Raw genomic sequence first — 57,274 nt, forward strand, 5'->3', positions numbered from 1 at the left:
ACCACGTGCTGCTGTTCGGCCCGCCGGGCCTGGGCAAGACCACCCTGGCCCAGATCATCGCCCGCGAGCTGGGCGTGAACTTCCGCGCCACCTCCGGCCCGGTGCTGAACAAGCCCGGCGACCTGGCCGCGATCCTGACCAATCTCGAGCCGAACGACGTCCTGTTCATCGACGAGATCCACCGGCTGTCGTCGAACGTCGAGGAAATCCTCTATCCGGCCATGGAGGATCATGTGCTGGACCTGGTGATCGGCGAGGGGCCGTCGGCGCGCTCGATCCGCATCGACCTGGCCCCGTTCACCCTGGTGGCGGCGACGACGCGGGCCGGGATGCTGGCGACGCCGCTGCGCGACCGCTTCGGCATTCCGATCCGGCTGGAGTTCTACACCCACGCCGAGCTCAAGCACGTGCTGCTGGGCGCGGCCCGCAAGATGGGCGCGCCGCTGTCGGAAGACGGCGCGGCCGAGATCGCCGCCCGGGCCCGGGGCACGCCACGCGTCGCCGGCCGCCTGCTGCGCCGGGTCCGCGACTTCGCCACCGCCGACGGCGCGACCGTCATCGACCGCAAGGCCGCCGGCCTGGCCTTGGCGCGTCTCGAAGTGGACGAGGTGGGGCTGGACAGCCTCGACCGCCGCTATCTGCGCGCCCTGATCGAGCACTACGGCGGCGGCCCTGCCGGCGTCGAGACGATCGCCTACGCCATCGCCGAGGCCCGCGACGCGGTCGAGGACGTCATCGAGCCCTACTTGATGCAGCAAGGTTTCATCCAGCGGACGCCGCGCGGCCGGGTGGCCTGCGGCAAGGCCTATCTGCACCTGGGCCTGAAGGCGCCGCCGACGCCGCAGGGGCAGGGTGGGCTGTTCGACGAGGGCTAAGAAACCTTCTCCCAAAGGGAGAAGGAGCGGCTAAGGAAGAATCATGACGACCCCGCCCGAGCCCACCACCGGCGTCTTCGACGGCCGCGAGCATCAGCTGCCCGTTCGGATCTATTACGAGGACACCGACTTCTCGGGGATCGTCTACCACGCCAACTACCTGCGCTATTTCGAGCGGGGACGGAGCGACTTCTTCCGGATGGTCGGCATCTCGCACACCGAACTTGCCAAGGCCGACACCGCCTTCGCGATCGTCCGGATGGAGTTGGACTTCAAGCGCTCGGCCCGGATCGACGACGCCCTGGTGGTGCGCACCACCTATGATCGGATCAAGGGGCCGCGCCTCTATGTCAGTCAGCGGATCACGCGCGGCGAGGACGTGATCTGCCAGGCGGCGGGCGAGGCGGTCTGCATCACCCTGGACGGCCGCCCGCGCAAGCCGACGGCTGAAATGCGGGCGCAATTGGAGCCTTGGCTGGCGCCTGCCGAATAAACGTCATCGAATTTCGGGATCGCTCGGCGATTGTCATAGTTTCACCCAAGCGCCGCTTCATGCCATACGGCGCGAACTAGAATTTCAGACGCCCCAACGGAGACCTCGCCCGCATGGACGCCTCGGCTGCCGCCCCCAACTTCTCGTTCTTCGCTTTGTTCATGCAGGCCGACTGGGTCGTGAAGGGGGTGATGATCGGTCTGATCCTGGCTTCGCTGGGCTCATGGGCCGTGATCCTGGACAAGCTGGTCCGCTTCGCGGGCTTGAACCGTGCGGCCGACCGCTTCGAGGAGCAGGTCAGCGGCGGGCGTTCACTGGAGGACGTCGCCGGCGAGGCCGGGGCCAATCCCCGCCACGCCCTGCCGCGCATGCTGCAGGCGGCGCTGAAGGAATGGCGCGACGCCAAGGCGCGCGGCGCCCTCTCCGAGAACCAGGCCGCTTTCCTGGTCGCGCGCATCGACCGGATCATGGACACCACGATCGCCCGCGAGAGCGCCAAGGTCGAGGAAGGCCTGGGCAGCCTAGCCATCGTCGCCACGGCCAGCCCGTTCATCGGCCTGTTCGGCACGGTCTGGGGCATCATGCACGCGTTCCAGAACATCGCGATCTCGAAGAACACCTCGCTGGCCGTTGTCGCCCCGTCGATCGCCGAGGCGCTGTTCGCCACGGCCGTCGGCCTGATCGCGGCCATCCCGGCCTATATCGCCTACAACAAGTTCTCGACCGACGCGGGCAAGTACGCCGGCCGCCTGGAGGGCTTCGCCGACGACCTGTCGACGGCGATCCAACGTCGCCTGGCCGAGCGGGGCTGATCCCATGTCGATGTCGTCCAGCGACGCCTTCGCCACCAACAGCGGCCGGGGCCGCCGCCGCCGGGGCCGCCGCTCGCGCGGGGCCCTGTCCGAGATCAACGTCACGCCGCTGGTCGACGTGATGCTGGTGCTGCTGATCATCTTCATGATCAGCGCGCCGCTGCTGACCGCCGGCGTGCCGCTGGAGCTGCCCAAGACCGAGGCCGCCGCCCTGCAGAACCAGGACGAGCCGATCACCGTCTCGATCCGCAAGGACGGCCACATCTTCGTCGGCGAGACCGAGATCCCGTTCGAGAACCTCGCGCCGCGCCTGACCGCGATCGCTGGTAATGGCTACAGCAAGCCGATTTTCGTCCGCGCCGATGGCGGGGCGACCTATGCGGTCGTCGCTCAGGTGATGGCCGGCCTGTCGAACGCCGGCTTCAACAAGATCAACCTGATCACCGAGACAGGCGGCCCTTCGACGGGCGCGACGACCCGCGACGCCCAGCCGGAGGGCTCGGGCGACCTGCGGCCGGCGCAATAGGAGCGGCATGAGCGCTCGCCGCGAAAACACTCTGTCCCCGGGCTTGTTGGGCTCGATCGCGCTGCACGGAGCCGTGGCGGCGCTGATCGTGTTCGGCCTGCCGTGGAAGGCCGCCAAGCCGATCACCATCGGCGAGTCGGTGCCGGTGACCATCGTCACCAACGGCCCGACCAATGTCCGCCCAGCCGAGGAAGCGCCGGTCGAGCAGACGGCGCAGACCCCGGACCCGACACCCGAGGCCACGCCGCAGCCGCCGGCCCCGACGCCGGCGCCGACCCCGACGCCCGCCGCCGCGCCGCCCAAGCCGACCACGGTCCCCAAGCCTGCCCCGACCCCGACGCCGGCCAAGCCGACCCAGGCCAAGAAGAACGACGACTTCTTCGCCTCGCTGGAAGCCTCGATCGCCAAGTCCAAGAAGGCGACCGGCAAGCCGACCGCCAATGCTCCCAAGGGCCCGGCTCGCGCGGAGACCTCGGTCTCGGCCCGTCCGGCTCTGGGCGCGGCCACGGGCCTGTCCGCCGCCGCGCTGGGGCGCCTGCGGGGCGAGGTCCAGGATCGCTGGAACCCCAACTGCGAGGTCGAGGGCGGCGCCAACGTCAATGTCCGCGTGGTGTTCGTGATCGGACCGGGCGGCCGCGTCGTCGGCCAGCCGGAGTCGCCGGGCACGTCCTCGCCCGATCCGGTGGTCAAGGCCGCCTCGGACCGCGCCATCCGGGCGCTGTTCGCCGCCTCGCCGTTCGCCTACCTGCCCTCCGACCTGTACGGTCAGAAAATCGCCCTGAATTTCAACGCAAAACAGGCCTGTTCGCGTTGATGTCTGGAAAGAAGGAGACCTCGATGCGCCTCAAAGCCCCACTGGGACTGCGAGCCCTGGTGCTGATGGCCGTCGTCCTGCTGGGCGGCGCCGCTTTCGTGACCCCGGCGGCCGCGCAGATCGAGGTCGACATCAATTCCGGCGCGGTCAAGCCGTTGCCGATCGCGGTCCCGGCCTTCTCCGGCGCCACGCGCGGGGCCGAGATCGCCCAGGTCATCACCGGCAATCTCGAGCGTTCGGGCCTGTTCCAGCCGCTGAACGTCTCGGGCGTCCCCGACAAGCTGCAGGACGTCAACGTCCAGCCGCGCTTCCCGGACTGGCAGGCGACCGGGGCCCAGGCCCTGATCAACGGCCAGGTCACGGTCGGCGCGGACGGCGGCCTGCGCGTCGACTTCCGCCTGTGGGACGTGTTCAGCCAGCAGCAGCTGCTGGGCCTGCAGTTCAGCTCGACGCCGGACAACTGGCGCCGCGTGGCCCACAAGATCAGCGACGCGGTCTATGAGCGTCTGACCGGCGAGAAGGGCTATTTCGACACCCGCGTCGCTTTCGTCGCCGAGAGCGGGCCCAAGCTGGCCCGGGTCAAGCGTCTGGCGATCATGGACCAGGACGGCGCCAATCCGCAGTACCTGACCGACGGCTCGTACATCGTCATGACGCCGCGCTTCTCGTCGACCAGCCAGGAACTGACCTACATGGCCCTGCGGCCGACCGGGTCGTCGATCTACCTGCTGAACCTGGAGACCAGCCGCCAGGAAACGGTCGGCAAGTTCCCCGGCATGGTGTTCGCTCCGCGCTTCTCGCCCGACGGCAGCAAGGTGGCGTTCTCGGTCGAGAAGGCCGGCAACAGCGACATCTACTTGATGGACCTGCGCAGCCGGTCCTCGACCCGCATCACCACCGACCCGTCGATCGACACCTCGCCGTCGTTCTCGCCGGACGGAAGCAAGATCGCCTTCAACTCCGACCGCGGCGGCCAGGCCCAGCTTTATGTGATGAACACCGACGGCTCGGGCGTGCGCCGCATCTCGTACGGCGGCGGCCGCTACACGACCCCGGTCTGGAGCCCGCGCGGCGACTTCATCGCCTTCACCAAACAGACGGGCGGGGAGTTCCACATCGGCGTCATGCGCCCCGACGGCAGCGACGAGCGCCTGCTGACCACCAGCTATCTGGACGAGGGCCCGACCTGGGCGCCGAACGGCCGGGTGCTGATGTTCTTCCGCGAAGGCGCCAGCGGCAATCCCAAGCTCTGGACGGTGGACGTCACCGGCCGGATCCTCCGGCCGGCCGCCTATAACGGCTCGGGCTCCGACCCGGCCTGGTCGCCGTTGCTCGACTGATTGACACATTGTCGGGGCAACCTGCGCCTTGCGAAGGCGTTGTTGCGCCAGCACTAGCGTTGCTTGCCTATTCGCGCCGCAAGTGAATCCGCATCGTTTGACGTCGATCTGACATCATTGTGAGATTGGTCAGACATTTAGAGGGTCCATTCCAAGCGTCTCGCAGGTATGGATCAGGTCCAGAGTTCGTAGACTTGAGGAGAAACTGGATGAGCTTCGACACCCAGCGCGCCGTTAGACTGGCGCTCGTCGGCTTGGCCGCAGCCTCGCTCGCCGCCTGCGCTTCGCGTCCGAAGCCCCAGCCTGTCGCGCCGACGCCGGAGGCGCCGCCGGCCGCGCCGAGCAGCCCCTACAGCCCGCCGGCTCAGCCGCCGGTCTCGAGCGGCGTCCTGCCGGGCTCGGTGCAGGACTTCGTCGTCAATGTCGGCGACCGCGTCTATTTCGACACCGACGAGTATTCGATCCGCGCCGACGCCCAACCGGTCCTGGCCGGCCAGGCCCAGTGGCTGAACCGCTATCCGGCGGTGAAGGTCCGGATCGAAGGCAACGCCGACGAACGCGGCACCCGCGAGTACAACCTCGCGCTCGGCGCCCGCCGCGCCAACGCCGTCCGCGACTTCCTGGTCGGCCAGGGCGTCGCCGGCGCGCGCATCGAAACGATCTCGTTCGGCAAGGAACGTCCGATCGATCCGGGCACGACCGAGGAAGCATGGGCCAAGAACCGTAACGGCCACACGGCCATCACGGACGGCGCCCGCTAATACCGCATAGAACAGGGCGGCTTCGCGAACGCGTAGCCGCCCTAGTTTTGTCTACTCCCTACCGGTAAATCACGGTCATGAAGCTGAAATCCGCCCTGCTCGCCGTCCTGTTCGCCTCGTCAGCCGCCGTGGCCGTGGCCCAGACCCCGCTGCCGCCCGCTGATCCGCTGGACGACCGCTCGGCCAAGCGCGTGGAGCGGATGGAAAAGGTGGTGCGCGAGCTGCGTGCGATCGTCTTCCAGGGCCGCGACACCGGCAAGCCCGTCGTGGTCCAGCCGGCCGAGACCGACGCTCAGATCGCCGCGCTCAACGAGCGGGTCGGCGACCTGGAACAGACCCTGACCAAGCTGAACGGCCAGAACGAGGGCGTGACCCACGACCTCGACCAGGCCCGCCGCACCGCCGCCGACCAGAAGGCTCGAGCGGATTCGCTGGAGCAACGCCTGGCCGCCGTCGAAAAGACCCTGGCCGATCTGCAGACCGCCGCCGCCGCCCAGGTCGCCGCCGCGCCCGTCGGCGGGAGCGTGCCGCCGCCGCCCGCGCCGCCGGCCGAACCGGCCGTGGCCTTCAAGCAGGCCAAGGACCTGCTGCTGGCCGGCGACTACGCCAACGCCGAGCAGGCGTTCTCGGCCTATGTCGCCAACTATCCGGACAACGCCAAGGCGCCCGAGGCCCGCTACTGGCTGGGCGAGACCCTGTTCGTGCGCGAGGCCTATACCGACGCGGCCGGAGCCTATATCGGCGCGATCCGCGGCTGGCCGCAGACGAGCTGGGCGCCGGACGCCACCTTGAAGCTGGCCCGCTCGATGGTGGCCATGAAGAAGACCGCCGAGGCCTGCCGCACCCTGGACGAGCTGTCGAAGCGTTATCCCAAGGCGCCGGCCCAGGTGGTCTCGCGCGCGGCCTCGACCCGCGTCGCGGCCAAGTGCGGTTAGACGAGATCCGAGCCGCCCTTGATCGGCGGCTCGATCCTCTATCCGCGGCCCCGCTGGCCGTCGGCTTCTCGGGCGGCGGCGACTCCCTGTTCCTACTGAAGGCTACCCTGGACTGGGCGCGAGCGCAGGGCCGACCTGTGCTGGCCTTGACCGTCGATCACCAACTGCAGCCTGACAGCGCGCGCTGGACCGCCGAGGCGGTCGCCAAGGCCCATGCGTTGGGCGCCCAGGCCCGCGCCCTGGCCTGGACTGGCGACAAGCCGTCGGCTGGCTTGCCCGCCGCCGCTCGCCTGGCTCGCCACGCCCTGCTGGCCAAAGCCGCACGTGACGCCGGAGCCAAGGTCCTGCTGCTCGGCCACACCGCCAGCGACCTGGCCGAGGGCGCGGCCATGCGGGCCGAGGGCTCGAGCGTCTCCGATCCGCGCGAATGGGCGCCGTCGCCGGCTTGGCCGGAGGGGCGGGGGATCTTTCTGCTGCGGCCGTTGCTGTCCTTGAGCCGCGCGGCGATCCGCGGGGCCCTGGCCGACCAGGGCGAGACCTGGCTGGACGATCCCGCCAATGTCGACCTCCGCTACGCCCGGGCGCGCGCTCGGGCGGCGGGGGCGGACGAGATTCCTGAAATCGAGGCTTCGACACTCGCGCCGCCAACCTTCGCGGTTGATGCGGCGGGAGCGATCCGCCTGCCTCGCAACGCCGCCGCCGCCTATCTGGCCGCCGCCCTGCTGTGCGCGGCCGGAACGGCGAGGCCGCCGCGCGGCGAGCGCTTGTCGCGCCTGGTCGAGCGCTTGCGATCGGGCGAGGCCTTCACCGCCACCTTGGCCGGCGCGCGGATCGAGGCCGGGGCGGAGGCGCTGATCTGCCGCGACGCCGGCGAAAGCGCGCGGGGCGGCCTTGCGCCGCTGGACCTCGCGCTTGGCGAAACCGGTGTCTGGGACGGGCGGTGGGAGGTTGCGGCGGGCGAGGCCCCGCTGGCCGTCACGGCCCTGAAGGGCCGGGCCGCGAGCCTGTCCGCCGGGCAGCGCGCCCGCCTGCTGATGGTTCCGGCGGCCGCTCGGCCAAGCTTGCCGCTGCTCCTGCGGCATGGCGCGGCGCCCGCTCTTGCTCCGCTTGACGGCCCGGACCTTGCAGTCGAAGGAGAGGGACGCGCCCGCCTGCTCGTCCTGGATCGTTTCAAGGCCGCGATTGGTCTTTACGACCAAGAATCCGTGACTTGATGTCACGCGCGTGGCGTTCGTGCTCGCGACCCCTTATCTTGGTGGGTCAAGACCTATCGTTGGGAAGACGAAGCGTATGAATTTCAGGAACCTGGCCATCTGGCTGGTGATCGTCGCGGTGTTGGCGGGCGTGTTTGTCGTCAGCCAGAACGCGCGCACCAAGAACAGCGGCGAAGTCAGCTATTCGCAGCTCCTCAAGGACGTCGACGCCGGCCGGATCAAGTCGGCCGAGATCGCGGGCCAGACGGTCGTCGCCAAGACCGCCGACAATAAGGTGCTGACGGTCAACGCGCCGACGAACTCCGACGAGCTGGTCAACCGCATGGTGGCCAAGAACGCCGACGTGAAGTTCAAGAGCGGCTCGATCAGCTTCCTGGCCATCCTGGTCCAGCTGCTGCCGATCCTGCTGGTCGTGGGCGTGTGGCTGTTCTTCATGCGCCAGATGCAAGGCGGGGCGAAGGGCGCCATGGGCTTCGGCAAGTCCAAGGCCCGGCTGCTGACCGAGAACAAGAACCGCATCACCTTCGAGGACGTCGCGGGCGTCGACGAGGCCAAGGAAGAGCTGCAGGAGGTCGTCGATTTCCTGAAGGATCCGGCCAAGTTCCAGCGCCTGGGCGGCAAGATCCCCAAGGGGGCCCTGCTGGTCGGCCCTCCCGGCACCGGCAAGACCCTGATCGCCCGCGCCGTGGCGGGTGAGGCCGGCGTGCCCTTCTTCACCATTTCGGGCTCGGACTTCGTGGAAATGTTCGTCGGCGTCGGCGCCAGCCGCGTGCGCGACATGTTCGAGCAGGCCAAGAAGAACGCCCCCTGCATCATCTTCATCGACGAAATCGACGCCGTCGGTCGCCATCGCGGCGCCGGCCTGGGCGGCGGCAACGACGAGCGCGAGCAGACCCTGAACCAACTGCTGGTCGAGATGGACGGCTTCGAGGCCAACGAAGGCATCATCCTGATCGCCGCCACCAACCGTCCCGACGTGCTGGATCCGGCCCTGCTGCGTCCGGGCCGCTTCGACCGTCAGGTCGTGGTGCCCAATCCCGACGTGGCCGGCCGCGAGAAGATCATCCGCGTGCACATGAAGAACGTGCCGCTGGCCGCCGACGTCGACGTCAAGACGCTGGCGCGCGGCACCCCGGGCTTCTCGGGCGCGGATCTGGCCAACCTGGTCAACGAAGGCGCCCTGCTGGCCGCCCGCAAGAACCGTCGCATGGTCACCATGAGCGACTTCGAGCTGGCCAAGGACAAGGTCATGATGGGCGCCGAGCGCCGGTCTATGGCCATGAACGAGGAAGAGAAGAAGCTGACGGCCTATCACGAGGGCGGTCACGCCATCGTGGCCCTGAACGTCCCGCTGGCCGACCCGGTGCACAAGGCCACCATCGTGCCGCGCGGCCGCGCCCTGGGCATGGTCATGCAGCTGCCGGAAGGCGACCGCTACTCGATGAAGTACCAGCAGATGACCAGCCGGCTGGCCATCATGATGGGCGGCCGGGTGGCCGAGGAGATCATCTTCGGCAAGGAGAACATCACCTCGGGCGCCTCAAGCGACATCAAGGCCGCCACCGACCTGGCCCGCAACATGGTCACCCGTTGGGGCTATTCGGACCTGCTGGGCACGGTCTCCTACGGCGACAACCAGGACGAAGTGTTCCTGGGCCACTCGGTGGCGCGAACCCAGAATGTCTCGGAAGAGACCGCCAGGGTGATCGACAGCGAGGTCAAGCGCCTGGTGCAGTATGGCCTGGACGAGGCTCGCCGCATCCTGACCGAGAAGATCGAAGACCTGCACACCCTGGGCAAGGCCCTGCTGGAATACGAAACCCTGTCGGGCGAGGAGATCAACGGCGTGCTGAAGGGCGTGGCCCCCAAGCGCGACGAGGAAGAGACCAAGGAAACGGTCGTCGCCCCGTCCCTGGTGCCGCTGTCTCCCGGCGCGGGCGCCAGCGTCACCGCCTAGCCTGGCGAACGCGGCCCCGTCCGCCTCAGACCAAGAACGAAGCCGGTCCCTCGCGGGGCCGGCTTTTTTCTGGCCCCGAAACGGGTCGTCGATCCCCGCGTCATCGCCGGGCGACATGGAACCCCGAAGGCCGATCGCGCCTTTTCTAGGCGACGAGAAGCGACCTCGTCACGGATCAGGCCGCTGGTACAGGGCCGCCGATATGCGCCGGGGGGCTTTGCGATTGGAAACCGTGACCGCCAATGACGAGCTCCACGGCTCGCGGCGCGCCTCGCCAACGATCCCCGCCTTCCTGGCCGGGTTTGGCGACATGGGCGCGGCGGTGGCGGGCCGTGACTGGTCGGGCTCGCCGCTGGGCCCGCCCGAGACCTGGCCCGCCGCCCTGAAGGTCGCCGCCGGTTTCTTGCTGGCCTCGCCGATCCCGTCCTTCCTGGCCTGGGGTCCGGAAGCCCTGGTCCTGCACAACGACGCGGCGCGATCGCTGCTGGCCGCCAACGCCGCCGCCTTGGGCGCCCCGTTCGAGGCGGTGTTCCCGATCGCCGCCGGCGTTTCCCTGCTGATCCAGGCTCAGGCCGGCGAAAGCGTGGTCCAGGAGCGTGTCGCCTTCTCTCGCCCTGACGGCGAGGCGGCCTGGTGCAACCTGATGTTCGCGCCGGTGCGCGACGAGGCTGGCGCCGTCGCCGGCGTCCACATCCTCTGCAACGACATCACCGAACGCGTCCGTCGCGAGCAGGCCCATCACGAGGACGAGCGCCGCTATCGCGCCCTGTTCGAGTCGATGGACGAGGGCTTCTGCGTCATCGAGTTCGTGGACGGCCCGTTCGGCCCGCTCAGCGACTACGTCCACGTCATGGCCAACCAGGCCTTCGAGCGTCACACCGGCCTCCCCAGCGTCGTCGGTCAGAAGGTGCGCGACCTGGTCCCGGCCGAGGCGGGCAGCTGGATCGAGCGCTACGGCGGGGTGCTGCGCACCGGTGAGCCGCTACGGTTCGAGCAGGAGCTGGTGGCCACCGGCCGACACCTGGAGCTGGCCGCCTTCCGCATCGAGCCGCCGGAGCTGCGCCAGGTGGCCGTGCTGTTCCAGGACGTCACGCCCCGAAAGCAGGCCGAAGCCGAGCTGCGGCATCTGAACGAGACGCTGGAGGCTCGGGTGACCGAAGCCCTGGCCGAGCGCGAACGGACCGAAGAGGCCTTGCGCCAGGCCCAGAAGATGGAGGCCGTCGGCCAGTTGACCGGCGGTCTGGCCCACGATTTCAACAACCTTCTGGCCGGCATTTCGGGCGCCTTCGAGATGATCGACGCGCGGCTGGCCCAAGGGCGCGGCGGCGAGGTCGATCGCTACCTGGCGGCCGGCCAAGGCGCGGCGCGGCGGGCGGCCGCCCTGACCCACCGCCTGCTGGCCTTCTCACGCCGCCAGACCCTGGCCCCGCGCCCCTTGGTCATCAATCGGCTGATGGGCGATTTCGTTGAGCTGGTGCGCCGGACGGTCGGGCCTGAAATCCAGGTCGAGATGATCGCCGCCACCGGCCTCTGGGCGACGCTGGTCGACGCCAACCAGCTGGAAAACGCCCTGCTGAACCTCTGCATCAACGCCCGCGACGCCATGCCGGACGGAGGCAAGATCACGATCGAGACCGGCAACCGCTGGCTCGACGCCCGCACGGCCCGCGACCAGGGGCTGGATGCCGGCCAGTACGTCTCGGTCTGCGTCAGCGACACGGGCGGCGGGATCGACAAGGCGACGCTGGCGCGGGTGTTCGATCCGTTCTTCACCACCAAGCCGATCGGCCAGGGCACGGGTCTGGGCCTGTCGATGGTTTACGGCTTCGCTCGCCAGTCGAATGGCCACGTGCGGATCTATTCCGAGGTCGGCCAGGGCACGACGGTCTGCCTCCACCTCCCGCGCTATCTGGGCGAGGAAGAGGAGGAGGGGGCCGAGACCCTCGAACTGGCCTTGACGCCCTCGGCCGCGAAGGCGGGCAAGACGGTGCTGGTCGTCGACGACGAGCCCACCGTGCGGATGCTGGTCGCCGACGCCCTGGGCGAGCTGGGCTACGCCTGCCTGGAAGCCCCGGACGGCGCGACCGGCCTGCGGATGCTGCAGTCGAACGAGGCCATCGACCTGCTGATCACCGACGTCGGCCTGCCCGGAGGCCTGAACGGCCGGCAGGTGGCCGACGGGGCCCGCGCCCTACGGCCTGCTCTGAAGGTGCTGTTCATCACCGGCTATGCCGAGAACGCCGTCCTCAACCACGGCCACATCGAGCCTGGCATGGAGGTGCTGACCAAGCCCTTCGCGGTCGCCGACCTGGCCGGCCGGGTCGACCGGATGCTGCGCGAGGGGTAGAACCCGGCGCATGGCCAGCACTCGCCGCCCTCGCGTGATGGGAATCGTCAACGTCACGCCCGACAGCTTCTCGGACGGAGGCCAGTTCCTGTCGACCGCCGACGGGATCGAGCACGCCCGCCGGCTGATCGCCCAGGGCGCCGACATCCTGGACATCGGCGGTGAGAGCACCCGCCCCGGCGCGACGCCGGTCTCGGAGTTCGACGAGATCCTGCGGGTCGTCCCGCTGATCGAAGCCATCCGCGCGGCCAGCGACATCCCGATCTCGATCGACACCATGAAGCCGGCGGTCGCCCGCGCGGCGGTCAAGGCCGGGGCCACGATCTGGAACGACGTGACCGCCCTGCGCGTCTCGCCGAACGCGCCGGAGGTCGCCGCCGAGCTGGGCTGCGAGGTGGTGCTGATGCACATGCTGGGCCAGCCGGGGACCATGCAGGAAGCGCCGCGCTACGACGACGTCGTCGCCGAGGTCGAGGCCTTCCTGCTGGCCCGGGCCTTCACGGCCATGGCCGCCGGGGTCGCCAAGGAGAAGATCTGGCTGGATCCCGGGATCGGCTTCGGGAAGACGCTCGCCCACAACCTGGCCCTGCTGGCGGCCCTGCCGCGCTTCGTGGCTCTGGGCTATCCGGTCCTGCTGGGCGCCAGCCGCAAGCGGTTCATCGCCGGCCTGGATCCCTCGGCCGGCGAGGCGACCGACCGCCTGGGCGGCTCGCTGGCGACCCACCTGGCGGGCGCGGCGGCGGGCGTGGCGGCGGTGCGGGTCCATGACGTGCGCGAGACGGTCCAGGCCCTGGACGTCCAGGCCGCCATCGCGGATGGCGGGAAGAACGCCGCGCGTCCCGGGTGAGACAGAATCGCGGCCTGGCTTGCGACGGATGGAATCGCTCGGCTTAATCGTGCGTGGACGGCTTTTCGAAAGCTCGTGAACCATGCGCAAGCACGCTTTGATCATCGAAGACGAGATCCTGATCGCCCTGGAGATCGAGGATCTGCTGAAGAAGCAAGGCTTCGACAGCGTCGACATCGCCGAGAGCCCGCTGGAGGCCCTCGACCGCGCCCTGCTGCGCAAGCCCGACCTGATCACCGCCGACTACCGCATCGTCGGCGGCACCGGAGTCGAGGCGGTGAAGATGATCATGGCGCACCTGGGGCCGATCCCGGTGGTCTATGTCACCGGCCACGCCACGGCCCTGTCCGACCAGAACAGCGACATGGTGGTGCAGAAGCCGATCCTGCCCGGCGTGCTGGCCGGCGCGTGGCAGCATGCGATGCAGGCGGCCTAGGGGGCTCTCCCCATCCTTCCGATTCCCGCCTAAACACCTTGGATGCCCCACACTTTCCAAGGTCGCGTCCTCGTCATCGCCGGTTCCGATTCCGGCGGCGGCGCGGGGATCCAGGCCGATATTAAGACCATCACCGCCCTAGGCGGCTACGCGGCCACCGCCATCACCGCCGTGACGGTGCAGAACACCCTGGGCGTCACCGGCGTCCACCCGATCCCGCTGGAGGTGATCGCCGCCCAGGCCCGGGCCGTGCTGGACGATATCGGCGCCGACGCGATCAAGACCGGCATGCTGGGCGACGCGGCCGTCGTCGAGACCGTCGCGGCCGCGATCGATCACGCGGGATCGGTGCCCGCCGTCATCGACCCGGTGATGGTCGCCAAGGGTGGGGCCTCCCTGCTGGCCGACGCCGCCATCGGCGCGGTTAAGAGCCTGATGGTCCCGCGCGCGGCCCTGCTGACCCCCAACGCCCCCGAGGCCGCTGCGCTGACGGGCCTGGTGGTCGAGACCACCGACGACCTGCGCCGGGCCGGCGAGGCGCTGCTGGCCCTCGGCGCCAAGGCGGTGCTGATGAAGGGCGGCCACATCGCCGGCGAGCGCGTCGTCGACGTGCTGATGACCGCCGAGGGCGAGACCAGCTTCGAGGGCGAGCGGATCGACACCCGCCACACCCACGGGACCGGCTGCACCTTGGCCAGCGCGTGCGCCACGGGCCTGGCCCAGGGGCTGCCGCTGGAGCAGGCCGTGGCCCGGGCCTGGAACTACGTCCACGAGGCCATGCTGCGCGCGCCGGGATTCGGCGCCGGCCACGGCCCCCTCGATCACGGCTGGATGCTGCGGAAATGACCCAAGACCTGGAACAGCGGCTCGTCGAGATCATCCGCGCCACCCCCACGACCTGGCATGTGCTGCGCACTGTTCAGGAGCTGGATTTGCCCGACTGGATGATCTTCTCGGGCGCCGTCTATCAGCCGGTCTTCAACCACCTGACCGGCCGCGACCTGACCTACGGCATCAAGGACTACGACGTCGCCTATCACGACGACAGCGACACCTCGTACGAAGCCGAGGACGTGGTCATCCAGCGCGTCGCCGCCGCCTTCGAGCCGCCGCTGCGCGACCTGGTCGAGGTGCGGAACCAGGCCCGGGTGCATCTGTGGTTCGAGAAGAAGTTCGGCGCCGACGAGCCCTATCCGCCGCTGGAGGACAGCGCCGCGGCCCTGAAGCGCTTCGTCGCCACCGCCTTCTGCGTCGGCGTGCGGCTGGACGAGAACGACGTCCTGCGCGTCTGGGCGCCGTTCGGCCTGGAAGACCTGTTCGCCCTGCGCCTGCGACCCAATCCCCTACGGATCAAGGGCGCGGGCGGTTGGGAGCGCACGACCGGCTCGGCCAAGGCGCGCTGGCCGGAGATCACGATCGAGGGATGAGGCGTTAGAGGCTGTCATCCCGGCCGCAGCGAAGCGAAGAGCCGGGACCGCAACAGGCTCCGAGCTTCCTGCGGTCCCGGCTCGGCGCGCTTCGCGCTTGGCCGGGATGACAGTTTTCATTGTCACCGGGACAATAAAGCCTTTGCCCGCCGCCCCCGCCGCGCATAACAGCGAAGTCCATCGAGGAGCTTCCCATGCGCCAGTGGACCATCGACGCCTTCGCCAGCGGCCCGTTCAAGGGCAATCCGGCCTGTGTGGTCGAGCCCCTCGCGGCGTGGCCCTCCGATGCCTGGATGCAGGCTCTGGCGGCCGAGAACAACCAGGCCGAGACGGCCTATCTGCTTAAGACCGACAATCCGGCGCGCTTTGGCCTGCGCTGGTTCACGCCCGCCCTGGAGGCCCCGCTGTGCGGCCACGCCACCCTGGCGGCGGCCCACATGCTGTTCACGGAGCTGGGCGTCGACGTCCCGCTGCTGACCTTCGACACCCTGGCGGGCCCGTTGACGGTGAGGCGAACCGGCGAGGGCTTGGAGATGGACTTCCCCGCCGATCCGCCGCGTCGGACGCAGGTTCCAGCCGGCCTGGCCGAAGCGTTGGGCGCCGAACCGGTCGAGGTTTGGGCCGGGGCCTATCTGATCGCGGTGTTGGCCGACGAGGCGGCGGTGCGGGGACTGAAGCCGGATCTGGCGGCCCTGAACAAGATCGATGGCGAAACCACTGGCGGTCCGGGCCAGACCGTGGTCGTCGCCCTGGCCGATCCGGGCCAACCCTACGCCGTGGTCAGCCGTTTCTTCGCGCCGGGCTTCGGCATCCCCGAGGATCCGACCACGGGCTCGGCCCACTGCATCCTCATGCCGCTTTACGGCGACAAGCTGGACGCGGACGTCCTGAAGTTTCACCAGGCCTATCCTGGTCGAGGCGGGGACCTGGAATGCGAAAACCGCGGCGCGCGCGTTCTGTTGCGCGGCCGCGGTTTCACGGTGTTGGAGAGCCGGCTCCGGGTGGAGCCGGCCTAGTTCAGGTTACCAGCGCGGACGTTCGTCGCGATGGTCACGACCGTAGCCATAGCCGTAGTCGCGGTCGTGGCGCTCGTAGCGGATCTGGGCGCTGATGCGGTCGAAGCGACGGTCAAGGTCGGCGCGTTCCCAGCCGCTCAGGCCGCCGCGGCGATAGCGCGATTCCAGACGGGCGGCGTCACGCAGTTCGGCGCGCAGGCGGTAGGCTTCGCTCCGGCTCAGCGAGCCATTGCGCAGGCCCATGTCGATACGGCGTTCCAGCTGGTCTTGGCGCTGGTTGATCGATTGGGCCGAGGCCACGGCGGGGACGGTGGCGGCCGCCAGGGCCGAGACCGCAGCGATCGAGATCAGGATCTTCTTCATCGGTTCGGTTCCTCTTGAATGTCTCCGTCGCCAGAAGGGGAAGCGACGTTGAGGTAAGAGAAACACACCCCGGCTGAAGCGGTTCTGAGCCGCTCGTTATGTTGTGTTCATCTTCCGACAGAAGCGCGACGGCCGGAAAGCGAAGGTCAAGCGGTCGGTTCAGGCCGCCTGGGCGAGGCGCGCGGCGGCCATGGCCTGCTCGATGGCGGCGTAGAGCTTGGTCACCTCGATCGGCTTGGCGACATGGCCGTCCATGCCGGCGGCCAGATAGCCCTCGACCTGGTGAGCCAGGGCGTTGGCGGTGACCGCCACGATCGGGGTGCGTTGACGGCCCTCGGAGGCTTCCAGCGCGCGGATCGCCTGAGCGGCCTCGACGCCGTCCATGCCTGGCATGTGGATGTCCATCAGCACGATGTCGAAACGGGCGGCCTTCCAGGCCTCCACACAGGCCGCGCCGTCGGAGACCAGCACCACCTCGGCGTTCAGCGGCGCGAGAACGGCCTCGACCACCTTCTGGTTGGTCGGATTGTCGTCGGCGGCCAGCACGCGCAGATAAGTGGTGTCGGTCGGCTCTTCGGCCGCCGCGTGGCCGTCGTCGATATAGTGGACGTCGACCGGCGTCTCTTCGCGGGGCAGGGCGACCAGGACGGTGAAGGTCGAGCCCCGGCCTTCGCGGCTCTGCACCTTGATCGAGCCGCCCATCAGGTTGGCCAGCTCGCGACAGATGGCCAGGCCCAGGCCCGAGCCGCCGAAGCGGCGAGTGGTGGAGCTGTCGGCCTGGACGAACTTGTCGAACAGGCGCGGCAGGATCTCGGGCGAGATGCCTATGCCGGTGTCGGCCACGTCGATCCGCAGACCCGAGCCGTCCTCGGCCGAGGCGAAGCGGATGGCGACCGCGCCTTCCAGGGTGAATTTCAGCGCGTTGGCGATCAGGTTGCCCAGGATCTGGCGCAGGCGGTCGGCGTCGCCGCGCCAGAGTCCTTGCGCCTCGGGCGCCACGGCGACCTCGAAGGCCAAACCCTTGTCGCGGGCCTGGGGCGCGTAGGTCTCGCGGATCGCCTGGGCCAGCTGGGCGATGTCGAACGGGCGGTCCTGGGTCTCCAGGCGGCCGGCCTCGATCTTGGACAGGTCCAGCACGTCGTTCAGCACGCCCAGCAGCAGTCCGCCGGACTCGCGGATCACCGATAGGCGCTCACGTTGGGCGGGGGCCAGGTCGTCCATGGCCATGACCTCGGCCATGGCCAGCACGCCGTTCAGCGGCGTGCGGATCTCGTGGCTCATATTGGCCAGGAAGTGCGACTTCAGCACGTTGGCGGCGTTGGCCTCGTCGCGGGCCTGGACCAGTTCGGCCATGGCGCCGCGCAGGTCGTGGTCGTTGATCTGTAGACGCGCCACCAGGTGGTTGAAGCTGTCGGTCAGGCTGCGGAACACGTCGTCGTCGGCGGTCTGCTCCACCGGCTTGAACCGGCCGCCGACCGCGGTCTCGTGCATGGCCTCGGAAAGGCGCTCCATCGGCCGGGCCAGGCGGCGGGCCAGGCTGTTGGCCAGAAGGATCGCCAAGCCGGCGGCGCCGAAGAACAGGGCGCCGGTCAGGGCCAGGTCGCGGGCCAAGGTCTGGCCCAGGCCCGGATGCTGGGCGACCAGCACCAGGGTGCCGACTTTTTGCGAGGAGAGCTTTATCGGCCGCGTGAGGGTGTCTGCGTCGGTGGGGTTGGCCGCGCCCAGCTGGGCCACGGCACGGCCCCGGTTGTCGATGATGCGCACGGCCGCCACGTTGGGCGCCTTGGCAACCGCCTCCAGCGCCCGATAGACGCCGACCATGTTGTGATCGGCCAGCGGCGCGGCGGCGCCGGCGGCGGCCATCTGCGCCAGGATCTCGTGATTGGCGCGGGCTTCCTGACGCGCGACGCTCCATTGCTGCAGCATGAAGCATAGGCAAGCGGCCACGAGGGCTAGAACAGTCGTGGCAAGAGCCACGCCCGCGATGCGCGCCTGTAGCGGTGCGTGTGTAGACGCGCTACTCGCGTTGTTGTTGTGACTGTCGCTCATCGACGTCCAGGAATTCAATCGTCGCGACAGTGTGACGCAAGGTTCCTAACTTTTCGCTTCCAAGGCGAGCGAGAGTGACGCGACAAAACAACGCTAACGCACATTTCTAGATTGCTTTTGCTTTAACAATCTATTTACCTTTTCCCTTAGTTTTTCGTTAAGGAGGCGGGCGTGGAAAAGGTTTTTGTTGCTCAGCGTGTGGCTAGCAAGCTGTACGCGACGGAGGCGGCGGTGGACGCCGCGATGGTCGAAGTCACCGAAATGATGGCCGAGCTGATCCAGGCTCGTAAGGATCTGGGTCTTTCGCCGGTGGTGGCGAATGGCGCTAGCGCCAAGTTCGCCGAAGCCATCCAGGCTCTCGCCACAGCGCGTACGGCGGTCGTCGATGCTCACGCCGAGCTGGACGAGACCCGTCTGCGCATCGGCGTTCGCACGCGCATGGCCGGGGTGTTTGACAAGCTGCTTAGCGACGGGGCCCCGACCGGCCTGCGCGCCGCGAGCTGAGGTCGCAAGCGCATTGCAATAGTTTAATATGTTTAGGCCTCTAATTTCGGTTAGAGGCCTAAATCATGCCTATGCACGTGTCATATGTAGCTGTGATCGGCTGGCTGCTTATTCTAGCGGCCTGCTTTCTCGCGTGGCGTCTAGGCGGTAAGCCCGAGCGCCAAGGGGCGCTGCTTGTCCTGGCGACGTCTTTCCTCGCCAGTTTTCCCGGCCTGATTCCCGACCATGATTTGCAGCGGGTAGCCTACCTGGCCGTGGACGGTGTCCTCGCCGGCGGACTATTGCTGCTGGCCCTGCGCTATGCTCGCATCTGGCTGGGCGTGGCCGTTCTTTTGCAGGGCGTCCAGTTCAGTCTGCATGCCTACTATATCGTCGCCGGCAGGCGCTACGACTACACCTATGGGGCCGTGAACAACATGGTCAGCTTGGGCGTGCTGTGCAGCTTAGTGACTGGTTCGATCCTGGCTTTGCGCGCGCGCCGGCGGAACGCTGCCGCAAAATAATTGCCGCGACCGGACGATTCGTTCGCGCCGCCGCAAAATCCCTCCTTGCAATCCGCCTCAAAACGAGGTTCTTCGCCGGCGGGCCACGCCCCCCCAACGGGGCGCAGTCCATCTGCAAGGATGGGAGACATCGCAGTGACCACGACCCTCGCCAAGCCGGCGATCCGCCCGGCGCGTCCCGAGTTCTCTTCCGGCCCGTGCGCCAAGCGCCCCGGCTGGACCCCCGAAAATCTCCAGAACGCCGTCCTCGGCCGCTCGCACCGGTCGAAGCTGGGCAAGGCGCGCCTGAAGGCCGCCATCGACCAGACGCGCGAAGTCCTGGAAGTGCCGGCCGACTACCTGATCGGCATCGTCGCCGGCTCGGACACCGGCGCCGTCGAGATGGCGATGTGGTCGATGCTGGGCGCCCGCCCGGTGCAACTGCTGGCCTTCGAGTCCTTCGGCAAGGACTGGGTCACCGACGTCACCAAGCAACTGAAGCTGCCCGACGTCGAGGTGCTCAGCGCCCCGTACGGCCAGCTGCCCGACACGTCCAAGGTCGATCCGGCCAAGGACCTGGTCTTCACCTGGAACGGCACGACCTCGGGCGTGCGCGTGCCGAACGCCGACTTCATCTCGGCCGACCGTGAAGGCGTCGTCATCTGCGACGCCACCAGCGCCGCCTTCGCCCAGGACCTGGACTGGGCCAAGCTGGATGTCGTGACCTTCTCCTGGCAGAAGGCCCTCGGCGGCGAGGGCGCGCACGGGATCCTGATCCTGTCGCCGCGCGCCGTGGCCCGCCTGGAAAGCTACACGCCGCCCTGGCCGATGCCGAAGCTCTTCCGGATGACGAAAGCCGGCAAGATCGCCGCCGACATCTTCGAAGGCGCGACGATCAACACCCCGTCGATGCTGTGCGTCGAGGACGCGCTGGACGCCCTGAAGTGGGCCTCGTCCATCGGTGGCCTGGAAGCCATGCAAGGTCGCGCTGACCAGAACCTGGCCGTGCTGGCCGACTGGGTCGCCAAGACCTCGTGGGTGGACTTCCTGGCGGCCACGCCGGAGATCCGCTCGAATACTTCGGTGTGCCTGAAGGTGGTCGATCCCAAGATCACCGCCCTGCCGGACGACGCCCAAGCCGACTTCGCCAAGAAGCTGGCCAGCCTGCTCGAGAAGGAGGGCGCTGCCCTCGACATCGGCGGCTATCGCGACGCCCCGGCCGGCCTGCGCATCTGGTGCGGCGCCACGGTGGAGGCCTCGGATCTCGAGGCCCTGACCCCGTGGCTCGACTGGGCCTACGCCACCGTCTCGGCCGAACTGGCCGCCGCTTAAGTTAGCAGACCCCCTCCGGCCCTTCGGGCCACCTCCCCCACGAAGGGGGAGGAGTACCCGGCTTCCTTCCCCCTTGTGGGGGAGGTGTCGGCGAAGCCGACGGAGGGGGCTTCCCCGCACCCCATTCTCCGCAAGGAACACCCACCATGGCTCCCCGCGTCCTCATCGCTGACAAGCTCAGCCCCGCCGCCGTCGACATCTTCAAGAACCGCGGCGTCGACTTCGACATCAAGACCGGCCTCACCAAAGACGAGCTGATCGCCGTGATCGGCGACTATGACGGCATCGCCATCCGCTCGGGCGCCAAGCTCGACAAGGACGTGATCGCCGCCGCCCACAAGCTGCAGGTCATCGCCCGCGCCGGCATCGGCGTCGACAATGTCGACATCCCCGCCGCCACCGCCAAGGGCGTGGTGGTGATGAACACCCCGTTCGGCAACTCGATCACCACGGCCGAGCACGCCATCGCCATGATGTTCGCCCTGGCTCGCCAGCTGCCCGCCGCCGACGCCTCGACCCAGGCCGGCAAGTGGGAGAAGAACCGCTTCATGGGCGTGGAGCTCTACGCCAAGACCCTGGGCTTGATCGGGGCCGGCAACATCGGCGGCATCGTCGCCGACCGGGCGCTGGGCCTGAAGATGAAGGTCGTGGCCTACGACCCGTTCCTGAGCCCCGAGCGCGCCGTCGAGATGGGCGTCGAAAAGGTCGAGCTGGAAGAGCTGCTGGCTCGCGCCGACGTCATCACCCTGCACACGCCGCTGACCGACAAGACCCGCAACATCCTGTCGGCCGAAAACCTGGCCAAGACCAAGAAGGGCGTGCTGATCGTCAACTGCGCCCGCGGCGGCCTGGTCGACGAAGTGGCCCTGCGCAAGCTGCTGGACGACGGCCATATCGGCGGCGCCGGCTTCGACGTGTTCGTCACCGAGCCGGCCAAGGAAAACCCGCTGTTCGGCTCGGACCGCGTCGTGGCCACCCCGCACCTGGGCGCCAGCACCAACGAGGCCCAAGAGAACGTCGCCCTGCAGGTCGCCGAGCAGATGAGCGACTACCTGCTGACCGGCGCCGTCACCAACGCCCTGAACAGTCCCTCGATCACCGCCGAGGAAGCGCCCAAGCTGAAGCCGTTCGTGGCCCTGGCCGAGAAGATCGGCGCCCTGGCCGGCCAGATGGTCGACTTCGGCATCAAGACCATCGACATCGCCTTCGAGGGCGAGGTGTCGAACCTGAACGTCAAGCCGATGACCTCGGCCGCCCTCGCCGGGATCCTCAAGCCGATGCTGGCCGAGATCAACATGGTCTCCGCGCCCGCCGTGGCCAAGGAGCGCGGCATCACCGTCTCGGAGAGCCGCCAGGAAGTCAGCCCCACCTATGACAGCCTGATGCGCGTCACCATCACCACCGAGAAGGGCAAGCGCGCCTTCGCCGGCACGGTGATCGCCGGCGCCCCGCGCATCGTCGAGGTCAAGGGCATGGAGCTGGACGCGGGCTTCTCGCCGGCCATGCTGTACATCAACAACCTGGACAAGCCGGGCTTCATCGGCGCGCTGGGCATGCTGCTGGGCGAGGCGGGCGTCAACATCGCCACGTTCAACCTGGGCCGCCTGTCGGCCGATGAGGACGCGATCGCCCTGGTCGGCGTCGACCAGGCGCCGAGCGCGGATCTTCTGGCCAAGATCCAGGCCCTGCCGCACGTGAAGGAAGCGCGCGCGCTGACGTTCTAGGTCTGGAACCCTTCTCCCCTTGCGGGAGAAGGTGTCATCCGAAGGATGACGGATGAGGGGTCGATAGTCGCATCCGGATAGGGCGGTGCGACCCCTCACCTGGCCCTTCGGGCCACCCTCTCCCGCAAGGGGAGAGGGAAGTCAAAGGCGGTCAATGTCCCTGCTTCGTCCCCGCAAGATCAGCTGGCCCGGTTTCCTGGTCTTCGTCGCCGCCTCGATCTTCACCCTGTACGCGGCCTTGGCCCCCGGCGACGACACCGCCGGCCTGATCCCGTGGGACAAGGCCAAGCACTTCATCGTCTTCTACGGCCTGACCTTCCTCGCCACGGTCGCCCTGCCCAAGAGCCGGCCCTGGAAGATTGGGACCGTGCTGCTGGCCTTCGGGGTCGCCATCGAGATCCTGCAGGGCCTGCCGATCGTCGGCCGCGACGCCGACGCCTTCGACGTGGTCGCCGACACCCTAGGGGTCGGCTTCTTCTTCGGGCCGATTATCGTGACGCAGTGGCTGAATGCGCGGGATGATTAGGCTTCTTCAATCCTCCCCCGCAAAGGGGAGGATTGTGGCCCTAAAAACTATCCACCCGGACCTCCCACGGCCGGCTCATTCCCACCGCCGCGTCCAGGCCGCCCATGATCCACCGCCGGGTGTCGGCCGGGTCGATGACCGCGTCGATCTCCAGCGCCGCGGCCATGCTGGTCGCCTTGCCGGCCGCGTAGAGCCGCGCCACCAACTGATCGTAGAGCGCCTTCTGCTTCACCGGATCGGTCTCGGCCTCCAACTCCTTGCGATAACCTAGCTGCACCGCGCCCTCCAGGCCCATGCCGCCGAACTCGCCCGTCGGCCAGGCGGCGATGAAGGCCGGCGAGTGGAAGCTGCCGCCCGCCATGGCCTGGGCCCCGAGGCCATAGCCCTTGCGGGTCACCACGGTGAACAGGGGCGAGCGCAGCTTGGCGCCGGCGATGAACTGGCGGCTGACCCGGCGCACGGCGGCGGCGTCCTCGCTGGCCGGGCCGACCATGAAGCCGGGCGTGTCGCACAGGCTCACCACCGGCAGGGCGAAGGCGTCGCAGAGCTGCAGGAATCGCGCGGCCTTCTCGGCCCCCTCGCAGTCGATGGCCCCGCCCAGATGGCGCGGATCGTTGGCGATCAGGCCCATTGGCCGGCCCTCGATGCGGATCAGGCCCGTGACCATGCCGGCCGCGAAGCCGCCCCGCAGCTCCAGGAACGAATCCTCGTCGACGAGACCCTTGATCAATGCCCGCACATCATAGACCCGCAGGCGGTTCTCGGGGATGGCGCCCCGCAGGCGGCGCTGGTCGGGAACGGTCCAGGACGTCAGCGACCCCTGGAAATAGGACAGGGCCTGCTTGGCCAGCCGCGTGGCTTGGGCCTCGTCGTCGGCCAGGATGTCGATGACCCCGTTCCTCCACTGGTGGGCCGAGGGGCCGATCTCCTCGGGCCGGAACACGCCCAGCCCGCCGCCCGCGATCATCGCCGGCCCGCCCATGCCGAGATTGCTGTCGCGGGTGGCGATGATCATCTCGGAGAGACCGGCGATGGCCGCGTTGCCGGCGAAGCAGCGGCCGGCGACGATGGCGATCTTGGGGACCAGGCCCGACAGCTGGGCGAAACTCCGGAACGTCGGCACGTCCAGCCCCGCCACCGCCGTGGTGTCGGTGTCGCCCGGCCGGCCGCCGCCACCTTCCGCGAACCAGACGACCGGCAGGCGCTGGTCGGCGATCACCGCCATCAGCCGGTCGGACTTCTTGTGGTTCATCGCGCCCTGCGTACCCGCCAGCACCGTGAAGTCGTAGGCCAGGGCCGCCGTCCGCGCCTTGTCCGGCGGGAAGAGGCCGCCGTTGACGGTTCCGATCCCGGTGATCAGGCCGTCGGCCGGGGTGCTGGCGATCAGGTCGTCGGTCGAACGCCGCCGCTTCTGGGCCGCGATGGCCAAGGCGCCGTATTCCAGGAAGCTGCCGGGATCGACCAGATCGTCGATGTTCTCCCGCGCCGTGCGGTGGCCGGTCTTGCGGCGCTTGGCGACGGCGTCGGGACGGGCTTCGTCGAGGGTGAAGCGGTGGCGGGCGATGACCTCGGCCAGGTCGGGGCGGATCGCGTCGAGGTCTTCAGCGGCGGCCTCCACGGTGTCCGCGCCCTCGAGTTCGACCGGCTCCAGGAACACCAGCGGCTGGCCCTCGGCGACGTTGGCGCCGGGCGCGGCGGCGATCTTCAGCACCCGGCCACCGCGCTCGGCGTGGACCAGGTGCTCCATCTTCATCGCTTCCAGCACCGCCAGGGCCTGGCCGGGCCTGACGAGGTCGCCTTCCGCCACCGCGATCGAACCGACCGTGGCGGAGAGCGGCGCGGCGACGGCGATCGCGCCGTCGAGGGTTTCGAAGATCCGGGCGTCGCCCTCCGAAGTCGAGGGGAGGCCAGCCGCCAGCACAGCGGCGTGGTCCTCGATGAAGCGGGTGGTCGGGGCTTCCGGCGCGGCGGCCAGGATCGCCCGGACCAGCGGGGCGGTGGTCGCCACGCCGCCGATCGTGAACTCCGCCAGCGCCCGGTCCAGCCGGGCGGTGGCCTCGGTCGCGGTCCGTCCGCGGGCGATCACCTTGGCCAGCAGGCTGTCATAGGCCCCGCCGACGACGAGCCCGACCGCGCCCGCCGCGTCGATCCGCACGCCCGGACCGCCCGGCGGGCTCCAGGCGCTGATCGTCCCGCTGGACGGCTTGACCTGGCCGTCGGCGGTCAGGGTCTCGGCGTTGACCCGCGCCTGGATGGCGACGCCGGAAGCGGGCGGGGCGGCGGTCAGGCCGAGGCGCTCCAGGCTCGCGCCGGCCGCCAGGTCGAACTGCAGGCGCACCAGGTCCAGACCGGTGACCTCCTCGGTCACCGTATGCTCGACCTGCAGGCGCGGATTGACCTCCAGGAAGAAGGCCTCGCCGGTCTCGGCGTCGAGCAAGAACTCGACGGTGGCCAGGCCTTGGTAGCCGGCGCACAGCGCCTCGGCGTGGCGCCAGAGCTCGGCGCGCGCGAGGTCGGGCAGGACGGCCGGGGCGATCTCGACCAGCTTCTGGTTGCGGCGTTGCAGCGAGCAGTCGCGGTCGCCGACGGCCAGGGCGTGAATCCCGTCGCCGACGATCTGGACCTCGATGTGCCGGGCATGGGTCAGCAGCGTCTCGGCATAGAGCCCGCCGTCGCCGAACGCGGCCAAGGCCTCGCGTTCGCAGGCGGCGTAGGCGGCGTCCAGTTCGCCGGGATCCAGCACGGCCCGCATCCCGCGACCGCCGCCGCCGGCCCGCGCCTTCAGCATGATCGCCCCGTGCTCTGCCTGGAAGGCGCGCGCCGCGTCCAGGTCGAGGGCGCCCGTCCCGGGGATCAGCGGCGCGCTCCGCTCGGCCGCCAGGGCGCGGGCGGCGGCCTTGTCGCCGAAGACCTCCAGGTGCTCGGGCGAGGGGCCGATGAAGACGATCCCGGCGTCCGCGCAGGCGCGCGCCAGGGCCGGGTTCTCCGACAGGAAGCCATAGCCGGGATGCAGGGCGTCGCAGGCTTCCGCCCGCGCGGCGGCCACGATCGCGGGGATGTCCAGATAGGCCCGCGCGCCGGCCCCGCTCAGGGCGACCGCGCGGTCAGCGGCGGCCACGTGCGGGTTCCCCGCGTCGTCGGTCGCGAAGACCGCCACGCTCTCGATCCCGGCCTCCGCCGCCGCGCGGGCGATGCGGACGGCGATCTCGCCGCGATTGGCGATCAAGACGCGGGTGAAGGACATGGTGTCTCCCGTCAGGCTTCATACGGCCGTTTGACGCACCATCGCCCGTCCGCCCCAGCTCGCCAAGACTTGACTCTCCAAGTGGAGAAGATCAGAACAAAAGTGGAACATGGAGCGTGAAATGGCCGGATCGCGCGAGGCGCGTCTTGCGGCCCTCAGAGGCCGGATCGCCGCGATTGAAGCGGGGACTCGGACTCCGACTCCGGTCCTGCCGTTCGGCGATCCGGCCATCGACGGCTGCTTCCCGGGCGGCGGCCTGCCGCTGGGCGGCTGGCATGAGGTGACGGGCGCGGGGCTGGAGGACGAGACCGGCGCGGCGCCGGCGGCCTTCGTCGGCCTCTTGCTAAGACCCCTGGTAAAGACCGGAGCGGTGGTCTGGGTGGCGCGGCGTGGCGACCTGTTCGCGCCCGGTCTGGCCGGCCTCGGCTTTCCGGCCGGGCGGCTGATCCAGGTCAAAGCCCGCGACGAGGCCGAGGTGCTGTCGGTGCTGGAGGACGCTCTCTCTACTCAAGGCGTCGCCGCCGCCGTCGGCGAGGCCGAGGCGCCGGACCTGACCGCCGGCCGCCGCCTGCAGCTAGCCTGCGAGAAGCGTGGCGGCCTCGGGGTGCTGCTGCATCGAAGGCCGTATGGCGGCCGGGCGGGGAAGCCTCGGATGGTGTCCGGCTCGGCCTCGCTCAGCCGCTGGCGCATCGCCGCCGCCCCCAGCCAGCCGGACGCCGGCGAGCTGGGCCTGGGCCCGCCGCGCTGGCGGGTCGAACTGGAACGCTGCCGGGGCGGACGTCCCGGCGGCTGGATCTTGGAGCAGTCGGATGCCGCGCATCCTTTCCGTCTGGTGTCCCAACTGGCCGATCACGACCTGGCGGCGCCGGAACCCTTGCGGCGGGTCGGCTGAGGTTACTGGCCCCCTCCGCGCCTACGGCGCTCCTCCCCCGGAGGGGGAAGACGGGCGCCGCACTCCTTCTTCCCCCTCCGGGGGAGGAGGATGCGAAGCATCCGGAGGGGGCAAGCCCTCGCCCGAACCCCCCTTCGCCCTGCTGGTCTCCGACCACGGAACCCGCCGCCTCGCCGCCGTGGACGAGCGCGCCCGCGCCCTGGGCCTCTCCGCCGGCCAGAAGGCCGCCGACGCTCTGGCCCTGGTCCCGGACCTGGTCACGGCCGACCACGACCCGGCCGCTGATCGCGCGGCGCTGGAGGCGCTGAGCGACTGGTGCGTGCGGTTCTCGCCGGCCGTGGCCCTCGACGGCGACGACGGCCTGCTGCTGGACATCACCGGGACCGACCACCTGTGGGGCGGGGAGGGGGCCATGTTGGTCGACCTCGTCGCGCGGCTGGCCCGCTGGGGCGTGCCGGCCCGGGCGGCGATCGCCGATACGGCCGGGGCGGCCTGGGCCCTGGCCCGGTTCGGCGACGACCTGGCCATCGCTCCGCCCGGCGGCCAGCGCGTAGCGATCGAGGACCTGCCGGTCGCGGCCCTGCGCCTGGAGGACGCCGCCGAGGCCCAGCTGCCGCGCCTGGGCCTGCACCGGGTCGGCCAGCTCTTCGCCCTGCCGCGCGCCCAGCTGGCCAAGCGGTTCGGCCTGGCCCTGACCTTGCGGCTGGACCAGGCCCTGGGCGCGGCGGCCGAGGCCCTGACCTTCCGCCGGCCGGCGAGCCCGTGGTTCGACCGCCTGGCCTTCTTCGAGCCGATCAGCGCCCCCGAGGACCTGGCCCGCGTGGCCGGCGACGCCCTGGCTTTGATCTGCGCCCGGCTGGAGGCCGAGGGGCGCGGGGCCAAGCGGTTCGAGGTGGTGTTCCACCGCCTGGACGGCCGCGCCTATCCGGTGCGGGCGGGCCTGGCGCGGATCGGCCGCGACGCCCGGCGCCTGACCCGGCTGATCGTGCCCAAGCTGGACAAGGTTGATCCGGGCTTCGGGATCGAGGTGGTCACCGTCCACGCCGGCGGGGTCGAGGCCCTGGCGGCGGCCCAGGAGCGCCTGGACTCTGAAGCTGGAAACGACCTCGACGAGACCCTGGCCCCGCTGATCGATCGACTGGTCAACCGCCTGGGCGAGAACCGGGTCTGGCGCGCCGACCCCTATGAGAGCCACGTGCCCGAGCGCTCGGTGGTTCGCGTCGCGCCGCTGGACCCGCTGGCGGCGGCCCGCTGGGATCCCGACCGTCCGCGCCCGGTGCGGCTGTTCAAACGCCCGGAGGCGATCACCGCCCTGGCCAAGGTGCCCGATGATCCGCCGGTGCAGTTCACTTGGCGCGGCCGCTCGCACCGCGTCCGCCGCGCGGAGGGTCCTGAACGGATCGGCCAGGAATGGTGGCGCGCCGGGACGGGCGAGGGCGAGACCGGTCCGGACAAGATCCGCGATTATTACCGCGTCGAGGACGAGGCTGGCGGCCGGTTCTGGATTTATCGGCAGGGCCTGTTCGACGGCGACGAGACGCCGAAGTGGTGGATCCATGGCCTGTTTGGTTGAGGTTCAAGCTCCTCCCCCGCGCGCGGGGGAGGTGGCCCAGAGGGCCGGAGGGGCCAGCACGGCCGACTTCCAGTTAGCCCCCTCCGTCGGCTCCGCCGACACCTCCCCCGCGAACGGGGGAGGAGCTGATGACGCGCGCGCCCGCCTACGCCGAACTCCAGGCCACCACCAACTTCTCGTTCCTGCGCGGCGCGTCACACGCGGGCGAGCTGTCGCTGACGGCCGAGGCCCTGGGTCTGACGGCGGTGGGGATCACCGACCGCAACACCCTGTCCGGCGTGGTCCGGGCCTGGGCGGCGGCCGAGGCGCTGAAGGTGCGGGCCCTGACCGGCTGCCGGCTGGACTTCATGGACGGCACGCCCAGCCTGCTGTGCTACCCCACCGACCGCGAGGCGTTCGGCCGGCTGACCCGCCTTTTGACCGTCGGCCAGCGCCGGGCCGACAAGGGCGAGTGCCACCTGACCTGGCGGGACTTCCTGGACCATTCCGACGGTCAGCTCGGTCTGATCGTGCCGCCGGCCAAGCTGGACGAGGCCTTCGAGCGCGACCTGGCCCGCATGGCCGGCGACCTGCGCGGCCGGTCGTGGCTGGCGGCCAGCCGCGCCTACGCCGCCCAGGACCTGAAACGCCTGGCGCGCCTGGACGCGCTGGGCCGTGAGGCCGGCGCCCCGATCGTGGCGACCAACGACGTCCTCTATCATGGCCCCGAGCGGCGGCCGCTGCAGGACGTGATCACCTGCGTACGCGAGCACTGCTCGATCCACGAGGCCGGCTTTCGGCTGGAGGCCAACGCCGAGCGCCACCTGAAGTCGCCGTCCGAAATGGCCCGCCTGTTCGAGCGCTGGCCGCGCGCGGTCGAGCGCACGGTCGAGATCGTCGAGCGCATCGGCTTCGACCTCGGCCAGCTGAAGGAGGAATATCCCGACGAGCCGGTCCCGCCCGGCAAGACGGCCATGCAGCACTTGACCGACCTGACCTGGGCCGGGGCGGCCTGGCGTTATCCCGCCGGCGTGCCCGACAAGGTCGCCGCCCAGCTCACCGAAGAGCTGCGGCTGATCGCCAAGATGGATTACCCCAACTACTTCATCACCGTGCACGACATCGTGCGCGAAGCTCGCAGCATGGGCATCCTCTGCCAGGGGCGGGGCTCGGCGGCCAATTCCTCGGTCTGCTACTGCCTGGGCGTGACGGCGATCGACCCCACCGAGCACCGGCTGCTGTTCACCCGCTTCATCTCCGAGAACCGCGGCGAGCCGCCGGACATCGACGTCGACTTCGAGCACGAGCGGCGCGAGGAGGTGATGCAATATGTCTACAAGCGCTATGGCCGCGAGTACGCCGCCATCTGCGGGACCGTGATCCACTACCGCCCGCGCAGCGCCATCCGCGACGTCGGCAAGGCCCTGGGCCTGACCGAGGACGTCACCTCGCTGCTGGCCGGCACGGTCTGGGGCAGCTGGGGCGACGGCCTGCCCGAGGAGCACCTGAGCAACGCCGGCCTCGACCCCAAGGCGCCCGAGATCGCCCGCGCCGTCGGCCTGGCCACCGAGCTGATGGGCTTTCCCCGTCACCTGTCGCAGCACGTCGGCGGCTTCGTCCTGACCAAGCGGCGGCTGGACGAGACCGTGCCGATCGGCAACGCGGCGATGAAGGACCGCACCTTCATCGAGTGGGACAAGGACGACATCGACAGCCTGAAACTGATGAAGGTCGACGTCCTGGCCCTGGGGATGCTGACCGCCATCCAGCGGGCCATGACGATGCTGCGGAACGACCACGGCCTGGTCGAGATCCAGGACCTGGCCGACATCCCCAAGGAGGTTTCCGGCGTCTACGACATGCTGTGCGTGGCCGACAGCGTCGGGGTGTTCCAGGTCGAGAGCCGGGCCCAGATGTCGATGCTGCCGCGCCTGAGGCCGCGCAAGTTCTACGACCTGGTCATCGAGGTGGCGATCGTCCGCCCCGGCCCGATCCAGGGCGACATGGTGCATCCGTACCTGAAACGCCGCAGCGGGATCGAGCCGGTGGAATGGCCGGAGCCGTCGCCCGAGCACGGGCCGCCGGACGAGCTGAAGGAGATCCTCGGCGAAACCTACGGCGTGCCGCTGTTCCAGGAGCAGGCGATGAGCCTGGCCATCGAGGCGGCCAAGTTCACGCCGGACGAGGCCGACGGCCTGCGCAAGGCCATGGCCACCTTCCGCAACCTGGGCACGCCCGCCGAATATCGCGACAAGTTCGTCGAGGGCATGGCGCGGCGCGGCTACCAGCGCGACTTCGCCGAGCGCTGCTTCAAGCAGATCGAGGGCTTCGGCCACTACGGCTTTCCGGAGAGCCACGCGGCCAGCTTCGCCAAGCTGGTCTATGTCTCGGCCTGGATCAAATGGGCCTGGCCGGACGTGTTCTGCGCGGCCCTGATCAACTCCCAGCCGATGGGCTTCTACCAGCCGGCGCAGCTGGTCCGCGACGCGCGCGAGCACGGGGTCGAGGTGCTGGCCCCCGACATCCTGGCCAGCGGCTGGGACTGCACGCTGGAGCCGCCTGCCGCCCCCTTCATGGAGGAGAGGGCACGCCGATTCAGCCCTCGCGCCGACAAGATCGCCGACTACGGCAACCGCCCTCGCTGGAAGGCCGTCCGCCTGGGCTTTCGCCAGATCAAGGGGCTGAAGGAAAAGGCCGATATCCCGCCGCTGCTGAAGGCCCGCGAGGAAGGCGCCCGCACGCCCGCCGAGTTCGCCCAGGCCGGCGTGCCGCAACGGGCGCTGGAGCTATTGGCCGAGGCCGACGCCTTCGCCTCGGTGGGCCTGTCGCGGCGTGAGGCCCTGTGGGCGGTCAAGGGGCTGAAGGGCGAGCACAAGGCCCCGGTCCAGGCCCCGCTGCTGGCCGGCCTGCCGCTGTTCGAGGATCGTGTCGCCTTGCCGGAGATGGCCGCGACCCAGGAGGTGGCCGAGGATTACCGCACCACCAGCCTGTCGCTGAAGGCCCACCCGGTCGGCTTCTACCGGCCGATGCTGACGCGGCGCGGGGTGATCACCGCCGAGCGGCTGCTGTCGGTCAAGGACGGCCAGCGGGTCTCGGTGGCCGGCCTCGTCCTGATCCGCCAGCGGCCGGGTACGGCCAAGGGCGTGGTGTTCGTCACCCTGGAGGACGAGACCGGGGTGGCCAACGCCGTGGTCTGGAAGGACCGCTTCGAGGCCGATCGCAACGTGGTGATGACCGCCTCGTTCCTGGTCGTCCACGGCCGGGTGCAGCGGGCCGAGAACGTCATCCACATCGTCGCCGAAACCTTCACCGACCTCTCGGCCCACCTGTCGACCTTGCGCGACGAACCCGGCGCGCCGGCCCCCCGCGTGCGCCAGAAGGTCTCGGGCCGGCTGCTGCGAAGCCGGGATTTTCACTGAGGGGACGCTTTGTCCCGGCTAGCCCGGCCTTCAAGGATGACACGGACCGGGAGCTCGGCCCTCGACCTATTTCGGCGGCCAATCACCTCCGCGCGGGCTGCGGCGCTAATTGTCTGACAAAAGTCGTCTTGTGGGCGCCGCCTCGGGTGCGATAGCAAGACGCGAAAGGGGAAACGTCATGCAGCGAGGGTCGAAGTCGCCCGGCATATCCGGGCTGGTGTCCTGCGTGGCCTTGATGCTGATCCTATGCGCGGCGCCGGCATCCGCGCGGTATCGTGACGGTCCAGTAGCGAACGCGCCCAAGGACATGTCCACCGCGACCTGGACGCCGGACAACGGCGACGGCACCTTCACCAATCCTTTGTTTTACGACGAATTTTCAGATCCGGACCTGATCCGCGTCGGCGACTGGTTCTACCTGACCGGCACCACCATGCACGCCATGCCGGGACTGCCGATCCTACGCTCGAAGGACCTGGTCAATTGGGAATTCGTCGCCTACGCCCTGGACAAGCTCGACCTCGGCCCGGCCTACCGACTGGAAGACGGCCGCAACATCTACGGCCAGGGTATCTGGGCGCCGTCCTTCCGCTACCATGGCGGCAAGTTCTACATCTTCTCGAACGTCAACGGGCAGGCGACCCAGATGTTCACGGCCACCGATCCGAGAGGGCCGTGGACGCGCACGCAGATGAAGCGCAGCTTTCACGACCTGTCCGTCCTGTTCGACGACGACGGCAAGGCCTATGTCGTCTGGGATCACCAAGCGATGCACTTGGCCCAACTGACGGACGACCTAACCGACATCGTTCCGGGCACCGAACGCGTCCTGTTCGCCGCCGATGCCGGTATGGGCGAGGGGGCGCATTTCTACAAGATCGACGGCAAGTACTACATCATCAGCGCCGAATATGCCGGCGGCTTTCGCATGCCGGCGGCGCGGGCGGATCATGTGCTGGGCCCCTACGCGGTCAATCGATCGATCAGTTCGCACGAGGACTTCGGCATGGCGTCAAGCAAACGCCTGGGTACGCCCAAGCCGCCGTTCCAGTTCTGGGGGCCTGACCCCGCTGCCAAACATAGCTTGGCGATGCACCAGGGGGGCCTCGTCCGGACGCCCGAGGGCGAATGGTGGGGCTTTTCAATGATGGATTTCAATTCCGTCGGTCGCCTGCTCAGCCTGTCTCCGATCACCTGGAAGGACGGCTGGCCCTATTTCGGCCTGCCGGGCAATCTGACGCGCACGCCACGAACCTGGGTAAAGCCGAGGACCGCCACGCCGCAGCCCGTGCGCGCGCCCTTTCGGCGCAGCGATGATTTTTCCGCGCCGCGGCTCCAGCCCCTATGGCAGTGGAACCATGTCCCGGTCGACGACAAGTGGTCGTTGTCGGAACGGCCGGGCTTCCTGCGGCTTCACGCCCTGCCGGCGATCTCGTTCTACGAGGCGCGCGATACCCTGACCCAACGGGGGATCGGGCCGATGTCGACGCCGACCGTCCTGCTCGATGCATCGAACCTGAAGCCGGGCGACACAGCCGGCCTGGGGCTGCTCAACCTGCCCTACGCGACCTTGGGTGTCGAAAAGCGCGCCGACGGACTCGACGTCGTCTTCTACGACCAGCGCCCCGAAAAGACGGCGCGGGTGAAGATGACCGGGATGCGCATCTGGCTTCGGGCCGAATGCGACTTTCTCACCGAACGGGCGCGCTTCAGCTATTCGTTCGACGGCGTCACCTTCACCCCGATCGGCGACGAGGTCGCGCTGGTCTACCAGACCTTCACCTTCCAGGGCGTTCGCTACGGATTGTTCAACTACAATGCGACCGGCGCCGAGGGTGGTTTCGCCGATTTCGACAGTATCGACGTCTACCAGCCGCATACCCACGGCCTGATGCGGGCCATTCCCTATGGCCGATCGATCCGGCTGACGTCGTTTCGCGCGACGACCGGACTGGCGGCCGGCGGCGGTCCCCGCCTGGCTTCGGGCGCTCCGACGCGGTTCGAGATCGTCGACCGCCAGTTGGGCCGTGTCGCTCTGCGATCGGGCGGACGCTATGTCACGGTCGGTGGGGATGGAGGAGTGACGCTTATGGCCGGCCGGTCCAGCCCAGTGCAAAACTTCCAATGGATTGAAACGCCGACGGGGGAACTGGTGCTGATGTCATTAGCCACCAACCGCTTCCTGCGCATCGATCCGCTGACCGGGAGTATTCGGGCGGACAGTCCCGGCCCCATGCCGGACAACAGCGACGGCGCGCGCTTTATCTGGTCGCAGTAAAAAGGACGGCGCCGCCGAATCCGGAAGGCGCCGGCCGAGGCGGCGTTCGTGATTGCAACGGAAGGGTTTCTCGGCCGCTCAACCTGGATCAGACACCCACCCAAAGCAGCCCACGACAGGAGCCGCCTTCTGGAACCGCCACTTCGCGACTATGCGCCGTCACAGGGATGGGTCGCATCCGAGCTTTCCCAAGTCCGCGCCGTGCGGAGATTCTTGGCGGCGTAGACGATGCCCCGGCTGTCGTGAGCTGGACATCCAGTCGGCAAGGCGCGCACGCAGAGTCGCACTGGATCGCCGACCCGGGAAACGTCGATCGCCGGAACCTGATCGTATCCAATATTCTCGTGACCGTCGGCGAAGAGGATTTTACTGCCCGACTTCGGAACGGACCGACGGTCGCCTTCGTCGAACAAGCGGAAGGTGACCTCCCTGACGCGGGTGGAAAAGCATTGGCCCACATGTTCGGGCCTATGCGTCAACATGCTGACGACGGACGTTGGCGCGGCGGTCGCGGGCGTTTCCAGCAATCCCGCTATCGCCAGGAGAACAGGACCTGACCGACGTATCCACATGACACAGCACCTTTGGCCTGACGCCACCATGAGTTTAGTCGCGGTGATGTTTCAGCTTGATTGCGGATTTCCGCCCGACGTCCGCCTCCGCTCAACAAACTTCGGCCCGGCCCCGCCCCGGTTGTGCAGGACGTGGTCGCCGCCCTAGGCTCGCTTCCGCGGACGATGTCCCGCGCGACAAGCCTTGCGAGCGCCGACCATGATCTTCATTGCCTTGATGGCGGCGCTGCTCATGGCGCAGCCCATCAAACTGGAAAGGGGTCCGATGCCGGTCGCGCGGGCCTTCGGGCTCAAGCGAACGATGGGCGAGGCTGCGTTCGCCGCTGACGTGGACGCCGTTGTCGGCCGGCTTCAGAACGGGCGGTACCAAAGCGCCAAGACCAGCGGTCCCTGCGCGAGCCCGGCCGAGATCGCGGCGTCGGCGCAACTGGAGCTCGTCCGCCGGAGCCCTGATCCACAAGCCTATGCCAGGTCACGCGCGCTGGCGGAGGCCGCGCTGGCCCAGCGACGGGCGCTGCGGCCCCTCTATCTCGGCGGCGCGCAGGTATCGCCGCCCTATGGCCTGGTCGGCAGAATGGTCGCCCGAGCCAGGGCCGAGCCCGATGCGCGCCTGGCGGAGCTTTACCGCCGCATGGCCGAGGACCAGTTTTCCGGCATGGACAGCCTCATCTTGCGAGGGTTTTTCGGACCGGGCGTGCACACCACCTGGGAGAAGGGCCTGGACGAGGGCGCGCTCGCCTATGTGGACGCGACGATCGCGGGCGAATGGTGCCCCATGAACGTCGCCAATGCCGATTGGCTGAAAGCCGAGCTCCGAGACCACGGGTGGTTCAAGATCTCGAGCTACGGCGCCGACGCCGATGGCGCGGCCTGGCTGATCGTCCAGCACGCCCGCCATGACCTCGCCTTTCAGCAGGAGGTGGTCGCCATGCTCGAGCCGCTTTGGCAGGCCGGCGAAACGAAGGGCGCGAACTTCGCCATGCTCTACGATCAGACGGCGCACTATACGGGCCGTCCGGGCCGCTTTGGCGTCATGGGCGATTGCACGGCGCCGGGCGTCTGGACGCCGGCTCCTTTGGAAGACAAGGGCGCCGTTGACGCGTGGCGAACCAAGGCCGGCCTGCCGCCACTCGCCCAACAGATCGCGACCCGCAGCCGGGGTTGCACGGAGTAACACGGCGCCCTCCTTTGACTCCCACGTCCTCGCCTGCTACACGCCGCGCCTCGCTCCCGGACCTCGTCCTGGGGCGTGCTCGTCGTTAGGCGGGCTCAAATCCGTGGGAGGGACGCCAAGCCCGCACCACGGCTCACCAGCGGGGGCTCCGGCCCTCACGAGAGGATACTATGGCTAAGAAGATCCTGGGCTACATCAAGCTCCAGGTGAAGGCTGGCTCGGCCACGCCTTCGCCCCCCATCGGCCCGGCTCTGGGTCAACGCGGCGTCAACATCATGGGCTTCTGTAAGGAGTTCAACGCGCGCACCGAGAACGTCGAAAAGGGCACGCCCTTGCCGACCGTGATCACCGTCTACCAAGACAAGTCGTTCACCTTCGTCACCAAGACGCCGCCGGCGACGCACTTCCTGAAGCAGATCACCGGCCTGAAGTCGGGTGCGAAGCTGACCGGTCGCGAGACCGTCGGTGAAGTCACGCGCACCCAGCTGCGCGAGATCGCCGAAAAGAAGATGAAGGACCTGAACGCCAACGACATCGAGGCCGCGGCCAAGATCATCGAAGGCTCCGCCAAGGCCATGGGCCTGAAGATCGTGGAGGCCTAAGTCATGGCTAAGCAACCCAAGCGCATCCAGGCCTGGACCGGCGACCGTGAGGCCGCCCACGCCCTTCCCGACGCCATCAAGCTGGTGAAGGAAAACGCCAAGGCCAAGTTCGACGAGTCGATCGAGATCTCGGTGAACCTGGGCGTCGACCCGCGTCACGCCGACCAACAGGTCCGTGGCGTCGTGAACCTGCCGTCGGGCACCGGCCGCGACGTCCGCGTCGCCGTCTTCGCCAAGGACGCCAAGGCGGCCGAAGCCATCGCGGCGGGCGCTGAGCACGTCGGCGCCGAGGATCTGTACGAAAAGATCAACGGCGGCTTCATGGACTTCGACCGCGTCATCGCGTCGCCGGACATGATGGCCCTCGTCGGTCGTCTCGGTAAGGTGCTGGGCCCGCGCGGCCTGATGCCGAACCCGAAGGTCGGCACCGTGACCCCGAACGTCGGCCAGGCCGTCAAGGACGCCAAGGGCGGCGCCGTGGAATTCCGCGTCGAAAAGGCCGGTATCGTCCACGCCGGCATCGGCAAGGCCTCGTTCACCGAGGAAGCCCTGCTGATCAACGTCAAGGCGCTGATCGAAGCCCTGAACCGCTCGAAGCCTTCGGGCGCCAAGGGCATCTACATCAAGCGTATCGGCCTGTCCTCGACCATGGGTCCGGGCTTCAAGGTCGACACCGCCTCGGTCGGCTAAACAGCATCGAGTCTAGACTTCGGGACGGGCGCTGGAGCGATCCAGCGCCCGTCTTGCGTTTGGGCGGTGGTTTGGCGGTTCGGCTAGCCGATGCTATCTTTCGTCTAGACGGAGACGATCCATGGCCTTCCACGTCCGAGACCCCGAGACCGACGCCTTGGTTCGCGAGCTGGCTGAAAAGACCAAGCTCGGTATTACCGAGGCCGTGAAGCTGGCCGCTTCCGAGGCTCTGGCCGCTCGCGAGAGAGCGCGAGAAGAGAAGCTGGCCGCGATGCGGGCGATCTGCGCGGAAGTCGCCAGCTGGCCACGCACAGGCCTGAAAGCCGACAAGGCGTTCTTCGACGAAATGTACGAAGACTGATGTTCGTCGACGCCTCGGCCTGGACGGCCATGCTGCTGGAAGAACCAGAGGCGGAAGTCTTTCGCGTGAAACTGCTCGACGCGGTCGATGTCACGACGTCGGCGATCGCCAATTGGGAAACCGTGCGAGCCGTGACCCGAGAAGCGACGGGCGACATGCCGGCGGTCGCGCGGCGGCTCAAGGTATTGCAGGCCATGGCCAAGACGCGGGTTCTGCCGATAGGCGAGGCCGAGCAAGTCGTCGCCCTCGAAGCCCATGTCCGCTTCGGCAAGGGCGTTCATCCCGCCAGGCTGAACATGGGCGACTGCTTTGCCTATGCCTGTGCGAAGGTTCACGGCGTGCCGTTGCTCTACAAAGGCGAGCATTTCGTCATGACCGACATCGATGCGGCCTGACGTGACCGACCACGCCTTCGACGTCGCCGTGGTCGGCGGCGGGCCCGCCGGGCTGATGGCGGCCGAGACGGTGGCGCGCGCCGGCAAGTCCGTGGCTGTGTTCGAGAAGATGCCGACCTTCGGGCGCAAGTTCCTGATGGCGGGACGCGGGGGCTTGAACCTCACCCATTCTGAAGATTTCGAGCGGTTCGTCGGGCGTTATGGCGCGCGGGCTGGCGCGCTGGCGCCGATGCTGGCGGCGTTCCCCCCGAAGGATCTGGTCGCCTGGGCCGAGGGCCTGGGCCAGCCGACCTTCGTCGGGGCCAGCGGGCGGGTGTTTCCCAAGGCGATGAAGGCCTCGCCGCTGCTGCGGGCCTGGCTGGCGCGGCTGGAGGGGCTGGGCGTCCAGCTGCGTACGCGGGCCGAGTGGATGGGCTGGGGCCCCGATGGCGGCCTCCTGATCAACGGCGAGGTCGTGCGCGCCCGGGCGGTGGTTCTGGCCCTGGGCGGGGCCAGCTGGGCCAAGCTGGGCTCGGACGCGGCCTGGGTTCCGACCCTGGAAGGCGAGGGGGGCGCCGTCGCCCCGTTCCGCGCCGCCAACTGTGGCTTCGACGTCGCTTGGAGGGACCTGTTCCGCGAGCGCTTCGCCGGCGAGCCGCTGAAGAACCTGGCCCTGCGTCACGGCGAGCGGGTCGCGCGCGGCGACGCCATGGTCGCCGGCTATGGCCTGGAGGGCGGGGCGGTCTACGCCCTGGCGGCCTCCCTGCGCGACGCGGTCGAGGCGGAGGGGCGGGCGACGCTGATGATCGACCTGCGGCCGGACCTTCCTGTCGAGGTTCTGGAGCGCCGCCTGCGCGGTCCGCGTGGCGGCCAGAGCTTGGCCAACTTCCTGCGCAAGGCGGTCAAGCTGTCGCCGGTCGAGATCAATCTGCTGCGCGAGGCCCACGGCCTGGACCTGCCTTCCGAGCCGGCGGTCCTGGCGGCGGCGATCAAGGCCGCGCCGATCGTCCTGACCGGGGTTCAGCCCCTGGAGCGGGCCATTTCGGCGGCGGGCGGCGTGACGTTCGAGAGCTTGGACGGTCTTACCCTGAAGGGCCGCCCTGACGTGATCCTGGCCGGTGAGATGCTGGACTGGGAGGCCCCGACCGGCGGCTACCTGCTGCAGGCCTGTTTCGCGACCGGCGTCGCGGCGGGGAAGGTGGCTTTGGAGCGGCTGGAGCACGAAATCCCTCTCTCTTAGAAAGAGGGATTTTCGCGCCGTCCTCCTACTTCATCGCCGCCCGAATCCGCGCCGCCACGGCCTCAAGGTCCTTCGGATCGGCCGGCGCGTTTTCGGCCAGATAGACCGGCTTGCCGGCGATGCGGGGGATCACGTGGACGTGCAGGTGCGGCATGCTCTGGCCGACGCCGTTGTTCTGCAGGACCATGAAGCCCTCCAGTCCCAGGGCGTCGACCTGGGCCTGGCCGACCTTCTGGGCCACGGCCATGACCTTGGCCAGGTCCTTGGGATCAATCTCCAGGAGGTTGCGGGCCTTGGAGGTCTTGGAGATCACCAGCACGTGGCCGGCCTCCAGCGGGGCGCGGTCCATGAAGGCCAGGACGTCGGCGTCCTCATAGACCTTGTAGCTGGGCAACTCGCCGCGGATGATCCGGGCGAAGACGTTGTTCGGGTCATAGGCGCCCTTCAGTGGCGGAAAGGGCGTGGTGGCCGCACTGTTCGGCTCGAACCGGGCCAGCCAGCGGATCACTTCGCTCTCGAGCGCGATGCGCGCATCCGAGAAGCTGTGATCGGTGGCCATGTAGGTCTCGGTCAGTGCTTTAGCCCCGGCCGCGCGGGCGGCGGCGGCCAGCTTGCGGGTGGTGGGCGCGCCGGCGAACTCGGCTCCGATCATCAGCACAGGCCGGTCGGCGATCCTGGCGCTAAGCTTTTCCAGGTCTAGCGTATCGGCGTCGCGTTCGATCTCGGCGACTAGGGCTTGCGGCGTCGCGGCCAGGGGCGCGGTGTCGGGGCGCATGCCCTCGATGGCGGCCTTGCGGGCCTGGTCGCTGGTGATCCCGGCCTTCTCCTTGCCGATGTCCCAGGCGTCGATCAGCACCGCCCCGGCCACGCGCGGCTCGGCGGCGACGGCGTCGGCGGCCATGAAGCCGCCCATGCTGTGGCCGGCCACGACGATCCGCGCGGGATCGACGCGGTATTTGGCGGCGTTGGCCGGATCCAGCAGGAAGGCCACGGCCGCCTCGCCGTCGGCCCGGGCCCCGGCGAAGCTGAACGGCCCCTGGCTGCCCCACGAGCCGCGATAGTTGATCCGCATGGCGTTCCAGCCGGCCCGGCGCACGGCCTGCAGAAGGTCGATGTTGGTCTCGTTGCCGGGGAAGCCGTGCAGGAACAGCATCGTCGGGTGCGGCTGGTCGCCGGAGGCCAGGTAGATCAGGGCGTTGATCTTCGACCCGGCGATCTCGACCTGGAAGGCGGCCATGTCGGCCGGATGGTCCTTGTCGCGCGACGGGTCGGCGACCACGGCCTTGGGGATCGGCGGCGCCTTCAGCTCGGCCAGAGCGGGAGCGGCGATGGCCGCGCCCAGCAGTAGGGCCCCCAGAAACAGGGCGCGGCCCCCGGCGATAAGCTTGCGAGTCATGTGACGCCCGTCCCCGTTTGATCGCCGTCGATAATCCAGAAAGCCGAGGCCGAGGGAAGGGCCGGCGCGCTGCTGCCAATCGGCGGATGCGGCGTTGCTACGGCTGGGGGCATCAAAGGCAACGGAGGCCGCCATGGCTTCGATCCACAAGGACATCCTGATCAACGCCGCGCCCGAGGCGGTGTGGGACGCCGTCCGCGACGTCGGCAAGATCCACGAGCGCCTGTGCCCGGGCTTCGTGGTCGATACAAAGCTGGTCGACGACGGTGCGGCTCGCATGGTGACCTTCGGCAACGGCATGGTGGTCAAGGAGGTGATCGTCGACAGCGACGACGCGCGCCGGCGCCTGGTCTGGACGGCTCAGAGCGAGCGGCTCACGCACCACAACGGCGTCATGCAGGTCGAGGACGCCGGCGAAGGGCGAACGCGAGCGGCATGGACCGCCGACGTCCTGCCGCACGCGGCGGCGCAGACCGTGGGGCCGATGATGGAGATGGGCCTGGCGGCGATGAAGACGCGGCTGGAGGAACAATAGTCCTCCTAAAACCCGACCTCCCCGGCGAAAGCCGGGGTCCAGATTCATCCTGAGCGGTTTGGATCATGCGCCCGCGGTCTCGGGTGAAGCCGCGAGCGCTCGTGGGTTCGATCTGGGCCCCGGCTTTCGCCGGGGAGATCGGGGAAAGGGAGCACGATTGGATTCAACCAAGTCGTGCGCCATCAACATGGTGTTGAAATCCCCCCGAACTTCGTCTATACGCCGCGCCTTCTCCGTTGGACTCCGGTCCGGCGGCGATCCTGTTTGAGAACTACGGGGCGTGGGGTCACCAACGCCGTAATCGAGGAAGAGCCCTTCCTCGCCGTCGGGAGACAGGGATAGAGACGCCGACGCTCTCCTGCCCATGGACTTCTGTCCGGGACAGACACGCGGCCGACTTTCCTTGGAACAGGCTGATGCAGCTCGCTTGCGGGAGCGATCCCGCGTGTGAACCGCATTTGGCTGCCGGAATGGTCCGGCCGCTGTAATTGAGTAGGAGACCGCAATGGACCGCGCTCAAAAGCAGGAGTCGATTGAATCGCTGAAAAGCGTGTTCACCGACGCCGGCGCTGTCGTCGTGACCCACTATATGGGTCTGACCGTTGCGGAAATGACCGACCTTCGTCTTCGCCTCCGCAAGGAAGGCGCCGCGATCAAGGTTGTGAAGAACACCCTGGCCCTCAAGGCTCTGGACGGCAAACTTGGTGATACGGGCTCCGCCCTGTTCACCGGTCCTGTCGCCATCGCCTACGGCCCGGACGCCGTCTCGGCCGCGAAGATCGCGGTGCAGTACGCCAAAGAAAACGACAAGCTCAAGATTGTCGGTGGCGTTCTGGACCAGACCAACGTGCTCGACGAAGCCGGCGTGCGTGCTCTGGCGACCCTGCCGTCGCTGGACGAACTGCGTGGCAAGCTTATCGGCCTCATCCAGGCTCCGGCGACCAAGATCGCTGGCGTCCTGCAGGCCCCGGCTGCCCAGCTGGCTCGCGTTTTCAACGCCTACGCGACGAAAGACGCCGCGTAACGGTCATCCCCGCATCTATCCCAATCTCTCTAAGGAACTGACACATGTCCAAGCTCGATAAGCTGGTTGAAGAACTGTCCACCCTGTCGGTGCTCGAAGCCGCCGAACTCTCGAAGCTGCTGGAAGAAAAGTGGGGCGTCTCGGCCGCCGCTCCGGTCGCCGTCGCCGCCGCTGGCGGCGCTGCTGCTCCGGTTGAAGCCGCTGAAGAGCAAACCGAATTCACCGTCGTCCTGACGGACGGTGGCGACAAGAAGATCAACGTGATCAAGGAAGTCCGCGGCGTCCGTCCGGACCTCGGCCTGAAGGAAGCCAAGGACCTGGTCGAAGGCGCTCCGCAGAACGTCGTCGAAAACGTCTCGAAGCAACAAGCCGACGAAGTCGCCAAGAAGCTGACCGAAGCCGGCGCCAAGGTCACCATTAAGTAATCCGCTCCCCACGTTCGTGGGGACTGGGTTCCTTTTTGGAACTGCCGAACGGGCCCGGGGGAAACCTCCGGGCCCGTTTTCTTTGGGCGGTTCGCCTGGCGTAAGAACCCGCTCCCCCAGGAGATGAGCCCTGGTTGCGGCCCCTCCGGCCGGTCGCGTAGAGGTCGTGGCGGGGCTGGGGGTCGCGTGAATGTCGACACGGTATTGGAGCTACGCCGGGCCGCATGGCCAGGCCGGACCGGTGTCGACCGAGGAGCTGGCCCTTCTGCTGCGCGAGCGAATGATCGGCGGCGACACCGTGGTCAGCCCGATCGAGGGCGTGAGCTGGGCGCCGCTGGCGCACTGGCTGCCCGAACTGGTTCCGTTCGCGACCTGGTCTTCGACCCCGCTTCCGGCGCCGCAGCGTCCGCCGTCCGCGCCGCCACCGGCCCTACCGGCGCCGGCGCCCTGGGACCCGCCGGTCCAGTCCGCGCCCCGTCCGTTCATCGAGGCGGCGCCGCCCTTCGCCCTGCCTCATGCGCCCCTCCCGCTCGCGACCAAAGGCGCCTGGATCGATCGCAAGCCGCATCCCTGGCGCCGCTATTGGGCGCGGATGCTGGACCTCGCGGTGATGGGCTCGGTGATGGGTCTCATGCTCGGTGTGGTCGGCGCCGTCGTCGCGCCCGAGGAAACGAACCGCTTCTCGGCGTTTCTGACCTCCGGCCCGGTGGGCAAGGTCGCCGACCTGATGTTGACCCTGCTGCTGGTCATTCCCGGCAACGCCCTGCTGCTGGGTTTGACCGGTGGAACGCCGGGCAAGTGGCTGTTCGGGATCAAGATCGTGCGGCCCGACGGCCGACCGATCGGGGTCATGGCCGCCCTCTGGCGCGAGATCCGGGTGTGGTTCCAAGGCCTGGCCATGGGTATTCCCCTCGTCACGCTGTTCACCTTGTTCGCCGGCTTCTCGTGGCTCAACGACGACGGCCATGCGCCCTGGGACAAGCCACGGCGACGCGTGGCCCTGCATCGGCCGACCGGCGCCTGGCAGATCCTGTTGATGCTGATCGGGCTGGTCCTGCTGATCGCCCTTCGCGTCTGGCTGGCGATGCCGAGCAAACCCGGCGCTTGAACCCGACCGCCGAGGCTTCCTAAGCTGGCGCCTTGTCCAAAGGGGCCGTGACCATGACTTCGCAACCCTCGCGCCGCGACCTGATCGCCGTCGCCGCGACCCTGGCCGCCGGCCCCGCCTTCGCCGCCGATGGCCTGGGCGGCCTTCGCATCCCCGCCTCGGCCGCCGACAGCGAGCTGCGCGGCCTGTCGCCGACCGGCGGCAAGACCTATTGGGCGTCGGGCTCCAAGGGCTGGCTGGTTCGCGGACACGACGAGCGGCAGGAGCCGATGCGGATCATCGGCGCCGAGGCGCTGGACTTCCGGGGCCTGCACGCCTTCGACGACGATCATGTGCTGGCCATGAGCGCGGGTCCCGGCGAGGCCTCGCAGCTGTGGCGCACCAAGGACGGCGGCAAGACCTGGAAGCGCCTGGCGGCCAACCACGACCCGGCCGGCTTCTGGGACTCGATCGCCTTCGTCGATGGCAAGCGCGGCTATATCCTGGGAGACCCGACCCAGGGCCGGTTCACGGTGCTCTACACGGATGACGGCGGCGAGACCTGGGCGCGGCTGCCGGATCGGGGCGTGCCGCTGGCCGTGGCGGGGGAGGGCGCCTTCGCGGCCAGCAACGGCTGCGTCGCCCTGGGCCGTCGCGCCGAGGTGGCGTTCTGCACCGGCGGCGGCGGGCGGGCGCGGGTCTATGTGTCGCGCGGCGGCGGCGGGATCTTCGTGCCGACGGACACGCCGATCGCCGGCGACGCCCCCTCGCGCGGCGCCTTCGCCGTGGCGTACGGCAAGCACGGTGAGCTGTGGGTCTGCGGCGGCGACTATAAGAACCCCAAGGCCGAGGGCGTGACCTTGGCGCGGCTGGATCCTGGCCGGGTGACCTTCGAGCCGGTGGCCGCGCCGCCCGGCTACCTGTCCAGCATCTCGGTCTCGGGATCGACGGTGATGGCCACGGGGCTGGCCGGCACGATCGTCAGCCGCGACGGCGGCCCGTTCCAGCGGGTCTCGGCCGCGCCGTTCAACACCGTCCGCCTGACGGGCCCGCGCAAGGCCGTACTAGCGGGGCCTAGGGGTTCGATTGGTCTGTGGTCCGTCTAGGCGCGGCCGCCCCGGCCAAGGGCTCGTCGAGCCGCCGGACCTCGATGTGCTTCTCCTCGAAATCGGCCTCGCCGAAGAAGCTGGCGAACGGTACGTCGGCGGCGTCGCGGCCAAAGGCGATCGGGATCAGACCCGACAGCGGCGCCAGGCGCGTGGCGTCGAAGGTGCGCCAGCGCCCGTCCAGATAGACCTGGAACACCGCGTGGAAGTCCGGCGGGTCCAGCCGCCACGCGTAGCAGGAGACGAACCGGGCCGGCAGGTCCAGCGCGCGGCACAGGGCGACGCCCAGATGGGCGTAGTCACGGCAGACGCCGCGCCGTTCGACCAGGGTGTCGATGGCCCAGGTCGTCCCGGTCGTGGCGCCGGCTTCATAGGTGACGTGGCCGCTGATCCAGTCGGCGATCGCCTGGGCCTGGGCCAGGCCCGAGGTCAGGGCGCCGAACGAATCGGTGGCGAACGCCGCCAGCTTGTCCGACGGACAATAGCGGCTGGGGTTCAGATAGGGCAGCACGTCGAGCGGCAGGGCGTTGACGCTGGCCGCGTTCAGGCCGGACTGGTGATCGACCTGGGACAGGCTCAGCACGGTCGCCGCGTAGCCCAGCTCCAGCCGGCCAGGCTGGGCCAGGAAGCGCACGAAGCGATTGCCGGCGAAGCGATCGACGAAGAACTCCGCCTCCAGTCCCGGCGGCAGGGTGATCGTCTCGTCGAGCACCGACTGCTCGGCGCCGTCGGCGGCCTGTATGGCCAGGACGAAGCTGGTGGGGGTGCGGACCTCGTAGCGAAGCCGGCAGTCGATCGTGAAGCGCACGGCAAAGCTCCGCGTCCCCGACGCCCTGGCGGCGGCGCGGTCCGGCCCGCATAAGGCACGGCGCGGGAAAGGGTTCCCGGGAACGACCCGGACCGTCGCGCGCTAAGCTCCAGCCCGCAAGGCCGCTCAACAAGGCAAGGGACCCGCCCATGCTGAAAATCGCCGCCGTCCTGCTTGTCCTGATGATCCTGTTCGGCGTGCTCGGCTTCGTCGTGAACGTCGCCGGCGCGATCACCAAGGCCGCCTTCTTCGTCTGCCTGATCGCCCTGGGCGTGTCGCTGGTGATGAAGCTGGTGCGGAAGGCCGATTAATCCTGTCATCCCGGACAAGCGCGCAACGCGCCGAGCCGGGACCGCCGCAAGCTCCGAGCCTGTCGCGGTCCCGGGTCTTCGCCGTGCTTCGCCCGGGATGACAGTTTTCGCGGTATTTACCCTCTCTTACGAATTCCCCTTTCCTTCCGCGCGGGGTTCCCCTATATCCCCGCGTTCACGAAGACATTCGGCGGAGTGCCTGCGCACGTCCGTATACGCCCCGAGGCGCGATCAGCCGCCCTCCGATCCGCGCGAAGGGGCGCCCGTCAGGCTTCCGGTCCCGGTCGCCTAACAGGGGAATTCCAGCGTCCGCGGCTCTCCAATTGGGGGAGCAGCGAGGGTGGACGCTAAGGACAACCGAATTCACGCGCGGACTCTATCCGCGCCCAGGGAAAAAACATGGCGCAATCCTTCACCGGCAAGAAGCGGATCCGGAAGTCGTTCGGCCGCATCCCCGAAGCTGTGCAGATGCCGAACCTGATCGAGGTTCAGCGCTCTTCCTACGAACAGTTCCTGCAGCGCGAGGTCCGTCCGGGCCAACGCCGCGACGAGGGCGTCGAGGCGGTCTTCAAGTCGGTGTTCCCGATCAAGGACTTCAATGAACGCGCCGTGCTCGAATACGTCTCGTACGAGTTCGAAGAGCCCAAGTACGACGTCGAGGAATGCATCCAGCGCGACATGACCTTCGCGGCGCCGCTGAAGGTCAAGCTGCGCCTGATCGTGTTCGAAACGGAAGAAGAAACCGGCGCCCGCTCGGTCAAGGACATCAAGGAGCAGGACGTCTACATGGGCGACATCCCGCTCATGACGGACAAGGGCACCTTCATCGTCAACGGCACCGAGCGCGTCATCGTCTCGCAGATGCACCGCTCGCCGGGCGTGTTCTTCGACCACGACAAGGGCAAGACCCACGCGTCGGGCAAGCTGCTGTTCGCCGCCCGCGTGATCCCGTACCGCGGTTCGTGGCTGGACTTCGAGTTCGACGCCAAGGACATCGTCTACGTCCGCATCGACCGTCGCCGCAAGCTGCCGGCCACGACCTTCCTCTATGCCCTGGGCATGGACGGCGAAGAGATCCTGACCACGTTCTACGACGTCGTCCCGTTCGAGAAGCGCGAAGGCGGCTGGGCCACCCCGTACAAGCCCGAGCGTTGGCGCGGCGTGAAGCCGGAGTTCCCGCTGGTCGACGCCGACACCGGTGAGGAAATCGCCCCGGCCGGCACCAAGATCACCGCTCGCCAGGCCAAGAAGTTCGCCGACGCGGGTCTGAAGACCCTGCTGCTGGCGCCGGAAGCCCTGACCGGCCGCTACCTGGCCCGCGACGCCGTCAACTTCCAGACCGGCGAGATCTATTCGGAAGCCGGCGACGAGCTGGACGTTCCGGCGATCCAGGCCCTGGCCGACCAAGGCTTCAGCACCATCGACGTGCTGGACATCGACCACGTCACGGTCGGCGCCTACATGCGCAACACCCTGCGCGTGGACAAGAACGCCGTCCGCGAGGACGCGCTGTTCGACATCTATCGCGTCATGCGTCCGGGCGAGCCGCCGACGGTGGAAGCCGCCGAGGCCATGTTCAAGTCGCTGTTCTTCGACGCCGAGCGCTACGACCTGTCGTCGGTGGGCCGCGTGAAGATGAACATGCGTCTCGAGCAAGAGGTGTCGGACGAGGTCCGTATCCTGCGCAAGGACGACGTCCTGGCCGTGCTGAAGGTCCTGGTGGGCCTGCGCGACGGCCGCGGCGAAATCGACGACATCGACAACCTGGGCAACCGTCGCGTCCGCTCGGTGGGCGAGCTGCTGGAAAACCAGTACCGCGTCGGCCTGCTGCGCATGGAACGCGCGATCAAGGAACGCATGAGCTCGGTCGATATCGACACGGTCATGCCGCACGACCTGATCAACGCCAAGCCGGCCGCCGCCGCCGTCCGTGAATTCTTCGGCTCCTCGCAGCTGTCGCAGTTCATGGACCAGACGAACCCGCTGTCGGAAATCACCCACAAGCGTCGTCTCTCGGCCCTCGGCCCGGGTGGTCTGACCCGCGAACGCGCCGGCTTCGAAGTCCGCGACGTTCACCCGACCCACTACGGCCGGATCTGCCCGATCGAAACGCCGGAAGGCCCGAACATCGGTCTGATCAACTCGCTGGCCACCCACGCCCGCGTCAACAAGTACGGCTTCATCGAGAGCCCGTACCGTCGCGTGAAGGACGGCAAGCCGCAGGACGAAGTCGTCTACATGTCGGCGATGGAGGAATCCAAGCACGTCATCGCCCAGTCCAACATCGCGGTGTTGAACGGCGAGATCGTCGACGACCTGGTCCCGGGCCGCATCAACGGCGAACCGACCCTCCTGCAAAAGGAGATGGTCGACCTGATGGACGTGTCGCCGCGCCAAGTCGTGTCGGTGGCCGCCGCCCTGATCCCGTTCCTCGAAAACGATGACGCCAACCGCGCCCTCATGGGCTCGAACATGCAACGTCAGGCCGTGCCGCTGGTGCAGTCCGACGCGCCGCTGGTCGGCACCGGCATGGAAGCCGTCGTCGCCCGTGACTCGGGCGCGGTCGTGATCGCCAAGCGCACCGGCGTCGTCGAGCAGATCGACGGCACCCGGATCGTCATCCGCGCCACGGAAGAAACCGACGCCGCGCGCTCGGGCGTCGACATCTACCGGATGTCGAAGTTCCAGCGTTCAAACCAGTCGACCTGCATCAACCAGCGCCCGCTGGTGAAGGTGGGCGACCGGATCGTCGCCGGCGACATCATCGCCGACGGCCCGTCGACCGAGCTGGGCGAACTGGCCCTGGGCCGCAACGCGCTCGTCGCGTTCATGCCCTGGAACGGCTACAACTTCGAAGACTCGATCCTGATCTCCGAGCGCATCGTCCGCGACGACGTCTTCACCTCGATCCACATCGAGGAATTCGAAGTCATGGCCCGCGACACGAAGCTCGGCCCGGAAGAAATCACCCGCGACATCCCGAACGTCGGCGAGGAAGCCCTGCGCAACCTCGACGAAGCCGGCATCGTGGCGATCGGCGCCGAGGTCCAGCCGGGCGACATCCTGGTCGGCAAGGTCACGCCGAAGGGCGAAAGCCCGATGACGCCGGAAGAAAAGCTGCTGCGCGCCATCTTCGGTGAAAAGGCCTCGGACGTCCGCGACACCAGCCTGCGCCTGCCCCCGGGCGTCGCCGGCACGATCGTCGACGTGCGCGTGTTCAACCGTCACGGCGTCGACAAGGACGAACGCGCCCTGGCCATCGAACGCGCCGAAATCGACCGTCTGGGCAAGGACCGCGACGACGAGTTCGCGATCCTGAACCGCAACATCTCGGGCCGTCTGAAGGAACTGCTGATCGGCAAGGTCGCGCTGTCGGGCCCCAAGGGCCTGTCGCGCGGCGAGATCACCGTCGAGGGCCTGTCGCAGGTCGCCTCGGGCATGTGGTGGCAGATCGCCCTGGAAGACGAAAAGGCGATGGGCGAACTCGAGTCGCTGCGCCGCCTGTTCGACGAGAACCGCAAGCGCCTCGACCGTCGTTTCGAAGACAAGGTCGACAAGCTGCAGCGCGGCGACGAACTGCCTCCGGGCGTCATGAAGATGGTCAAGGTCTTCGTGGCCGTGAAGCGCAAGCTTCAGCCGGGCGACAAGATGGCCGGCCGTCACGGCAACAAGGGCGTCATCTCGCGCATCCTGCCGATCGAGGACATGCCGTTCCTCGCCGACGGGACGCACGTCGACGTCGTTCTGAACCCGCTGGGCGTGCCGTCGCGCATGAACGTCGGTCAGATCTTCGAGACCCACCTCGGCTGGGCCTGCGCCAACCTCGGCAAGCAGATCACCAACCTGCTGGAAGACTGGCAACACGGTGGCCAGAAGGACGCCCTGGTGACGCGCCTGCGCGACATCTACGGCCTGGACGAAGAACTGCCGGACACCGAAGAGGGTCTGGTCGAGCTGGCGCGTAACCTCGGCAAGGGCGTTCCGATCGCCACGCCGGTGTTCGACGGCGCGCGCATGGACGACATCGAGGGTCACCTCGAAATGGCCGGCGTCAACAAGTCGGGTCAGTCGATCCTGTTCGACGGTCTGACCGGCGAGCAGTTCAAGCGTCCGGTCACGGTCGGCTACATCTACATGCTGAAGCTGCACCACCTGGTCGACGACAAGATCCACGCCCGTTCGATCGGCCCGTACTCGCTGGTCACGCAACAGCCGCTGGGTGGTAAGGCCCAGTTCGGCGGTCAGCGCTTCGGGGAAATGGAAGTGTGGGCTCTGGAAGCCTACGGCGCGGCCTACACCCTGCAGGAAATGCTGACGGTGAAGTCCGACGACGTGGCCGGCCGGACCAAGGTCTACGAGTCGATCGTCCGCGGCGACGACACGTTCGAAGCCGGTATCCCGGAAAGCTTCAACGTGCTGGTCAAGGAAATGCGCTCGCTCGGCCTGAACGTCGAGCTGGAGAACAGCTGAGTCGATTAGGGGCTTCCTCCCCCTTCATGGGGGAGGTGGCCCGGAGGGCCGGAGGGGGTTTCACCCGCCCCGCCGGTTTAGGCCTCAAGCCCCCTCCGTCGGCTTCGCCGCCACCTCCCCCACGAAGGGGGAGGAAGCGCACAGAACGAAATTTTCGCGGGAAGTCCCCGCAGAAGGAATCAAGATGAACCAGGAAGTCCTGAACATCTTCAATCCGGTCCAGGCCGCTCCGACCTTCGACCAGATCCGTATCTCGCTGGCCTCGCCGGAAAAGATCCGTTCGTGGTCGTTCGGCGAGATCAAGAAGCCCGAGACCATCAACTACCGCACGTTCAAGCCCGAGCGTGACGGCCTGTTCTGCGCCCGTATCTTTGGCCCGACCAAGGACTACGAATGCCTGTGCGGCAAGTACAAGCGCATGAAGTACAAGGGCATCATCTGCGAAAAGTGCGGCGTCGAAGTCACCCTGGCCCGCGTCCGTCGCGAGCGCATGGGCCACATCGAGCTGGCCTCGCCGGTCGCCCACATCTGGTTCCTGAAGTCGCTGCCCTCGCGCATCGCCATGATGCTGGACATGCCGCTGAAGGACATCGAGCGCGTCCTGTACTTTGAATACTACATCGTCACCGAGCCGGGCCTGACCCCGCTGAAGCAGCACCAACTGCTGTCGGAAGACGACTACATGCGCGCCCAGGAAGAGTACGGCGACGACAGCTTCACCGCCGAGATCGGCGCTGAAGCGGTCCAGAACCTGCTCAAGGCGATCGACCTCGAGAAAGAGGCCGAGAAGCTGCGCGAAGAGCTGGCGGGCAACCCGTCGGACATGAAGCAGAAGAAGTTTTCGAAGCGCCTGAAGATCCTGGAAGCCTTCCAGGAATCGGGCAACCGTCCGGAGTGGATGGTGCTGACGGTCGTCCCGGTCATCCCGCCGGAACTGCGTCCGCTGGTGCCGCTGGACGGCGGCCGCTTCGCGACCTCGGACCTGAACGACCTGTATCGCCGGGTCATCAACCGTAACAACCGCCTGAAGCGCCTGATCGAGCTGCGAGCCCCCGACATCATCATCCGCAACGAAAAGCGGATGCTGCAGGAGTCGGTCGACGCCCTGTTCGACAACGGCCGTCGTGGTCGCGTCATCACCGGCGCCAACAAGCGTCCGCTGAAGTCGCTGGCCGACATGCTGAAGGGCAAGCAAGGCCGCTTCCGCCAGAACCTGCTGGGCAAGCGCGTCGACTATTCGGGCCGTTCGGTCATCGTGGTCGGCCCCGAGCTGAAGCTGCACGAGTGCGGCCTGCCCAAGAAGATGGCGCTGGAGCTGTTCAAGCCGTTCATCTACGCGCGTCTGGACGCCAAGGGCCTGTCGGGCACCGTCAAGCAGTCCAAGCGCATGGTCGAGCGCGAGCAGCCGCAGGTGTGGGACATCCTCGAAGAGGTTATCCGCGAGCACCCGGTGCTGCTGAACCGCGCGCCGACGCTTCACCGTCTGGGCATCCAGGCGTTCGAGCCGAAGCTGATCGAGGGCAAGGCCATCCAGCTGCACCCGCTGGTCTGCGCCGCGTTCAACGCCGACTTCGACGGCGACCAGATGGCCGTGCACGTCCCGCTGAGCCTGGAAGCTCAGCTGGAAGCGCGCGTCCTGATGATGTCGACCAACAACATCCTGTCGCCCGCCAACGGTCGCCCGATCATCGTGCCGTCGCAGGACATCGTCCTGGGCCTGTACTACCTGTCGGTCGCTCGCGACGGTGAGCCGGGCGAAGGCAAGATCTTCGCCGACCTCGGCGAGATCGAAGCCGCCATGGACGCCGGCGTCGTGTCGCTGCACGCCCGGATCAAGTCGCGCTTCACGGAAGTGGACGCCGATGGCGTGGCGCGTCGCCGCGTGATCGACACCACGCCGGGCCGGATGAAGATCGCCGCCCTGCTGCCGCGTCACCCGCAGATCGGCCACCGGCTGATCGAGAAGGCGCTGACCAAGAAGGAAATCGGCAATCTGATCGACATCGTCTACCGCCACTGCGGTCAGAAGGCGACGGTCATCTTCGCCGACCAGGTCATGGGCCTGGGCTTCAAGGAAGCCGCCAAGGCGGGCATCTCGTTCGGCAAGGACGACATCATCATCCCGGTCCGCAAGACCGCGATCGTGGAAGAGACCCGCAAGCTGGCCGAGGAGTACGAGCAACAGTACGCCGACGGCCTGATCACCAAGGGCGAGAAGTACAACAAGGTCGTTGACGCGTGGGCCAAGGCCACCGACCGCGTCGCCGACGAGATGATGGCCGAGCTTCAGATGAAGCATCGCGACGAGAACGGTCGCGAAAAGGAAATCAACGCCATCTACATGATGGCCCACTCCGGCGCCCGGGGTTCGCAAGCCCAGATGAAGCAGCTGGGCGGCATGCGCGGCCTGATGGCCAAGCCCTCCGGCGAGATCATCGAGACCCCGATCGTCTCGAACTTCAAGGAAGGCCTGACCGTTCAGGAGTACTTCAACTCCACCCACGGCGCCCGTAAGGGCCTGGCCGACACCGCGCTGAAGACGGCCAACTCGGGTTACCTGACCCGTCGTCTGGTCGACGTCGCGCAGGACTGCATCATCGTCGAGGAAGACTGCGGCACCACGCGGGGCATCACCCTGCGCGCCGTCGTCGAGGGCGGCGACGTGCTGGTCTCGCTGGGCACCCGCGTCCTGGGCCGCTTCACGGCCGAGGACGTCAAGGATCCGAGCACCGGCGAGCTGGTCGTTCCGGCCGACACCTATATCGACGAGAACATCGCCGACACCATCGAGGCGGCCGTGGTCCAGTCGGTGAAGGTCCGCTCGGTCCTGACCTGCGAAGCCAAGGTCGGCGTCTGCGGCGCCTGCTATGGCCGCGACCTGGCGCGTGGCACCCCGGTGAACATCGGCGAAGCGGTCGGCGTCATCGCCGCCCAGTCGATCGGTGAGCCGGGCACCCAGCTGACGATGCGGACGTTCCACATCGGCGGCACCGCCCAGGTGGCCGAGCAGTCGTTCTTCGAGGCCAGCAACGAAGGCACGGTCCGGGTCATCGGCCCGACCGTCATTGGCGCCGACGGCGCGCTGGTCATCATGAGCCGCAACACCTCGGTCAGCGTGCTGGTCGACGGCAAGGAGCGCGAAACCTACAAGCCGCCGTACGGCGCCCGCCTGCGGGTTAAGGACGGCGACCTGGTCAAGCGCGGCCAGCGCCTCGGCGATTGGGACCCCTACACCACCCCGATCATCACCGAAGTGGCCGGCAAGATCCGCGCCGAGGACCTAGTCGACGGCCTGTCCGTCCGCGAGGAAGTCGACGAAGCGACCGGCATCGCCCAGCGCGTCATCGCCGACTGGCGTACCTCGGCCCGCGGTTCGGACCTGCGTCCGGCCATGGGCGTGCTGTCGGAAGACGGCTCGTACAAGCGCCTGTCGAATGGCGGCGAGGCTCGTTACCTCTTGTCGGCCGGCGCCATTCTCTCGGTCGCCGACGGCGAAGAGGTGAAGCCGGGTGAAGTGATCGCGCGGATCCCGACCGAAGGCGCCAAGACCCGGGACATCACCGGTGGTCTGCCGCGCGTCGCCGAACTCTTCGAAGCCCGCCGTCCGAAGGACTGCGCGGTCATCGCGGAAATGGACGGCCGTGTCGAATTCGGCAAAGATTACAAGAACAAGCGCCGGATCAAGATCACGCCGGACGTCGACGCCGATGGCAACCAAGCCGAGGCCGTCGAGTTCCTGATCCCGAAGGGCAAGCACATCGCCGTCCACGACGGGGACTACATCTCCAAGGGCGAGTACATCATCGACGGCAACCCGGATCCGCACGACATCCTGCGCATCCTGGGCGTCGAGGCCCTGGCGAACTTCCTCGTCGACGAGATCCAGGAGGTCTATCGACTGCAGGGCGTGCCGATCAACGACAAGCACATCGAGACGATCGTTCGTCAGATGCTGCAGAAGGTCGAGATCCTCGAGCCCGGCGACACCGGCCTGATCAAGGGTGACCACCTGGACAAGCCGGAGTTCGAAAAGGAACAGGACAAGGCGGTCGCTCGCGGCGGTCGTCCGGCTGTGACCCAGCCGGTGCTGCTGGGCATCACCAAGGCCTCGCTGCAGACCAAGAGCTTCATCTCGGCCGCCTCGTTCCAAGAAACGACGCGCGTCCTGACCGAAGCCTCGGTGCACGGCAAGACCGACACCCTGGAAGGCCTGAAGGAAAACGTCATCGTGGGCCGTCTGATCCCCGCCGGTACGGGTTCCTACCTGCGCAGCCTGCAGCGCGTCGCCGCCAAGCGCGACGAGCAGCTGGCCCAGCAGCGCGAAGAAGCGATGGAGCCGCTGCCGGCCGAGATCGCGCTCTCGGACGCCGAATAGGCGTCCGAGACACTTAGGAAGTCGGACGCCGAATAGGCTTCAGCTAAGAGTGACTAACGGAAAGGCCCGGGAGCGATCCCGGGCCTTTTTCGTTGGTGGGGGGACCGTCTGGGAGCCCCGCCATGTCCGACTACACGCTCTACTACTGGTCCGTTCCGTTTCGCGGCCAGTTCGTGCGCGCCGTCCTGGCCCATGCCGGCAAGCGCTGGACGGAAGGCGGTGACGCGGCGATCTCGAAATTGATGGGCGGGCCGGTCCGTGAGATGCCGGTCCCGTTCATGGGGCCGCCCCTGTTGGTCGACCATGAGGCCGATGTCGCGATCGCGCAGATGCCGGCCATCATCCTCTATCTTGGCGAGACCCTGGACCTCCTGCCGGCCACGCCGGCCCTGCGCGCCCTGACCCTGAAGGTCGTCAACGACGCCAACGACGTGATCGACGAGCTCACCCTGGATGGCGGCCGCCAGATGTGGACGCAGGAGCGCTGGCGCGAGTTCGTCCCGCGCCTGGAGAAGTGGATGTCGTTCTGGGAGGAGACGGGGCGTCGCCATGGCTTGACGGCCGAGGCCGGCTTCCTTCTGGGCGGTGAGGCGCCGGGCGTCGCCGACGTGGTGACCGCCACCCTGTGGTCGACCATGGCCGAGCGTTTCCCGCCGATCGCGACGATCCTGGAGGCCGCCGCGCCGATGACGGCGGCCCTGACGCGACGGGTCTCGGCCCTGCCTTCGCTGGCCCAGCTGGCCGCCCGGGCGCGGGAGGACTATGGCGACGCCTATTGCGGCGGCCAGATCGAAGCCTCGCTGCGGGCGGTGTTGGAGGCCTAGGTCGCCGCCAGCCTCAGGACTGGCCGCCCGACAGCGGGTCGGACGTGCGGCCGGTGTGGCGGCCGCTCAGGCGCTCCAGTTCCTGCTGCATCCGCAGGACCTGACCGCCGAGGCTGGTGACGTCGCTCTGCAACTGGGCGTTCCGGGTTTTGAGATAGTCGTTCTCGCGGCGCATGGCCTGGGCTTCTTCGTCGGTCATGACGGCGGCCCTTCGGCGTGGGCCGGCGCCGTGCGGATGACCGCGCGCAGCAGCGCCGCGCGGTCGGGATCGATGCCGGGCGCGCGCAGCTCCTTGCGCGCCCCTTCCACGATCTGGCCCTTGTGGCGATTGCCGAGGAAGAAGGCCTCGGCGCGGACCTCGCGCATCGAGATCTGGCGAACGCCGACGGCCGCCAGCAAGGCGCTCCAGGCCGTCATCGACGGGCCGAACGCGCGAACGGGCCGATCGGGATACTGGGGGCGGACATGACGTCCTTTCGGGCCAACGATCCCGCAAGGCGCGGGGCGATCCGTGGCGTGGTCATGATAGCGCGCTCGAACGCCGATAGCTGCCCCGCATCGCAATCATTTCGCCGCCTCGCGCGGCTTCCGTGCTAGGGTTTTCCTCGAGGCGCTCAGTCACGCCATCGGATCAATCCGCCCTTTGCGGAAGGTCCAAAAGTCCCGGAGCCGGGACGCTCAGGCGCGCCCCGCCCCTTCCTGAAATCCATCGGTCTTCGGCTTGGCCCGCGTGGCGCGGCCATGGCCGTCGCCGTCTTCGAAAGGAACGTCCTTGTCCAAAGGCAATCGTGAAGTCCGCAAGCCCAAGACGATCAAGCCCAAGGTGATCGCCGCCGCGCCCTCGGTGCTGTCGCAAACCCTGGCGCCGCGCAAGAAATAGCCGCCGCGCCCGTCAAAGGAGACCGAGCGCCGCGGAACGGCGCGTCCGACGAAAGGCCACCCCATGAAGACCTATCCTGGCACTCGCCCCTCCGGCCCCAAGGGCTTCAACGATCCCCGCTCGACCGGTAGCCAGCCCTCCAAGCCGCGCCCGATCGATCCCGACGCCCTGCGGGGCACCAAAACCTAGAAGCGCCGCGGCCTAACGTCGCAAGCGTGGCTATGTCGGCTTCCGAACACCGTTATTCACCAGCGCTTTAACCATCCGCGTCATGCAGGATTGGACTTTTCCCCAATCCGGTCCCCGAAAGGGCTCCATGCGCGCCAGCATCTCGACCAAGGTCAGCCTGACCATCGCCTGCGCCTTCCTCGTCCTGACCCTGGCGGTCCTGGCGATCGTCGCGCACAGCTCCCTGGACTTCGCCCGCCGCGAGGCGACGCGACAGCAGGAGTCCAGCATGCGGGTGGCCTGGGACGTCATTGGCCAACGTGGCCAGGCGTTCCGGCTGGACGGCGACAAGCTGATGGTCGGCGACCACGTGCTGAACGGCGACTTCGACGGCGTCGATCGGGTCAAGGCCCTGGTCGGCGGCACCGCCACCGTCTTCCAAGGCGACACCCGGGTCACCACCAACGTCACCAAGACCGACGGCTCGCGCGCGGTCGGCACGGCCCTGGCCAAGGGTCCCGTCTACGACGCCGTCCTGGGCCGAGGCGAGCCCTATCGCGGCGAGGCCAAGATCCTGGGCCGGCCGTTCTTCGTCGCCTACGACCCGATCAAGGACGCCTCGGGCCAGGTGATCGGCGTGCTCTATGTGGGCGTGCCCCAGGTCGACTATTTCCAGCCGGTGTATCG

48 protein-coding genes and 1 pseudogene (2 of these 49 cut by a window edge) are annotated in these 57,274 nt (G+C 68.3%); 42 read left to right on the plus strand and 7 right to left on the minus strand.

Going from position 1 to position 57,274, the window contains the following annotated elements:
- The 16 genes from ruvB to ASC70_RS03730 form a co-directional block, all read left to right on the plus strand.
- Positions 1-875 carry the 3' portion of a Holliday junction branch migration DNA helicase RuvB gene (gene ruvB, locus ASC70_RS03655; RefSeq protein WP_056046564.1) on the plus strand. 163 nt of this gene lie to the left of the window's left edge, so 875 of the gene's 1,038 nt are visible here — the last part of the coding sequence; its start codon lies off the left edge, out of view; the stop codon is at positions 873-875.
- A 43-nt stretch (positions 876-918) separates the two neighbouring features.
- On the plus strand, positions 919-1,368 hold the full coding sequence (locus ASC70_RS03660) for a YbgC/FadM family acyl-CoA thioesterase (RefSeq protein ID WP_056046566.1): 450 nt from the start codon (positions 919-921) through the stop codon (positions 1,366-1,368).
- Positions 1,369-1,481: 113 nt separating this feature from the next.
- Positions 1,482-2,180 (plus strand): protein TolQ, encoded by a 699-nt coding sequence (gene tolQ, locus ASC70_RS03665; RefSeq protein WP_047403675.1) that lies wholly within the window; start codon positions 1,482-1,484, stop codon positions 2,178-2,180.
- A 4-nt stretch (positions 2,181-2,184) separates the two neighbouring features.
- Entirely contained in the window at positions 2,185-2,706 is a 522-nt protein-coding gene (locus ASC70_RS03670) for a biopolymer transporter ExbD (RefSeq protein ID WP_056046568.1), read from the plus strand.
- Between the two features lie 7 nt (positions 2,707-2,713).
- Complete coding sequence (locus ASC70_RS03675; protein WP_056046570.1) at positions 2,714-3,520, plus strand: energy transducer TonB; 807 nt, start codon at positions 2,714-2,716, stop codon at positions 3,518-3,520.
- Positions 3,521-3,543: 23 nt separating this feature from the next.
- Positions 3,544-4,860 carry a Tol-Pal system beta propeller repeat protein TolB gene (gene tolB / locus ASC70_RS03680; protein WP_162247181.1) on the plus strand — a complete coding sequence of 439 codons (1,317 nt, stop codon included), beginning with the start codon at positions 3,544-3,546 and terminating at the stop codon, positions 4,858-4,860.
- A 194-nt stretch (positions 4,861-5,054) separates the two neighbouring features.
- Entirely contained in the window at positions 5,055-5,621 is a 567-nt protein-coding gene (gene pal, locus ASC70_RS03685) for a peptidoglycan-associated lipoprotein Pal (RefSeq protein WP_056046572.1), read from the plus strand.
- A gap of 77 nt (positions 5,622-5,698) precedes the next feature.
- Complete coding sequence (gene ybgF, locus ASC70_RS03690; RefSeq protein WP_056046574.1) at positions 5,699-6,556, plus strand: tol-pal system protein YbgF; 858 nt, start codon at positions 5,699-5,701, stop codon at positions 6,554-6,556.
- Entirely contained in the window at positions 6,547-7,770 is a 1,224-nt protein-coding gene (tilS, locus tag ASC70_RS03695) for a tRNA lysidine(34) synthetase TilS (RefSeq protein WP_056046576.1), read from the plus strand. Before ybgF ends, tilS begins: the two co-directional genes overlap by 10 nt.
- 76 nt (positions 7,771-7,846) lie before the next feature.
- On the plus strand, positions 7,847-9,727 hold the full coding sequence (gene ftsH, locus ASC70_RS03700; protein ID WP_056046578.1) for an ATP-dependent zinc metalloprotease FtsH: 1,881 nt from the start codon (positions 7,847-7,849) through the stop codon (positions 9,725-9,727).
- Positions 9,728-9,929: 202 nt separating this feature from the next.
- Positions 9,930-12,074, plus strand: a complete 2,145-nt coding sequence (locus ASC70_RS03705; RefSeq protein WP_082539559.1) for a PAS domain-containing sensor histidine kinase — start codon at positions 9,930-9,932, stop codon at positions 12,072-12,074.
- Positions 12,075-12,084: 10 nt separating this feature from the next.
- Entirely contained in the window at positions 12,085-12,921 is an 837-nt protein-coding gene (folP, locus tag ASC70_RS03710) for a dihydropteroate synthase (RefSeq protein ID WP_056046579.1), read from the plus strand.
- A gap of 82 nt (positions 12,922-13,003) precedes the next feature.
- Positions 13,004-13,357, plus strand: a complete 354-nt coding sequence (locus tag ASC70_RS03715; protein ID WP_047403689.1) for a response regulator — start codon at positions 13,004-13,006, stop codon at positions 13,355-13,357.
- A gap of 42 nt (positions 13,358-13,399) precedes the next feature.
- Positions 13,400-14,203 (plus strand): bifunctional hydroxymethylpyrimidine kinase/phosphomethylpyrimidine kinase, encoded by an 804-nt coding sequence (gene thiD / locus ASC70_RS03720; protein WP_056046581.1) that lies wholly within the window; start codon positions 13,400-13,402, stop codon positions 14,201-14,203.
- Positions 14,200-14,784 (plus strand): nucleotidyltransferase family protein, encoded by a 585-nt coding sequence (locus tag ASC70_RS03725; protein WP_056046583.1) that lies wholly within the window; start codon positions 14,200-14,202, stop codon positions 14,782-14,784. Before thiD ends, ASC70_RS03725 begins: the two co-directional genes overlap by 4 nt.
- 194 nt (positions 14,785-14,978) lie before the next feature.
- Positions 14,979-15,800: a PhzF family phenazine biosynthesis protein gene (locus ASC70_RS03730; protein ID WP_056046585.1), complete on the plus strand. Its 822-nt coding sequence runs from the start codon at positions 14,979-14,981 to the stop codon at positions 15,798-15,800.
- Between the two features lie 6 nt (positions 15,801-15,806).
- Here ASC70_RS03730 and ASC70_RS03735 read toward each other — a convergent pair whose 3' ends face one another.
- Together ASC70_RS03735 and ASC70_RS03740 are read right to left on the minus strand one after the other, a co-directional pair.
- A complete protein-coding gene (locus tag ASC70_RS03735; protein ID WP_047403695.1) occupies positions 15,807-16,163 on the minus strand; it encodes a hypothetical protein in 357 nt (118 codons plus the stop codon).
- 159 nt (positions 16,164-16,322) lie between these two features.
- Positions 16,323-18,303 (minus strand): annotated as a pseudogene (locus ASC70_RS03740) (ATP-binding protein).
- A gap of 80 nt (positions 18,304-18,383) precedes the next feature.
- On the opposite strand from ASC70_RS03740, the gene ASC70_RS03745 reads away from it, so the two are divergent.
- The 5 genes from ASC70_RS03745 to ASC70_RS03765 all read left to right on the plus strand — a co-directional run bounded on the left by ASC70_RS03745 (position 18,384) and on the right by ASC70_RS03765 (position 22,780).
- Positions 18,384-18,716, plus strand: coding sequence for a hypothetical protein (locus tag ASC70_RS03745; protein WP_056046587.1), 333 nt, complete (start codon positions 18,384-18,386; stop codon positions 18,714-18,716).
- Between the two features lie 65 nt (positions 18,717-18,781).
- A complete protein-coding gene (locus ASC70_RS03750; RefSeq protein ID WP_056046588.1) occupies positions 18,782-19,219 on the plus strand; it encodes a hypothetical protein in 438 nt (145 codons plus the stop codon).
- Positions 19,220-19,354: 135 nt separating this feature from the next.
- Positions 19,355-20,530, plus strand: a complete 1,176-nt coding sequence (locus ASC70_RS03755; protein ID WP_082539560.1) for a phosphoserine transaminase — start codon at positions 19,355-19,357, stop codon at positions 20,528-20,530.
- 146 nt (positions 20,531-20,676) lie between these two features.
- Positions 20,677-22,254: a phosphoglycerate dehydrogenase gene (gene serA, locus ASC70_RS03760; RefSeq protein ID WP_056046591.1), complete on the plus strand. Its 1,578-nt coding sequence runs from the start codon at positions 20,677-20,679 to the stop codon at positions 22,252-22,254.
- A gap of 154 nt (positions 22,255-22,408) precedes the next feature.
- Complete coding sequence (locus ASC70_RS03765) at positions 22,409-22,780, plus strand: VanZ family protein (protein ID WP_056046593.1); 372 nt, start codon at positions 22,409-22,411, stop codon at positions 22,778-22,780.
- A 40-nt stretch (positions 22,781-22,820) separates the two neighbouring features.
- Here the strand turns inward: ASC70_RS03765 and ASC70_RS03770 are convergent, their stop codons facing one another.
- On the minus strand, positions 22,821-26,024 hold the full coding sequence (locus ASC70_RS03770) for a carboxyl transferase domain-containing protein (RefSeq protein ID WP_056046594.1): 3,204 nt from the start codon (positions 26,022-26,024) through the stop codon (positions 22,821-22,823).
- A gap of 109 nt (positions 26,025-26,133) precedes the next feature.
- Here ASC70_RS03770 and ASC70_RS03775 point away from each other — a divergent pair, with 109 nt between their 5' ends.
- The 10 genes from ASC70_RS03775 (at position 26,134) to ASC70_RS03820 (ending at position 39,178) form a co-directional block, all read left to right on the plus strand.
- A complete protein-coding gene (locus ASC70_RS03775; protein WP_082539561.1) occupies positions 26,134-26,916 on the plus strand; it encodes an ImuA family protein in 783 nt (260 codons plus the stop codon).
- Positions 26,834-28,489: a DNA polymerase Y family protein gene (locus ASC70_RS03780; RefSeq protein ID WP_235519228.1), complete on the plus strand. Its 1,656-nt coding sequence runs from the start codon at positions 26,834-26,836 to the stop codon at positions 28,487-28,489. The genes ASC70_RS03775 and ASC70_RS03780 overlap by 83 nt, the downstream gene beginning before the upstream one ends.
- A gap of 128 nt (positions 28,490-28,617) precedes the next feature.
- The gene (locus tag ASC70_RS03785; protein ID WP_056046598.1) at positions 28,618-31,887 is read left to right on the plus strand and encodes an error-prone DNA polymerase; all 3,270 of its coding nucleotides are present in this window, start codon (positions 28,618-28,620) and stop codon (positions 31,885-31,887) included.
- Positions 31,888-32,122: 235 nt separating this feature from the next.
- On the plus strand, positions 32,123-34,165 hold the full coding sequence (locus ASC70_RS03790) for a family 43 glycosylhydrolase (protein ID WP_235519239.1): 2,043 nt from the start codon (positions 32,123-32,125) through the stop codon (positions 34,163-34,165).
- Between the two features lie 771 nt (positions 34,166-34,936).
- Entirely contained in the window at positions 34,937-35,911 is a 975-nt protein-coding gene (locus tag ASC70_RS03795; RefSeq protein ID WP_056046602.1) for a DUF6624 domain-containing protein, read from the plus strand.
- Between the two features lie 170 nt (positions 35,912-36,081).
- Positions 36,082-36,513, plus strand: coding sequence for a 50S ribosomal protein L11 (gene rplK, locus ASC70_RS03800; protein WP_056046604.1), 432 nt, complete (start codon positions 36,082-36,084; stop codon positions 36,511-36,513).
- 3 nt (positions 36,514-36,516) lie between these two features.
- Positions 36,517-37,203 (plus strand): 50S ribosomal protein L1, encoded by a 687-nt coding sequence (gene rplA, locus ASC70_RS03805; protein ID WP_047403709.1) that lies wholly within the window; start codon positions 36,517-36,519, stop codon positions 37,201-37,203.
- A gap of 121 nt (positions 37,204-37,324) precedes the next feature.
- On the plus strand, positions 37,325-37,564 hold the full coding sequence (locus ASC70_RS03810) for a type II toxin-antitoxin system VapB family antitoxin (RefSeq protein ID WP_047403711.1): 240 nt from the start codon (positions 37,325-37,327) through the stop codon (positions 37,562-37,564).
- Positions 37,564-37,959: a type II toxin-antitoxin system VapC family toxin gene (locus ASC70_RS03815; RefSeq protein WP_056046606.1), complete on the plus strand. Its 396-nt coding sequence runs from the start codon at positions 37,564-37,566 to the stop codon at positions 37,957-37,959. The genes ASC70_RS03810 and ASC70_RS03815 overlap by 1 nt, the downstream gene beginning before the upstream one ends.
- Positions 37,949-39,178, plus strand: coding sequence for a TIGR03862 family flavoprotein (locus tag ASC70_RS03820; RefSeq protein WP_056046608.1), 1,230 nt, complete (start codon positions 37,949-37,951; stop codon positions 39,176-39,178). Before ASC70_RS03815 ends, ASC70_RS03820 begins: the two co-directional genes overlap by 11 nt.
- A 25-nt stretch (positions 39,179-39,203) precedes the next feature.
- Here ASC70_RS03820 and ASC70_RS03825 read toward each other — a convergent pair whose 3' ends face one another.
- The gene (locus ASC70_RS03825) at positions 39,204-40,574 is read right to left on the minus strand and encodes an HIT family protein (RefSeq protein ID WP_056046610.1); all 1,371 of its coding nucleotides are present in this window, start codon (positions 40,572-40,574) and stop codon (positions 39,204-39,206) included.
- Between the two features lie 133 nt (positions 40,575-40,707).
- Between ASC70_RS03825 and ASC70_RS03830 the strand changes: the two genes are divergently transcribed.
- The 5 genes from ASC70_RS03830 (at position 40,708) to ASC70_RS03850 (ending at position 44,751) form a co-directional block, all read left to right on the plus strand.
- A complete protein-coding gene (locus ASC70_RS03830) occupies positions 40,708-41,109 on the plus strand; it encodes an SRPBCC family protein (RefSeq protein ID WP_056046612.1) in 402 nt (133 codons plus the stop codon).
- Between the two features lie 505 nt (positions 41,110-41,614).
- A complete protein-coding gene (gene rplJ, locus ASC70_RS03835; RefSeq protein WP_047403719.1) occupies positions 41,615-42,133 on the plus strand; it encodes a 50S ribosomal protein L10 in 519 nt (172 codons plus the stop codon).
- 44 nt (positions 42,134-42,177) lie between these two features.
- A complete protein-coding gene (gene rplL / locus ASC70_RS03840) occupies positions 42,178-42,558 on the plus strand; it encodes a 50S ribosomal protein L7/L12 (protein ID WP_056046614.1) in 381 nt (126 codons plus the stop codon).
- 190 nt (positions 42,559-42,748) lie between these two features.
- Entirely contained in the window at positions 42,749-43,666 is a 918-nt protein-coding gene (locus ASC70_RS03845) for an RDD family protein (protein WP_056046615.1), read from the plus strand.
- 53 nt (positions 43,667-43,719) lie between these two features.
- Positions 43,720-44,751, plus strand: a complete 1,032-nt coding sequence (locus tag ASC70_RS03850) for a YCF48-related protein (protein WP_056046656.1) — start codon at positions 43,720-43,722, stop codon at positions 44,749-44,751.
- Here the strand turns inward: ASC70_RS03850 and ASC70_RS03855 are convergent.
- Positions 44,720-45,559: a transglutaminase family protein gene (locus ASC70_RS03855; protein ID WP_056046617.1), complete on the minus strand. Its 840-nt coding sequence runs from the start codon at positions 45,557-45,559 to the stop codon at positions 44,720-44,722. The genes ASC70_RS03850 and ASC70_RS03855 overlap by 32 nt on opposite strands.
- Before the next feature lie 149 nt (positions 45,560-45,708).
- Here ASC70_RS03855 and ASC70_RS24315 point away from each other — a divergent pair, with 149 nt between their 5' ends.
- From ASC70_RS24315 to ASC70_RS03870, 4 genes are all read left to right on the plus strand, one after another.
- Positions 45,709-45,870 carry a hypothetical protein gene (locus ASC70_RS24315; protein WP_156396112.1) on the plus strand — a complete coding sequence of 54 codons (162 nt, stop codon included), beginning with the start codon at positions 45,709-45,711 and terminating at the stop codon, positions 45,868-45,870.
- 399 nt (positions 45,871-46,269) lie between these two features.
- Positions 46,270-50,340 carry a DNA-directed RNA polymerase subunit beta gene (gene rpoB / locus ASC70_RS03860; RefSeq protein WP_056046618.1) on the plus strand — a complete coding sequence of 1,357 codons (4,071 nt, stop codon included), beginning with the start codon at positions 46,270-46,272 and terminating at the stop codon, positions 50,338-50,340.
- A gap of 184 nt (positions 50,341-50,524) precedes the next feature.
- Positions 50,525-54,715 (plus strand): DNA-directed RNA polymerase subunit beta', encoded by a 4,191-nt coding sequence (gene rpoC, locus ASC70_RS03865; protein ID WP_047403729.1) that lies wholly within the window; start codon positions 50,525-50,527, stop codon positions 54,713-54,715.
- 122 nt (positions 54,716-54,837) lie between these two features.
- Positions 54,838-55,539: a glutathione S-transferase gene (locus tag ASC70_RS03870; RefSeq protein WP_056046621.1), complete on the plus strand. Its 702-nt coding sequence runs from the start codon at positions 54,838-54,840 to the stop codon at positions 55,537-55,539.
- A gap of 13 nt (positions 55,540-55,552) precedes the next feature.
- Here ASC70_RS03870 and ASC70_RS03875 read toward each other — a convergent pair whose 3' ends face one another.
- The gene (locus ASC70_RS03875; protein WP_047403734.1) at positions 55,553-55,738 is read right to left on the minus strand and encodes a hypothetical protein; all 186 of its coding nucleotides are present in this window, start codon (positions 55,736-55,738) and stop codon (positions 55,553-55,555) included.
- The gene (locus ASC70_RS03880) at positions 55,735-55,956 is read right to left on the minus strand and encodes a hypothetical protein (protein ID WP_056046622.1); all 222 of its coding nucleotides are present in this window, start codon (positions 55,954-55,956) and stop codon (positions 55,735-55,737) included. The genes ASC70_RS03875 and ASC70_RS03880 overlap by 4 nt, the downstream gene beginning before the upstream one ends.
- Positions 55,957-56,482: 526 nt before the next feature.
- On the opposite strand from ASC70_RS03880, the gene ASC70_RS24320 reads away from it, so the two are divergent.
- Positions 56,483-56,608, plus strand: a complete 126-nt coding sequence (locus ASC70_RS24320; RefSeq protein WP_082539562.1) for a hypothetical protein — start codon at positions 56,483-56,485, stop codon at positions 56,606-56,608.
- 127 nt (positions 56,609-56,735) lie between these two features.
- Positions 56,736-57,274: the 5' portion of a methyl-accepting chemotaxis protein gene (locus ASC70_RS03885; protein ID WP_056046624.1), read on the plus strand. It continues 1,258 nt past the right edge of the window; the window shows 539 of its 1,797 coding nt (coding positions 1-539); the start codon lies at positions 56,736-56,738; its stop codon lies beyond the right edge, outside the window.

Source organism: Caulobacter sp. Root343 (assembly GCF_001425745.1).
GTDB lineage: Bacteria > Pseudomonadota > Alphaproteobacteria > Caulobacterales > Caulobacteraceae > Caulobacter.

Bases quoted from the DNA above. Each gene is read 5' to 3' on its own strand.
- ASC70_RS03735 (WP_047403695.1), bottom strand. From the start codon at position 16,163: ATGAAGAAGATCCTGATCTCGATCGCTGCGGTCTCGGCCCTGGCGGCC.
- ASC70_RS03845 (WP_056046615.1), top strand. From the start codon at position 42,749: ATGTCGACACGGTATTGGAGCTACGCCGGGCCGCATGGCCAGGCCGGA.
- ASC70_RS03675 (WP_056046570.1), top strand. From the start codon at position 2,714: ATGAGCGCTCGCCGCGAAAACACTCTGTCCCCGGGCTTGTTGGGCTCG.
- tolQ (WP_047403675.1), top strand. From the start codon at position 1,482: ATGGACGCCTCGGCTGCCGCCCCCAACTTCTCGTTCTTCGCTTTGTTC.
- serA (WP_056046591.1), top strand. From the start codon at position 20,677: ATGGCTCCCCGCGTCCTCATCGCTGACAAGCTCAGCCCCGCCGCCGTC.
- ASC70_RS03850 (WP_056046656.1), top strand. From the start codon at position 43,720: ATGACTTCGCAACCCTCGCGCCGCGACCTGATCGCCGTCGCCGCGACC.
- ASC70_RS03715 (WP_047403689.1), top strand. From the start codon at position 13,004: ATGCGCAAGCACGCTTTGATCATCGAAGACGAGATCCTGATCGCCCTG.
- ASC70_RS03875 (WP_047403734.1), bottom strand. From the start codon at position 55,738: ATGACCGACGAAGAAGCCCAGGCCATGCGCCGCGAGAACGACTATCTC.
- ftsH (WP_056046578.1), top strand. From the start codon at position 7,847: ATGAATTTCAGGAACCTGGCCATCTGGCTGGTGATCGTCGCGGTGTTG.
- folP (WP_056046579.1), top strand. From the start codon at position 12,085: ATGGCCAGCACTCGCCGCCCTCGCGTGATGGGAATCGTCAACGTCACG.
- ASC70_RS03810 (WP_047403711.1), top strand. From the start codon at position 37,325: ATGGCCTTCCACGTCCGAGACCCCGAGACCGACGCCTTGGTTCGCGAG.
- rplK (WP_056046604.1), top strand. From the start codon at position 36,082: ATGGCTAAGAAGATCCTGGGCTACATCAAGCTCCAGGTGAAGGCTGGC.
- ASC70_RS24315 (WP_156396112.1), top strand. From the start codon at position 45,709: ATGCTGAAAATCGCCGCCGTCCTGCTTGTCCTGATGATCCTGTTCGGC.
- ASC70_RS03780 (WP_235519228.1), top strand. From the start codon at position 26,834: ATGCCGCGCATCCTTTCCGTCTGGTGTCCCAACTGGCCGATCACGACC.
- ASC70_RS03870 (WP_056046621.1), top strand. From the start codon at position 54,838: ATGTCCGACTACACGCTCTACTACTGGTCCGTTCCGTTTCGCGGCCAG.
- ASC70_RS24320 (WP_082539562.1), top strand. From the start codon at position 56,483: ATGAAGACCTATCCTGGCACTCGCCCCTCCGGCCCCAAGGGCTTCAAC.
- ASC70_RS03775 (WP_082539561.1), top strand. From the start codon at position 26,134: ATGGAGCGTGAAATGGCCGGATCGCGCGAGGCGCGTCTTGCGGCCCTC.
- ybgF (WP_056046574.1), top strand. From the start codon at position 5,699: ATGAAGCTGAAATCCGCCCTGCTCGCCGTCCTGTTCGCCTCGTCAGCC.
- ASC70_RS03730 (WP_056046585.1), top strand. From the start codon at position 14,979: ATGCGCCAGTGGACCATCGACGCCTTCGCCAGCGGCCCGTTCAAGGGC.
- ASC70_RS03820 (WP_056046608.1), top strand. From the start codon at position 37,949: ATGCGGCCTGACGTGACCGACCACGCCTTCGACGTCGCCGTGGTCGGC.
- ASC70_RS03815 (WP_056046606.1), top strand. From the start codon at position 37,564: ATGTTCGTCGACGCCTCGGCCTGGACGGCCATGCTGCTGGAAGAACCA.
- ASC70_RS03880 (WP_056046622.1), bottom strand. From the start codon at position 55,956: ATGACGGCCTGGAGCGCCTTGCTGGCGGCCGTCGGCGTTCGCCAGATC.
- rplL (WP_056046614.1), top strand. From the start codon at position 42,178: ATGTCCAAGCTCGATAAGCTGGTTGAAGAACTGTCCACCCTGTCGGTG.
- ASC70_RS03670 (WP_056046568.1), top strand. From the start codon at position 2,185: ATGTCGATGTCGTCCAGCGACGCCTTCGCCACCAACAGCGGCCGGGGC.
- tolB (WP_162247181.1), top strand. From the start codon at position 3,544: ATGCGCCTCAAAGCCCCACTGGGACTGCGAGCCCTGGTGCTGATGGCC.
- ASC70_RS03765 (WP_056046593.1), top strand. From the start codon at position 22,409: ATGTCCCTGCTTCGTCCCCGCAAGATCAGCTGGCCCGGTTTCCTGGTC.
- ASC70_RS03790 (WP_235519239.1), top strand. From the start codon at position 32,123: ATGCTGATCCTATGCGCGGCGCCGGCATCCGCGCGGTATCGTGACGGT.
- ASC70_RS03795 (WP_056046602.1), top strand. From the start codon at position 34,937: ATGATCTTCATTGCCTTGATGGCGGCGCTGCTCATGGCGCAGCCCATC.
- ASC70_RS03725 (WP_056046583.1), top strand. From the start codon at position 14,200: ATGACCCAAGACCTGGAACAGCGGCTCGTCGAGATCATCCGCGCCACC.
- rpoB (WP_056046618.1), top strand. From the start codon at position 46,270: ATGGCGCAATCCTTCACCGGCAAGAAGCGGATCCGGAAGTCGTTCGGC.
- ASC70_RS03785 (WP_056046598.1), top strand. From the start codon at position 28,618: ATGACGCGCGCGCCCGCCTACGCCGAACTCCAGGCCACCACCAACTTC.
- rplJ (WP_047403719.1), top strand. From the start codon at position 41,615: ATGGACCGCGCTCAAAAGCAGGAGTCGATTGAATCGCTGAAAAGCGTG.
- rpoC (WP_047403729.1), top strand. From the start codon at position 50,525: ATGAACCAGGAAGTCCTGAACATCTTCAATCCGGTCCAGGCCGCTCCG.
- ASC70_RS03705 (WP_082539559.1), top strand. From the start codon at position 9,930: ATGCGCCGGGGGGCTTTGCGATTGGAAACCGTGACCGCCAATGACGAG.
- rplA (WP_047403709.1), top strand. From the start codon at position 36,517: ATGGCTAAGCAACCCAAGCGCATCCAGGCCTGGACCGGCGACCGTGAG.
- ASC70_RS03825 (WP_056046610.1), bottom strand. From the start codon at position 40,574: ATGACTCGCAAGCTTATCGCCGGGGGCCGCGCCCTGTTTCTGGGGGCC.
- ASC70_RS03660 (WP_056046566.1), top strand. From the start codon at position 919: ATGACGACCCCGCCCGAGCCCACCACCGGCGTCTTCGACGGCCGCGAG.
- ASC70_RS03750 (WP_056046588.1), top strand. From the start codon at position 18,782: ATGCCTATGCACGTGTCATATGTAGCTGTGATCGGCTGGCTGCTTATT.
- ASC70_RS03830 (WP_056046612.1), top strand. From the start codon at position 40,708: ATGGCTTCGATCCACAAGGACATCCTGATCAACGCCGCGCCCGAGGCG.
- thiD (WP_056046581.1), top strand. From the start codon at position 13,400: ATGCCCCACACTTTCCAAGGTCGCGTCCTCGTCATCGCCGGTTCCGAT.
- ASC70_RS03770 (WP_056046594.1), bottom strand. From the start codon at position 26,024: ATGTCCTTCACCCGCGTCTTGATCGCCAATCGCGGCGAGATCGCCGTC.